The organism is Pseudomonas sp. S04, assembly GCF_009834545.1.
GTDB lineage: Bacteria > Pseudomonadota > Gammaproteobacteria > Pseudomonadales > Pseudomonadaceae > Aquipseudomonas.
Map to the genome: position 1 here is coordinate 1,338,903 of NZ_CP019427.1, position 56,174 is coordinate 1,395,076.

A 56,174-nucleotide genomic window follows, 5' to 3' on the forward strand; every position below is an offset into this window, starting at 1 on the left:
AGCGCACTTCGCCACCCAGGGCCCGAATCTGCTCACGCATGTTTTCCACGACACCCGTCAGGCGGAACGTACCGATGTGCGGCTTGCTGACGTAGAGGATTTCATCCGGCGCGCCGGCCTTGACGAACTCGTGCAGGACTTTGCGGCCGTGGTGCTTGGGATCCTTGATCTGGCTGTACAGCTTGCCGTCGGAAAACGTACCGGCACCGCCTTCGCCGAACTGCACGTTCGACTCGGGGTTGAGCACGCTTTTGCGCCACAGGCCCCAGGTGTCCTTGGTGCGCTGGCGAACTTCGGTGCCACGCTCGAGGATGATCGGTTTGAAGCCCATCTGGGCCAGCAACAGCCCGGCGAAAATCCCGCAGGGACCAAAACCGACTACCACCGGGCGCTCGCTCAGGTCTTGCGGGGCGTGGCCCACGACCTTGTAGCTGACATCCGGGGCGGGATTGACGTTACGGTCATCGGCGAACGCCTGCAACACCTTGGCCTCGTCCCGCAGGCTCAGGTCAATGGTGTAGATGAAGCACAGTTCGGAGGACTTTTTGCGCGCATCGTAGCTGCGCTTGAACAAGGTGAAATCGAGCAGGTCATCACTGGCGATGCCCAGGCGCTGCACGATGGCAGGGCGCAGGTCTTCTTCGGGATGGTCGATTGGCAGCTTGAGTTCGGTGATTCGTAACATGTCGGTATCCGGTTCGCGGGCGCACCAATGCGCCAAGGCGTTGCAAACCGCAGATTATAAGCCTCAACCGGGATTTCCAGTGAGGCTAAAACAACAGCTCGTCGCATCAGTCGCTGCGTGAGCCGCCAAAATAGGCGCAGCCACGTTGTACCTGATCGTTAACCCGCAACTCGGCGCTCATGAACTGGACGCTGGGGCGGCTCGGGTCGACGCAGCGTTGGGGAGCGATCCACAGTTCGACGCGTTGGTTATTGGCTTCGCTGCTGAGGTGAAAGCGCCCGTCACCCAATTGTTCTTCCAGGTAGGGCAGGACCAGGGCCGGTTGTCCAGCGCGCTCGACCAGCATGCCCTTGCCACTGATCTTGACGCTCCAGTTGGGCGTATTGCCGCCGGCCTGCAGGATCAGTTTCTGGAAGTCTGGACTGTTGCAGGCACTCGTCGAGCGTTCCAGGCGATAGAGCTGCTGGACATCCAGTTGCGCCTGGCCGTCCGTAACTTTTGCCGAGGGTACCCGGCCACGCAGATCGGCGAATACCTGGTGCTGGGTCCCGGCCAGTGTGGCGGCCTCTTGCATGACGCTGGTGCTGCCGCTGTCATGCACGGCATACAGGGTGTTGCCCTGGCAGGGCTTGAACACCAGCTTGCCGTTGGCCATGCCGAGCTCGCCCTGCATGCGGGTCAGGCCAGCGGTGGAGGGCGCCTGGGGCGAGCTCTCGAGCAACTGGCAACCGGCAAACAGCGGGAGCAGGGCGACAAACATCAGGGAACGGGCAGCACGCATCGTTGGGTCTCCAGGCAGGTGCCGACACGTTACGCAGGCTGCCCGTTCATCACAAGGGCTGTCAGCCGACGTGGAAGGTCTGCCCGGTCTGCAAACCTTCCACGCTCTTGGCATAGGCCAGCCCGACATCGGCGCCGGCCACCGGTTTGTAGCCCCGGAAGTAGGGCGCATAGCTGCCCATGGCCTCTACCAGCACCGTAGGGCTGACCGAATTGACGCGTAAGCCACGGGGCAGTTCGATGGCGGCGGCCCGCACGAAACTGTCCAGTGCACCGTTGACCAGTGCCGCCGATGCGCCGCTGCGGATCGGGTCGTGGCTGAGGACGCCGCTGGTGAAGGTGAACGAAGCGCCATCGTTGGCAAACTCACGGCCGATCAGCAGCAGATTGACCTGGCCCATCAACTTGTCTTGCAGGCCCAGGGCGAAACTTTGCGCGTCCATCTCGGCCAGGGGCGCGAAGGTCACGTTGCCAGCGGCGCAGACCAGGGCATCGAACTTTCCGGTCTTGCCGAACAGCTCGCGAATCGAGGCGCTGTCGCTGATGTCGACCTGGAAATCGCCACTGCTGCGGCCGATGCGAATGATCTCGTGACGTGCCGACAGCTCTTTGTCGACTGCCGAACCCACGGTGCCGCTGGCGCCAATCAATAGAATTTTCATCGTGCTGTTTCCTCAAGGGGTGAACGAGGTTTCAGTCTAGAGTGGTTTTTTGCTCGGATAAGCGTGCTAATAGGCAACCTTTGGTTTTCAAATGGAAACAATCCATGAGTGAAATGGATGACCTGGCGGCATTCGCCGTGCTGATCGAAGCCGGTAGTTTCACGTTGGCGGCGCAGCGCCTGGGCTGCAGCAAGGGCCAACTGTCCAAGCGCATCAGCCAGTTGGAAGCGCGATTCAGTGTGGTATTGCTGCAGCGCACCACGCGCCGGCTGAGTCTGACCGCGGCCGGTGCGGCGTTGCTGCCCCAGGCCCAGGCACTGGTGGTGCAGGTGGAGCGCGCACGCCAGGCGTTAGCGCGCCTGAAGGACGACATGGCCGGCCCAGTGCGGATCACCGTGCCAGTGTCATTGGGGGAGACGTTTTTTGATGGCTTGTTGCTGGAGTTTTCTCGCCAGTACCCGCAGGTGCAGATCGAGCTGGAGCTGAACAACAGTTACCGCGACCTGTCTCGCGACGGCTTCGACCTGGCGATCCGCTCCGAGGTCGCCAATGACGAGCGACTGGTGGCCAAGCCGCTGCTGGCCTGGCACGAAATGACCTGCGCCAGCCCGGCCTACCTCGAGCAGTTCGGTGAGCCCCAGGCCCCCCAAGCGTTGGCCGACCACCGCTGTCTGCTCAACAGCCACTACAGCGGCCGCGAAGAATGGCTGTATCACCAGCAGCACGAATTGCTGCGGGTACGGGTATCCGGGCCGTTCGCCAGCAACCACTACAACCTGTTGAAAAAAGCCGCCTTGGCTGGCGCCGGGATTGCGCGCCTGCCGTCCTACCTGTTGCAGGCGGAATTGGCTGACGGCCGTTTGCGCTGGTTGCTGCGTGACTACCAGACCCGCAGCATGCCGATGTATCTGGTGCACCCGTATCAAGGTGGCTTGCCCAGGCGTACCCAGGTCCTGGCCGATCACCTGATCGGTTGGTTCAAGCGCAGTGGGGAGGCGCTGGACCGCCTGTAATCAGTTGTCTGGCGCATAAAAAAAACGGCCCGAAGGCCGTTTTCTCTTGACTGCCAGGGCTTAGCCGCCCAGATACGCTTCGCGCACCTTGGGGTCGGTCAGCAGGGCTTCACCAGTGCCTTGCATGACCACCCGGCCGTTCTCCAGAACGTAGGCACGGTCGGCGATTTTTAATGCCTGGTTGGCGTTCTGCTCCACCAGGAACACCGTCACACCGTCCTTGCGCAGTTGTTCGATGATATCGAAGATCTGCTGGATGATGATCGGGGCCAGACCCAGCGACGGCTCGTCGAGCAGCAGCAGCTTGGGTTTGCTCATCAGCGCCCGGCCGATGGCGAGCATTTGCTGCTCGCCGCCAGACATGGTGCCGCCGCGTTGGGCAAAGCGTTCCTTCAGACGTGGGAAAAGCCCCAGGACTTTGTCCATTTGCTCCTGGTAATCGCCCTTGTCGGTGAAGAATCCGCCCATGGCGAGGTTCTCCTCCACCGTCAGGCGGGAAAACACCCGACGACCTTCCGGCACCACGGCAATGCTCTTGCGCATGATCTGCGCCGAGGTCTGCCCCACGAGTTCTTCACCCAGGTAGCGGATGCTGCCACTGTGAGCCTGCGGCGAGCCGCAGAGGGTCATCAGCAGGGTCGACTTGCCGGCGCCGTTGGCACCGATCAGGGTGACGATTTCGCCCTGGCGGATTTCCACGTTGACACTGTGCAGGGCCTGGATCTTGCCGTAGAAGGTGGAAACGTTATCGAATTGCAGCATTTACGCTTCCCCCAGGTAGGCTTTGATCACTTCAGGATTGTCACGGATCTGTTCCGGCGTGCCGTCGGCCAGCGGTGTGCCCTGGTTGATCACGACGATGTGGTCGGAAATGCTCATGACCAGTTTCATGTCGTGCTCGATCAGCAACACGGTGACGTTGTGTTCTTCACGCAGGACGCTGATCAGCGCCTTGAGGTCTTCGGTTTCCTTGGGGTTCAGGCCGGCGGCCGGTTCGTCGAGCATGAGGATCCGTGGACGGGTCATCATGCAGCGGGCGATTTCCAGGCGCCGTTGCTGACCGTAGGCCAGGGTGCCGGCGGTACGGTTGGCGAACTCCTTGAGGTTGACCTTCTCCAGCCAGTACTCGGCAAACTCCATGGCCTCGCGTTCGCTTTTGCGGAACGACGGGGTCTTGAACAGGCCGGCCAGGAAGTTGGTGTTCAGGTGACGGTGTTGCGCGATCAAGAGGTTCTCGACCGCGGTCATGTCCTTGAACAACCGCACGTTCTGGAACGTACGCACCACGCCTTTGAGGGCAATCTTGTGGCCGGGCAGGCCTTCGATCGGCTCGCCGTCCAGCAGGATGCTGCCGCCGCTCGGCTTGTAGAAACCGGTGAGGCAGTTGAACACGGTGGTCTTGCCAGCGCCGTTGGGACCGATCAGGGCCACGACCTGTTTTTCCTTGACGGTCAGGGCCACGCCGTTGACCGCCAGCAGGCCGCCGAAGCGCATGCTCAGATTTTCGACTTTGAGGATCTCACGGCTCATTTTCGCAGCTCCATGTGAGGACGTTGCATGGGCAGCAGGCCTTGAGGACGCCAGATCATCATCAGCACCATCAAGGCGCCGAACATCAACATGCGGTACTCGCTGAACTCACGCATCATTTCCGGCAGCAGGATCATCACCACGGCGGCAAGAATCACCCCCAGTTGCGAGCCCATGCCACCCAATACGACGATGGCGAGAATGATCGCCGACTCGATGAAGGTGAAGGACTCCGGTGTGACCAGACCCTGACGGGCAGCAAAGAAGCTCCCGGCAAAACCGGCAAAGCTGGCACCCAGGGTGAAGGCCGACAGCTTGATGACCGTGGGGTTGAGACCCAGGGCACGGCAGGCGATTTCGTCTTCACGCAGGGCTTCCCAGGCACGGCCGATCGGCATGCGCAGCAAGCGGTTGATCACGAACAACGCACCGAGGGCCAGCAACAGGGCAACCAGGTAGAGGAAGATCACCTTGTTGATCGAGTTGTACGGCAGGCCGAAGTACTCGTGGAACGTCTGCAGCCCTTCGGCGGCCTTACGTTCGAAAGTCAGGCCGAAGAACGTAGGCTTCTCGATGTTGCTGATGCCGTTCGGGCCGCCGGTGAGGTCGGTCAGGTTGCGCAGGAACAGGCGGATGATCTCGCCAAAACCCAGGGTCACGATCGCCAGGTAGTCACCGCGCAAGCGCAGTACCGGGAAACCGAGCAGGAAGCCGAAGGTGGCCGCCATCAAGCCGGCGATAGGCAGGCAGATCCAGAAGCTCAGGCCGTAGTAATGCGACAGCAGCGCATAACTGTAGGCGCCGACGGCGTAGAAGCCGACGTAACCCAGGTCGAGCAGGCCGGCCAGGCCGACCACGATGTTCAGGCCCAGGCCGAGCATCACATAGATCAGGATCAGGGTGGCGATATCCACCGCCCCGCGCGAGCCGAAGAACGGCCAGACCAGGGCGCCGACGATCAGGGCCAGGATGATCCAGCGCTGAGTGGTGGGCAGGGTCAGGAAGTTGCTGGCCTTGGCCGGGATCAGCGGCATGTTTGGCGAGGATTTCCACGCCGCGCTGATCTGGTGGCTGAACAGGACCCGCAAAAACATCAGGACCGAACACAGGGCGATGGTCGCCAGGATGGCCGGGCTGGTGTTGTGGACTTCCAGGTTGATGCCGACGATGGTCAGTTTCAGACCCAGTACCGGGTAGGCCACGGCCCACACCAGCAAGGCGCTGAACAGCGCCGATTTAAGATTCCTAGTCATACTTTCTCAACCTCCGGACGGCCCAGAATGCCGGTCGGACGGAACAACAGCACCAGAACCAACAAGCCGAATGCCACGACGTCCTTGTACTGGTCGCCGAAGATGTCAGCACCGAATGCTTCAGCCACACCCAGCACCAGACCGCCAAGCATGGCGCCCGGAATACTGCCGATGCCGCCCAGTACCGCGGCGGTGAAGGCCTTGAGCCCGACCAGGAAGCCGGCGTTCGGGTTGATCACACCGTATTGCATGCTCAGCAGGACGGCCGCGATCGCCGCCAGTGCAGCACCGATGATGAAGGTCAGGGCAATGATGTTGTTGGTGTTGATACCCAGCAGGTTGGCCATCTTGATGTCTTCGGCGCAGGCGCGGCAGGCACGACCGAGGCGCGAACGTGAGATGAACATCGTCAGGCCAAGCATGGCCACCAGCGTCACCACGAACACCACGATCTGCATGTAGGAAATCATTACTTCCGATGCACCGCCTGGCCCGATGGAGAAGTTGCCCGGGATCAGGTTGGGAATGGACTTGTCCTTGGAGTCTTGCGCCAGCAGAACCGTGTTCTGCAGGAAGATCGACATGCCGATGGCGGAAATCAGCGGAATCAGACGGTTACTGCCACGCAATGGGCGGTAGGCGATCCGTTCGATGCTGTAGCCGTAGGCACTGGTAACGACGATGCTCGCGATGAAGGCTGCGGTCATCAACAACGGGACGCTGTCGAGTCCCATCATGGCCAGCCCGGCGATGGCGATGAACGCCACGTAGGAACCGATCATGTAGACCTCGCCGTGGGCGAAGTTGATCATTCCAATGATGCCGTAAACCATCGTATAGCCGATGGCGATCAGGGCATACGTGCTGCCAACGGTCAGACCGTTAACCAGCTGTTGGAAAAAGTGATAGAGGTCAGGCATTACAACGCTCCTAAAAACCTGATACGCATTTCACTGGTGGAGTCATTTTCCCGCTCGAGCCCCGAGGATCTGCATCCTCTTCGGGCATGAGGTTTGCCAGCGAACCGCTGATGACGGTTTTGAGATTTTCAGGTGGGGAGGCTTGCGGATCACGCAGGCGCGGCCCATACATTCGTAAAACAAAGCCCACGGCACGCCGTGGGCTTTGTTGGCAGTCAGTCAGGCAAGGCCTTACTGAGGCGAAACTTCGGTTTTAGGTTTACCGAAGTGCCACTGGTAGACCACGAACTTGAAGTCTTTCAGGTCGCCCTTGGCGTCGAAGCTCAGGTCGCCAGTCGGGGTTTTGAAAGTACCGGCGTGGATGGCTTCTGCCACCTTGGCCGCGTCTTCGCTCTTGGCTGCAGTGATGCCGCCGGCGATGACTTCAACAGCCGAGTACGCCGGGAACACGAACGGGCCGCTCGGGTCTTCTTTCTTGGCCTTGAATGCATCAGCCAGGGCAACGTTGGCCGGGTCCTGGTCGAAGGACTTCGGCAGGGTTACCAGCAGGCCTTCGGAAGCGTCCTTGGCGATCTGTGAGATGGAGTCGTTACCCACGCCTTCCGGACCCATGAACTTGGCTTTCAGGCCTTTTTCCTGGGATTGACGCAGGATCAGGCCCAGCTCCGGGTGGTAGCCGCCGTAGTAGACGAAGTCGACGTTGGCTTGCTTGAGCTTGGCGATCATCGAGGAGAAGTCTTTGTCGCCGGCGTTGATGCCTTCGAACACGGCAACCTTGACGCCTTTCTTCTCGAGGGTTTGCTTGACGGCGGTGGCGATGCCTTCACCGTATTGCTGTTTGTCGTGCAGGACGGCAACGATTTTCGGTTTGACGTGATCGGCAATGTAGTTACCGGCGGCAGGGCCCTGGGCGCTGTCGAGGCCGATGGTACGGAAGACCATTTTGTAACCACGGGCGGTGATGTCCGGGCTGGTGGCAGCCGGGGTGATCATGATCACGCCTTCGTCTTCGTAGATGTCGGAAGCCGGTTGAGTGGAGCTGGAGCACAGGTGACCGACCACGAACTTGACGCCATCGTTGACGACTTTGTTGGCAACGGCCACGGCTTGTTTTGGATCGCAGGCGTCATCGTATTCAACGGCTTCGAGTTTCTTGCCGTTGACGCCGCCTTTGGCGTTGATTTGTTCGATGGCCATTTTGGCGCCACTGAACTGCATGTCGCCGTATTGGGCTACAGGGCCGGTTTTAGGGCCGGCAATGCCGATCTTGATGGTGTCAGCTGCGAACGAATGGCTGGCAACCCCGGCCAGAACCATAGCGGCAAACAGTTTGGAAATCTGCTTAGTAGCCTTATTCATAGTGCTCCACTCTTACTGTTGTAATTTTTATAGTTCTGGCGGCCTGAGGCGCAGAACCGGTAGATGACCTAAGTCTCTCGCGGAAATGCCCCTGGCAACTGTACCGGTACAGTGTAGAGCGCCGGTTGTTCGCTTGAAAAGCTGGCTGCTGGGGGCAAAACCTGGTGGTGTCGCTTTATTGAAAGAAAAAGACAGAATAACGCCATGGCTTTGGCCGGCTTATAGCTGAATCAGCAGCATTGCCTGGGCGTTCCGGTACTTTTCGTTCGATGACGCATTTGAATCCGGGTTTTTCTGCCAGAGCACCAACGTTATGATTGCGTCGATTTCATTTGCGGACAGGACCCATGACTCAAGAACCTAGCACCCTCTATGCCAAGCTGCTTGGTGAAACTGCATCTATTACCTGGAAGGAACTGGAACCGTTCTTTGCCAAGGGCGCCCTATTGTGGGTCGATCCTGGCCTGGATTTGATCGCCGCTGCCGAGGCGGTGGCGCAGGACGAAGGCGAGAAAGTGGCTGCCTGGCTGGCCGCCGACCAGCTCGCGAAGCTGTCTGAAACGCGGGCGCTGGATCTTTTCGAGCGCGATCCAGAACTGTGGGCCGTGGTGGTTTCACCGTGGATTCTGATCCAGGAAAGGGCGCCGGTTTAACGCAGTGCACCCGTTTGGTGCGAAGGCTCCTCCAAGTAAAGTGTGTAGCGGAGTAGCGTGATGGCACGTTGCCGTAGAGAAAGGCCACAGCCAGGCCTGATCGAGGGTGACGTTCGCGTAATGGGAACAGTTTATTGAGCAGCCGAATGGCTGCTTAATTGTTTCTGGATGTACCTTGCTGACCTTTGTTTGACCATTCCGGCTGGTGGCGCACGCGGCTTTCCCAAGTCTCGGTGAATCAGCGACTATTCGCAGACTTTCTATCGCGCAGAGGCATATCAATGGCATCGTTACCTTCACTTGCGTTCGCCGGCATCGGCTTGATGGGCTTGCCGATGTGTCGTCGCCTGCTGGCTGCGGGTTATCCGCTGACGGTGTGGAATCGTCATCCGCAAAAGTGCGCTGCCCTGGTCGAGGCGGGTGCCCGGCAGGTGGCGAGCCCGGCCGAACTCTGTGATCACGCCGACCTGATGATGTTGTGCCTGGCCAATACCGAGGTGGTGCGCGAGGTGGTGTTTGGTCCGGCGGGCGTGGCCAGTGGCGCGAAGGCTGGACAGTTGCTGGTGGATTTTTCCAGCCTGGAACCGACCGCCACCCGGGACATGGCCGCGCAACTGGCCAGCGAATGCGCCATGGGCTGGCTCGATGCGCCGGTGTCCGGTGGCGTGCCCGGTGCCGAGGCTGGGAGCCTGGCGATCATGGTCGGAGGGGAAGCGGCTGATCTGGAGCGGGTTCGCGCGGTGCTGCTCAACCTCGGCCAGCGAGTCACGCACATGGGCGCGGTGGGGGCGGGGCAGGTGACCAAGGCTTGCAACCAGATGATCGTGGCCTGCAATGCCCTGGTGATTGCCGAAGTGGTGGCGCTGGCCGAGCGCTCAGGTGTCGATGCAAGCCGGTTGGCGGACGCCTTGAGCGGCGGTTTTGCCGACTCCAAACCGCTGCAGATACTGGCTCCGCAGATGGCCGAAAGCCGCTTTGAACCGGTGAAGTGGCACGTGCGGACCCTGCTCAAGGACCTGGATGGCGCGGTGCAGTTTTCTCGCGAGCAGGGTTCGGCGACGCCAATCAGTGGCCTGGCCGCACAGCTGATGCGCTTGCACGGTGGCCAGGGCTTCCTGGAAAAGGACCCGGCAACCTTGATTCATCTGTATCGCGCACCAGCGACAAAGGGCTGACCGGCTGTAGGGGATTACGCTGGTTGAGCTCATTGAGAATCGGCCGCAGCTCAGCCAGCGGCACTGGGCAGCTCATCAGGTAACCCTGGATGAAATCGCAGCCAAAACGTTCGAGGAAGCGGTACTGCTCGAAGGTTTCGACGCCCTCGGTGACCACCTGCAACTGCAGGGTATGGGCCATGACAATAATGGCCTGGACGATTTCCATGTCTTGCGTTGAATCCGGGATGTCCTGGATGAACGAGCGGTCGATCTTTAGCGTGTTCAAGGGCAGGCGCTTGAGGTAGGCGAGGGACGAGTAGCCGGTGCCGAAGTCATCAATGGACAGGGAAACCCCAAGGGCACGGATTTGCTTGAGCAGCACCAGGGTGTTGGTGATGTTGCCCATCAACGCGTTCTCGGTGACCTCCAACTCCAGCCTGTCAGCCGCTACCCCGGCCGAGTGCAGGGCCTGCTCGATTTCGTCGGCCAGCTCCGGGCGCGCCAGGTTGAGCGGGGAGCAGTTGACCGCGATTTTCAGCGAGTCGCAGCCGTGTCGGGACAGTTCGCCGAGGTCTGCACAGGCTTTGCGCAGCACCCAGTTGTCGAGTTCGGCAATCAGCCCGTTGGCCTCGGCAATGGCGATGAAACGGTCGGGTGCCAGCACGCCGTGGAGCGGATGCTGCCAGCGGATCAGGGCCTCCAGCTTGGTCACCTGGCCGGTCCGCAGGTCGTAGATCGGCTGGTAATACAGTAGCAGCCCGCTGTCGTCGCGCAGGGCGTTACGCAGTTCCTCTTCGAGTTGCAGCGCCACCGTTGCCCGGGTTTTCAACTGCTCGTTGAAAAAATGCACACCGTTACGCCCATTGGCCTTGGCTTGGTACAGCGCCAGGTCGGCGTGTTTGAGCAGTTCCTCGCAGTGCTGGCCATCGTCGGGGAACACGCTGATGCCAATGCTCGTGGTCATGACCATGCGCCGTCCGGCCAGCTCGATCGGCGCTTTCATTTTCTGCATGATGCGCTCAGCCACTTGCTGGGCCTCCTCGCGATCCAGCAGATTGACCAGCACGCAGAACTCATCGCCGCCAAACCGTGCGACCACGTCGTCATGGCTGCGGACCGAGCTTTTGATATGCCCGGCAATTACCTTCAATAGGCTGTCCCCGGCATCATGGCCAAGGCTATCGTTGATGCGCTTGAAGTGATCGATATCAAGGAACATGATCGCCAGCTTGCCACCCTGTGCGGTTTTCTCCGCAATCTTCTCGGCAAAGATCTGGTTGAAGCCGCGACGGTTGATCAGGTTGGTCAGGGGGTCGTAAAGCGCCACTTGCTGCAACGACTGCCGGGCCTGGTCCAGTTGGCAGAGCAAGGCATTGACCCGGCACAGGTCACGCTCCTTGTGTTGCAGTTTGCGGTCGGCCAGCGCTGCGCTGACGCTGCTGCCGATCACCAGCAAGGTGATCACGGTGATGGTCACGCCCAGTTGCAGCGGGTTGTGGGGCACTGCGAGTGGGGCCGGCACGCCCTCTGGTAGCACCAGCATCATGGCCCACATGCCAGTGAAGTGCATGCTGACAATGCCGCCCCCCAGCAACAGGCTGGTCGCGTACTTGAGCAGTTGGTGCAGCACCCCGCTGCCAGTGCGCAGGCAGTGCGAGAGCAGCAAAGCTACGGCGCTGGCGAGAATGGCGATGATGATCGATACGGCGAACAAACCTGGCGCGAAGTAGATCTGGGCGCTGGAACGCATGGCTGCCATGCCCACGTAATGCATGGCGGCAATCCCCACTCCGACACCGATCGAGGCGCTGACGTACTGCCAGGGACGCGGCTCTGGATGGCTCAGGGTGTCCATGGTCAAGAAGGCGGCAAGAAAGGCTATCAGCAGCGAAAGCAGGGTAATCGACAGGTCATAGTGGATGGTGATCGGCGCCTGGAACGCCAGCATGCCGATGAAGTGCATGGCCCATATGCCACCCGCCAGACAGCCGGCTCCGACCCAGCGCCAGCGCCTTTGCGAGCGTGGATCTTCGGCATGGCCGACCCGCTCGGCCATGTCCAGAGTGGCAAAACTGGCTGCGCAGGCGACCAGGTAGGCCAGCAGCACCAACGCCGGGTCGTGGCTGCAGTTGAGTATGACCTGGCCGCCGCTTGCGGGCAGTTCGCTGCTGAAATGCCATCCTAGCCAGGCCATCGCATGCCCCGTCGTTGAAACGTCTCGCAGGCGCCATGAACGCTGGCGAATGGCTGGAGTATAGAAGCCGGCAGCTCAGTGAAAGCGGTGATGGCACATTGCCTCTTGTTATTTTGAACTTAGCTATATAGCGTTTAGAAATATAGATGGGGAATGCGAGTCGCGGCCTTCGATAAGTCGACATCAGCCTTACGAATAATTACAGACAGCGCGCAGGCGCCTGACTAGATTGCAGGTTCCGGGTTGGCAGTAGCGCGCCCATAACAATAAATAAAAAGAGACGGACCCATGCAGAACTCGACCCAAGCGGCGAATGCCTGGCGCATTCTGTTCCTGCTGTTCCTGGCCAATCTGTTCAACTTCTTCGACCGCACCATTCCGGCCATCATCATCGAGCCGATCCGCATGGAGTGGCACCTGAGCGACTTTCAGCTGGGGATCATCGGGACTGCATTCACCATCGTCTATGCGATTGCCGGGCTGCCACTGGGGCGGATGGCCGACACCGGTTCGCGCAGCAAGCTGATGGGCTGGGGGCTGGCGGTGTGGAGCGGGCTGACGGCGGTCAATGGGCTGGTGGGCAGTTTCTGGAGTTTCCTGATCGTGCGCATGGGCGTGGGCATCGGTGAGGCCAGTTACGCTCCGGCCGCCAACTCGCTGATCGGCGACCTGTTTCCTGCCCATCGCCGGGCGCGGGCGATGGGCATTTTCATGCTCGGACTGCCCCTGGGCTTGTTGCTGGCGTTCTTCACCATCGGTGCCATGGTCAAGGCCTTCGATAGCTGGCGTGCACCCTTTTTCATCGCGGCAGTGCCGGGGTTGATCCTGGCGGTCTTCATGTTCTTCATCAAAGAGCCCAAGCGCGGTGCGGCGGAAACCGTGCAGATATCCCAGGAACGGGTCGACCGGCCGATTCGTCGGGTCCTGGCGATTCCGACCTTTCTCTGGCTGGTGATGGCCGGCCTGTGCTTCAACTTCGCCACCTATGCCTGCAACTCGTTCCTGGTGCCGATGCTGCAGCGTTATTTCCTGCTGCCGCTGCAGGATGCAGCCGTGGCCACCGGGGTGATTGTCGGGGTTACCGGGTTGTTTGGCTTGACGCTGGGCGGCTGGGTGGCCGACAAGATTCATCAGCGGGTGGCCAGTGGTCGGCTGTTGTTCGCGGGCTTCAGCCTGATTATCTCGACCCTGTGCACGGCGTGGGCGCTGCATGCCGGGCGAATTGAAATCGGGGTGTTCGTGGCGGTGTTCAGCTTGGGCTGGTTGTTTGCCTACAACTTCTATACCTGCGTATACACGGCGATCCAGGACGTGGTTGAACCGCGCTTGCGGGCGACGGCCATGGCGCTGTTCTTCGCCGGGTTGTATCTGTTGGGGGGCGGTCTGGGGCCCGTGGTGGTCGGCGGGCTGTCCGATCACTTCGCCCATACGGCGATGCAAGCGGCGGGTGCCGAGCAGATGACCGAAGCCTTCAAGGCCGTCGGCCTGCACGATGCGATGTACCTGATTCCGGTCGCGCTGTTGCTCACCATGGTCTTCCTGTTCCTGGCAGCGCGCTGTTTTGTCCGCGATGCCAAGCGCATGAAGGAGGGGATGGGGACGGTGGTTGAGCCTGGAGTTGGTGCGGTGTCTGCGGGTTAAGCACCACAGCCTTCGGCAGATCCCACAGAAAAGCAAAAGGCCCGCATCGCTGCGGGCCTTTTTTATCGCGGTGCAAGGCGGGGGCTTAACCCGCCACCAGCACCCGGATCGCCTCCAGGCGCAGCGCCGCTTTGTCGAGCATGGCCAGGCCTTGTTCGCGCTGGTGGCGCAGGGCAACCAGCTCGCTGTCACGCACCGTCGGGTTGACGGCTTGCAAGGCGGTCAGGCGCGCCAGTTCTTCATCGGTGTCGGCTGCCAGGCGGCGTTGTGCTTCGGCTACCCGTTCAGCGTGGCGCGGGGTGATCTTCTCTTCGCCGGCGTTGATGCGCGGTGTCAGTTGATCACGCTGGGCCTGGATGAACTTGTTGGCGCTGGCGCGGGGCACGCTTTCGAGCTGGTCGTTGAGGGTCTCGAACGACACCCGGCTCGACAGGTCGTTGCCATTGGTGTCCAGCAGGCAGCGCAGGGCTGCCGGCGGCAGGTAACGGCCCAGTTGCAGCGAGCGTGGGGCGACCACTTCGCTGACGTAGAGCAGTTCCAGCAACACGGTGCCGGGCTTGAGAGCCTTGTTCTTGATCAGCGCGACCGCGGTGTTGCCCATCGAGCCGGACAGCACCAGGTCCATGCCACCCTGAACCATCGGGTGCTCCCAGGTGATGAATTGCATGTCTTCGCGAGACAGCGCCTGGTTGCGGTCGTAGGTGATGGTCACGCCTTCGTCGTCGCCCAGCGGGAAGCTGGCGTCGAGCATTTTTTCACTCGGCTTGAGGATCAGGGCGTTTTCCGAGTGGTCTTCGCTGTCGATGCCGAAGGCGTCGAACAGGGTTTCCATATAGATCGGCAGGGCGAACTGATCGTCCTGTTCAAGGATCGCTTCGACCAGGGCATCGCCTTCGCCAGCACCGCCGGAGTTGAGTTCCAGCAGGCGGTCACGGCCGCTGTGCAGCTCGGCTTCCAGGGCTTCGCGAGTCCCGCGGGCCTCATCGATCAGCGCTTGCCACTCGCCGTCGTCGGCTTCTTCCAGCAGCGGCAGCAGGCGTGGGCCGAACTGGTGCTGCAGGGCGTTGCCGGTCGGGCAGGTGTTGAGGAATGCGTTCAGTGCTTCGTGGTACCACTGGAACAGGCGCTCTTGCGGGCTGGTTTCCAGGTACGGCACGTGCAACTCGATGACATGCTTCTGGCCGATCCGGTCCAGACGACCGATCCGCTGTTCCAGCAGGTCCGGGTGCGCTGGCAGGTCGAACAGCACCAGGTGATGGGAGAACTGGAAGTTGCGACCTTCACTGCCGATTTCCGAGCAGATCAGTACCTGGGCACCGAATTCTTCATCGGCAAAGTAGGCCGCTGCACGGTCACGCTCGAGAATGTTCATGCCTTCATGGAACACCGTGGCCGGGATGCCGGAGCGCACGCGCAGGGCGTCTTCCAGGTCCATCGCGGTTTCGGCGTGGGCACAGATCACCAGGACCTTGGTGCGCTTGAGCATCTTCAACTGGTCGATCAGCCACTCCACGCGTGGGTCGAACTTCCACCAGCGTTGTTCTTCGTCGGCATCCGGTTGGGCCTGGAAGCTGACTTCCGGGTACAGCTCGGCGTGATCGCCCAACGGCAGCTCGAGGTACTCGTCCGGGCACGGCAGCGGGTACGGGTGCAGCTTGCGCTCAGGGAAACCTTGCACTGCGGCGCGGGTGTTGCGAAACAGCACGCGGCCAGTGCCGTGGCGATCCAGCAATTCGCGGACCAGGCGGGCGCTGGCTTCGATGTCGCCATCGTTGACCGCGGTCAGCAGGGCTTCGCCCTCGTCGCCGAGGAAACCCTGGATGGTCTTGTGGGCGGCCGGGGACAAGCGGCCCTGGTCCATCAGTTCCTGAACGGCTTCGGCCACCGGGCGATAGTTCTCGCTCTCGGCGCGGAAGGCCTTGAGGTCATGGAAACGGTTCGGATCAAGCAGGCGCAGACGGGCGAAGTGGCTGTCCTGGCCCAGTTGTTCCGGGGTGGCAGTCAGCAGCAGGACGCCAGGGATGGTCTCGGCGAGTTGTTCGACCAGCGAGTACTCGGGGCTGACCTGGTCTTCGTGCCACACCAGGTGGTGAGCTTCGTCGACCACCAGCAGGTCCCAGCCCGCAGCGAACAATGCATCCTGGGCTTTCTCGTCGTCGACCAGCCACTCCAGGGCTACCAGCGCGAGCTGGGTGTCTTCGAACGGGTTGCTGGCATCGCTTTCGATAAAACGTTCTTCGTCGAACAGCGCGACCTGCAGGTTGAAGCGCCGGCGCATTTCCACCAGCCATTGGTGCTGGAGGTTTTCCGGCACCAGGATCAGCACGCGGTTGGCGCGACCGGAGAGCAGTTGGCGATGGATCACCAGGCCGGCTTCGATGGTTTTACCCAGGCCCACTTCGTCCGCCAGCAGAACCCGCGGCGCAATACGGTCGGCCACTTCACGGGCAATGTGCAACTGGTGCGCGATAGGTTGTGCGCGCACGCCACCCAGGCCCCAGAGCGACGACTGCAACTGGCGGCTGGTGTGTTCCAGGGTGTGGTAACGCAGGGAGAACCAGGCCAGTGGGTCGATCTGCCCGGCGAACAGACGGTCGCTGGCCAGGCGGAACTGGATGAAGTTCGACAGTTGGGTTTCGGGCAGGGTGACCGGCTCGTTCTCTGCGTTGAGCCCGTGATAGACCAGCAGGCCGTCGACGTCGTCGACTTCGCGCACGGTCATTTTCCAGCCTTCGAAGTGCGTAATGGTGTCGCCCGGCGAAAACCTCACGCGGGTCAGGGGCGCATTCCGTAGCGCATACTGGCGGGTGTCGCCAGTGGCCGGGTAGAGCACGGTCAGCAAGCGACCGTCCTGTGCCAGAACGGTGCCTAGACCTAGCTCTGCTTCGCTGTCACTAATCCAGCGTTGCCCCGGTTGATACTGCTGCGCCATGCTGCCTGACTCCCGCCTTGAAAAAGCCGACTATCTTAACGGATCGCTGCCTTCAGAGCCAAAGGACTCTCATAAAAACTACTAGTCTTACGGTAGCGCATCGAGCCGATTGGTGATTGGGAGTGTCAACTGGCTCACAAGTTTGCGACCGATGGCTCAAGTCGCTGGTCAAACAGCCGACAGCCTGCCGACAGGAGACCCTCACCATGCTGCCACCCATGCTTCCCTTGAGCGCCGTGCCGATTACCTCCCAGCAGGATCCGGTACGGCCACGCCCGGACATCATGCCGGTGGCACCGGTGCAGCCCAGCTCCAGCGAGAGCACGATCGACCTGCAACAGCGCGATCCCGAGGAAGCGGCAATGGGGTTGCGTGAACAGCAGCGACGTCAGTTGGCCCGTGATAAACGCCGCCGTGAAACTGGCGACGATCCGCAGGTACCCCTGGCGGTGCCGGGCGACGAGTTGAATGCCGATAACACTGTGCCAGTGGTGGCGGTGATGGACGATCAGCCGCGCCAGGGGTTGTGGGTCGATATAGAGGTGTGAACTGCGAAGAGCTTTTGTTGCGTTGCCAGGTGGCTGGTCTTCGTTGGCCAGAGGCCGCATTATTGCTCAACCTTGAGCGGGCAGGGTGACGTGGGTCGCTGTGCCGCGCCTGTATTGAACTGGAAGACGTAAGCCACGCCATGAGCCAAGACGACAAGCTGATCGATCTCAACACCGAGCGCGCCAAGCGTGTGCATGATCTCAATGAGAAGCGCCTGAACGAAGTGCGCCAGGCATTCGAGCAGGCCATGCCGCTGGGCAAAGCGAAGAAAAAGCCGAAGAGCAAACCGAAAAAGCGTTGACCCCACCCTGCATCTGTTGATGCAGGTCAGTTATTTCCCCGCCTTTACGCCCTGTCTTGGGCGACATTGATCCCGGTCAATTTTCTCCTGTGCCTGATTGGTTAACTTAGACCCATCGCAACGAGGCAAGCACAGGAGGCTGGTCATGTTTTTCGACAATGTGGTGATCGCCGGAGTGCTGACCGTCAGCCTCATGGTTCTGTTTTTCGTTGGGTTTGGATTTTTTATCTGGAAAGACTCGCATAAGCGCAAGAAGCCTTAGGTCTTTCTGGGAGCACGAGCACGCAAGGCATTTTGGGCAACTTCGGTTGCCCTTTTTTTTGGTTTGGATTTTTTGGGCATATCCGTTGCTGCGTTAGCGGCTGCTTAGGGTTTGGTGTTTTTTCCAATAAAAAAGGCGCGACCTCCAGGAGGGCGCGCCTTTTTATGTGCAGCTTTGAATCAGCTACCCAGGGCCTTCGAGGCCAGCCAGAACAGGCCGGCGGACAGGGCCACCGTGGCTGGCAGGGTCAGGACCCAGGCCAGCAGGATGGTTTTCACGGTTCCGCCTTGCAGGCCGCTTTTGTTGGCGACCATGGTGCCGGCGACACCCGAGGACAGGACGTGGGTGGTCGATACCGGCAGGCTGAAGATGTTGGCCATGCCGATCATGCACGCGGCGGTGATCTGGGCCGACATGCCTTGTGCGTAGGTCATGCCTTGTTTACCGATCTTCTCGCCGATGGTCAGTACCACGCGTTTCCAGCCGACCATGGTGCCCAGGCCGAGTGCCAGGGCGACTGCCAGAATCACCCAGAATGGCGCGTATTCAGTGGTGGCGGTCAGGTCTTTGCGCAGCTTGTCTAGGTCGGCCTTTTCACGGGCGTCGAGGCCAGGCAGCTTGCCGACTTTCTTCGCAGTGTCGTCCAGGCAGAGCAGGTAGCGACGTACTTCGATGCGGCTTTCGTGCGGCAGCGAGTGGTAGTCGGCTACACCCTTGAGGGTGCCCAGCAGCGCGCTGATGGTCGGTTCGGTCTGTTGCGGATTGCAACGGAATTTCTCCGGCAGGTCTTCCTTCACGCTTTTGCCCAGGGCCAGGAACTCGCCCAGGGTGGCCTCGTTACGCTGATAGAACTGGCTCAGGTGCAAGGTCGCATCGCGAGTCCGCTCGATCTGGTAGGTGGTGCTGTTCAAGTCGAGAACGAACTGCGCCGGGACGATACCGATCAACACCAGCATGATCAGGCCGATGCCTTTCTGGCCATCGTTGGAGCCGTGCACGAAGCTCACCGCCATCGCCGAGATCACCAGGACCAGGCGGTTCCAGAACGGCGGGTGTTTCTTGTCGTCGATCTTGCGGCGCTGGTCCGGGGTCTTGTGCATCTTGGACAGCGGGCGCCACCATTTGAGGCCCAGCAGTACCAGGGCAGCCACCGCGAAGCCGGCCATTGGCGAGAGCACCAGCGAGGCGCCGATGTCGATAGCCTTCTGCCAGTTAACCCCGTCAACCAGTGGAATATCGTTGATCAGGGCGTTCGCCAGGCCGACACCGAGGATCGAACCGATCAGGGTATGGGAGCTGGAGGCCGGAATACCGAAGTACCAGGTGCCCAGGTTCCAGGTGATGGCCGCCGCGAGGAGCGAGAACACCATTGCCAGCCCGTGGCCGGTGTTCACATTGATCAACAGTTCTACCGGCAGCAAATGGACAATGGCATATGCCACGCCCACGCCGCCCAGCAACACGCCAAGGAAGTTGAATACACCGGAGAAGAACACCGCCAGGTGGGGCGGCATGGCCTTGGTGTAGATAACAGTGGCTACCGCGTTAGCGGTGTCATGAAAGCCGTTGATGAACTCGAAGGCGAGGACAAAGGCCAGGGCGAGCAAGAGGCTCACAAGCACCCAAGCATCCAGTCCGCTGAATAAATCGATCATGAAGGTTTTCTGACCCGGTCATAAGGGGGCGCGATTATGCCAGAAAAGATGGTTAATCGATGCATCAGATGCCGATCGGAAACATGTTTCATTCATTTAGTTTGTAACAAGACCCTAAGCCCCAGTCGCAGCGTAGGGTTTTTAACCCCTTGATTTTATTGGGTGCTTCGCCAGAAATCAGGTTTCCGTCGCCTCGGCCAATGGGGGATAACGCTGTATGAAATTTCTGAAATGAGGGGTCAGCTTTTAAGCCGTTCGCCTCAATTGGCGGGCAATGGCGGCCCGCGCCTGTCTTCAGCAGGCGCGGTGACGGAGCAACCTGCCCAGCGGCTGAGGGCAAGTTTTGAGCAACACTCAAGCGTTGGCGCTAGGGCTCTTCGGCCTTGAGGTCCTTTTCCATCTTTTGCAGTTCCTGGCTGAATGCCTGGTCCTGAACGCTGGCGCGCTTACGCCACGGTTTGCGTTCCGGTTCGGGCTGGGCGGCGTAGGTGGTGACTTCACCGCCGTACACATCCTTGTAACGTTGTTCCTGGCGCTCAAGTTCGGCGCGCAGTTCGTCTTTCGTCACAGTGTTACCTAATCAAGTTGAAATAAACTCTGGTGAAACGCACTGCGCGGGGTCGGTTGATCGCAGGCGTCATCATGCAAGTAGCCACAGGCTGCTTGAATCACGAACGCACTGCACTGACAGCACCGTTGTTGCAGGCGGCCACAGCACCAGAGAAGAATCACTGATGTAGCATCAGTCTTCTTGTTTCCTGCAAGCGCATGGGCCGGGCATTCGAAATGCGCGTCTAGCGCTTGCCAGCAGGTAGCGGGGCCAAAGCCTTGCGCTGCCTGGGTGATGGGATCCGTTGTCGAGGAGAAACGGGGACATCACTGTGGCCATTATAGCGTTCAATCGAGCGCTGCCTATCGCCAATAAGTTAAATGTCCCCGGCCCCTGTAAAAATGTTTTGTTACCTGGGTTGATTTTGAACCCATACAACAGACGTTTGTTTCCTGACGTCATTAATACAGCTGAAGTTGGTATGTGGGGGCACTCACTCGCTTATCCAAGGACAAGTATGAAAACCTGGTACGCACACATGCTCTAAAGTCGCCCCTCTTACTGGGTGCAGCCCGCAGTCGACAAGGCCCTTGGCTGAAAACGGATGGATTGCGATTATCGGCTGGTGGTTCGATAATCGCCCAAAGTTGACTGCCCACGGCTTGTGCGCACGCTCGGGGGCAGCCTGTAATAGCTGACGAACCCTGGGGACCGACCTGAAATGAACGATCAATTGCGCAATTCCTTCACGTCAGCCGCGCCGCCGATTGTTGCTTCGCCCGCCAAGCGGATCCAGGCGTTTACCGGGGACCCGGACTTCATGACGTCCCTGGCCCGAGGCCTGGCCGTGGTGCAAGCTTTTCAGGAGCGCAAGCGCCACCTGACCATTGCGCAGATCAGCCACCGCACCGAAATTCCCCGCGCAGCGGTGCGTCGCTGCCTGCATACCCTGATCAAGCTTGGCTATGCCACCACCGACGGGCGAACCTATTCGCTGTTGCCCAAGGTGCTGACCCTGGGCCATGCCTACCTGTCTTCGACCCCCTTGGCGGTCTCGGCCCAGCCTTACCTGGACCGCATGAGCGAGCAATTGCACGAGGCCTGCAACATGGCCACGCTGGAAGGCAATGACATTCTGTACATCGCTCGCTCGGCGACGACCCAGCGCCTGATATCGGTAGACCTCTCGGTCGGCGGCCGCTTGCCGGCCTACTGCACGTCCATGGGGCGGATCCTGCTGGCGGCGCTGGATGACGCGTCATTGCGTGAATACCTCGATCACGCCGACCTGCAGGCCAAGACCAGTCGCACCTTGCATACCCCCGAAGCATTGCTCGAGTGCCTGCAGGAAGTTCGCCAACAGGGCTGGTGCATTGTCGACCAGGAACTGGAGCAGGGCCTGCGCTCGATCGCCGTGCCGGTGTACGACGCCTCGGGCCAGGTGTTGGCGGCACTGAACGTCAGTACCCATGCCGGACGCGTCGGTCGCAACGAGCTGGAGCAGCGGTTTCTCCCGGGCCTGCTGAGTGCCAGCCGGGAACTGAGCGCCCAGCTGTTCGCCTGAACTGTTCGATAAACCGATATCGAGGCCAGGTGTCCTGAGAGGATCGATAGGCTGATAACAATCTGTTCGATAAACGAACACTTAGTCGATTATCGGATTGTTTGGGGTTTTTTAGCGGCTTACTCTTCAGTCAATCCGGCGCCGTACATCGCGCCTCGTCCTCCACGTCGGTTTACTCAAGCTCGGGAGTCCACCCCCATGGCAGAAATCCTTTCGCTGCACGATGCAGTGAAGCAATTCGTGAATGATGGTGACACGGTCGCCCTCGAAGGCTTCACTCACCTGATTCCAACCGCAGCGGGTCATGAAATCATTCGTCAGGGAAAAAAACACCTGACCCTGGTGCGCATGACCCCCGACCTGGTCTACGACCAGTTGATCGGTGCCGGTTGCGCACGCAAGCTGATTTTCTCCTGGGGCGGTAACCCTGGCGTGGGGTCGCTGCAACGTCTGCGCGATGCCGTCGAGAAGCAATGGCCCCAGCCACTGGAAATCGAAGAACACAGCCACGCGGACCTGGCCAATGCCTACGTCGCGGGCGCCTCGGGACTGCCGTTCGCCGTATTGCGCGCCTACGCCGGTTCCGACCTGCCCAAGGTCAACCCGCTGATCAAGACCGTGACCTGCCCCTTCACCGGCGAAGTGCTGGCAGCGGTGCCGTCGGTGCGCCCGGATGTGACGGTGATCCACGCACAAAAGGCCGACCGCAAGGGCAACGTGTTGCTCTGGGGCATCCTCGGCGTGCAGAAGGAAGCGGCGCTGGCGGCCAAGCGTTGCATCGTTACTGTCGAAGAAATCGTCGATGACCTCAAGGCTCCGATGAATGCCTGCGTCCTGCCGACCTGGGCCCTGAGTGCGGTCTGCCATGTGCCGGGTGGGGCGCATCCGTCCTACGCCCACGGTTACACCGAGCGCGATAACCGTTTCTACCAAGCCTGGGACCCGATTGCCCGCGACCGTGAGACCTTCACCGCGTGGATCAATGAGTACATCCACGGCAGCGCTGACTTCAGTGAATTCCAGGCCAAGTTGGCGCGTGCTTCGGAGGCCAAATAATGACTTACTCCACCAATGAAATGATGACCGTGGCCGCCGCCCGCCGCCTGAAAAACGGTTCGGTGTGCTTCGTCGGCATCGGCTTGCCCTCCAAAGCCGCCAACCTGGCGCGCCTGACGTCTTCGCCGGACGTGGTGCTGATCTACGAATCGGGTCCGATTGGCGCCAAACCCAGTGTGCTGCCGCTGTCCATCGGTGATGGCGAACTGGCCGAAACCGCTGACACTGTGGTGCCGACCGGGGAGATTTTCCGTTACTGGCTGCAAGGCGGGCGCATCGACGTCGGCTTCCTGGGGGCGGCTCAGGTCGACCGGTTCGGCAACATCAACACCACGGTGGTCGGTGACTACCATCAGCCCAAGGTTCGTTTGCCCGGTGCCGGCGGCGCCCCGGAGATCGCCGGTTCGGCGAAAAGCGTGCTGATCATTCTCAAGCAGTCGGCCCGTTCGTTCGTCGACAAGCTGGACTTCATCACCTCGGTCGGTCACGGCGAAGGCGGCGACTCGCGCCAGCGCCTCGGCCTGCCAGGGGCTGGACCGGTGGGCATCATCACCGACCTGTGCATCATGGAGCCGGAAGCCGGCACCCATGAGTTCGTGGTCACAGCGCTGCACCCGGGGGTGACCCGCGAGCAAGTGGTGGCGGCGACCGGTTGGGCCATCCGTTTTGCCGAGCAGGTGCAGCAGACCGCCGAGCCGACAGCGGTCGAGCTCGCGGCCTTGCGCGATCTGGAAGCACGGACCGCCGCCGCCCACGGCCAGGCACCGGGAGAAGCATGATGCGCGAGGTGTATATCTGCGACGCGATTCGCACCCCCATCGGCCGCTTTGGTGGCGGCTTGTCCAGCGTGCGTGCCGACGACCTGGCCGCGGTGCCGATCAAGGCCTTGATCGAGCGTAACCCGGGCGTTGACTGGAGCGCGGTGGACGAGGTGTTCCTCGGCTGCGCCAACCAGGCCGGTGAAGACAACCGGAACGTCGCGCGCATGGCCTTGTTGCTGGCCGGATTGCCGCAGAGCATTCCCGGGGTGACCCTCAACCGCCTCTGTGCCTCGGGTATGGATGCCATTGGCACCGCCTTCCGGGCGATTGCCAGCGGCGAGATGGAGCTGGCGATTGCCGGTGGCGTCGAGTCGATGTCCCGCGCACCCTTTGTCATGGGCAAGGCCGACGCGGCGTTCTCGCGCGGCATGAAACTGGAAGACACCACCATTGGCTGGCGCTTCATCAATCCCTTGATGAAAGCCCAGTACGGCGTGGACGCGATGCCGCAGACCGCCGACAACGTGGCGGACGACTACGGGGTTTCGCGCGCGGATCAGGACGCCTTTGCCCTGCGCAGCCAGCAACGTACTGCGGCGGCGCAGGCAGTAGGCTTTTTCGCCGAAGAAATCGTCCCGGTGCGTATTGCCCACAAGAAAGGCGAAAGCCTGGTAGAGCAGGACGAGCATCCCCGGGCCGACACCACCCTGGAAACCCTGGGCAAGCTCAAGCCAGTCAATGGCCCGGACAAAACTGTCACCGCCGGCAACGCGTCGGGCGTCAACGATGGTGCGGCGGCGATGATCCTGGCGTCCGCCGAAGCGGTGAAGAAACACGGCCTGACTGCGCGGGCCAAAGTGCTCGGCATGGCCAGTGCCGGCGTAGCTCCTCGAGTCATGGGCATCGGCCCGGTGCCAGCGGTGCGCAAGCTGATCGAGCGTCTGGGTGTGGCGATCAGCGATTTCGACGTGATCGAACTCAATGAAGCCTTCGCCAGCCAGGGCCTGGCGGTGCTGCGTGAACTGGGCCTGGCTGACGACGCGGCGCAGGTCAACCCCAACGGCGGCGCCATTGCCTTGGGACATCCATTGGGCATGAGCGGGGCGCGACTGGTGTTGACGGCCCTGCATCAACTGGAAAAAACCGGCGGTAAAAAAGCCTTGGCGACCATGTGTGTGGGTGTCGGCCAAGGCCTGGCGCTGGCGATCGAACGGGTCTGACCACCCCGTGGGCAAGCCCTGCTCCCGTAGGAGCAAGGCTTGCCCGCGAAGGCGTCATCACAGACGCGCAATTGCCTGAATGAGTGATTCCAGGGAACAGGAGTGTTGCAAAGTGTGTCTAGACTCTCACTGTCCCCATCGAGTGTAAAACCATGACATCTATGACAAGCCACTACACCGCTGAAGAGCGGGGTAAAAGAATATTTGCGATTGTCGGGGCTTCCTCCGGCAACCTGGTCGAATGGTTCGACTTCTACGTGTATGCGTTTTGCGCGATCTACTTCGCGCCAGCCTTCTTCCCCTCCGACAATCCCACGGTGCAACTGGTCAACACTGCCGGCGTGTTCGCTGCCGGGTTCCTGATGCGCCCCATCGGTGGTTGGTTGTTCGGCCGGGTAGCCGACAAGCACGGACGCAAGAATTCGATGATGATCTCGGTGCTGATGATGTGCGCCGGGTCTCTGCTGATCGCCTGTCTGCCGACCTACAAGGACATTGGCGTCTGGGCGCCGATCCTGCTGCTGGTCGCCCGGCTGTTCCAGGGTCTGTCGGTGGGTGGTGAGTACGGCACCACCGCGACCTATATGAGTGAAGTGGCGCTCAAGGGTCAGCGCGGTTTCTTTGCCTCGTTCCAGTACGTGACCCTGATTGGCGGGCAACTGCTGGCGGTGTTGCTGGTGGTGATCCTGCAGCAGTTCCTGTCCGAGGATGAATTGCGCGCCTGGGGCTGGCGGATTCCATTTGTCGTGGGGGCGGTTGCCGCGGTGATTTCGTTGCTGCTGCGTCGCTCGCTCAAGGAAACCACCAGCAAGGAAATGCGCGAAGACAAGGACGCCGGGAGCATCCGTGCGTTGTTCCGCGATCACAAGGCCGCCTTCATCACAGTGCTGGGCTACACCGCCGGCGGCTCGCTGATTTTCTACACCTTTACCACCTATATGCAGAAGTACCTGGTGAACACCGCCGGGATGCACGCCAAGACCGCCAGCTACATCATGACTGGGGCGCTGTTCCTTTATATGTGCATGCAACCGCTTTTCGGCATGCTGGCCGACAAGATCGGTCGACGTAGTTCGATGCTCTGGTTCGGTGCCCTGGGCACGCTGTGCACGGTGCCGATCCTGCTGAGCCTGAAGTCAGTCACTAGCCCGTTCCTGGCCTTCGTACTGATTACCCTGGCGCTGGCGATCGTGAGCTTTTACACCTCCATCAGCGGTCTGGTGAAAGCCGAAATGTTCCCGCCACAAGTGCGCGCCCTGGGTGTGGGCCTGGCCTACGCGGTGGCCAACGCGATCTTCGGCGGGTCGGCGGAGTACGTGGCCCTGAGCTTGAAGTCGGTGGGCATGGAAAACTCGTTCTACTGGTACGTGACGGTGATGATGGCCATCGCGTTCCTGTTCAGCCTGCGCTTGCCCAAGCAGGCAGCGTATCTGCATCACGACCTTTGACCGGCCGGCGCGCGTCTGAATCGGGCGCGCGCTGTCCGCACACCTGGCCCTGGCGGTCTCAAGGAGAAAACTGTGGCATTTGTACAACTGGCCGACGGCGAACTGCACTACCAACTCGACGGACCCGAACACGCCCCGGTATTGGTGCTGTCCAACTCACTGGGCACTGACCTGCACATGTGGGATGGGCAGATCCCGTTATTTGCCGAGCATTTTCGGGTATTACGTTTCGACACCCGTGGGCATGGTCGTTCGCTGGTGACGCCTGGGCCTTACAGCATCGAGCAACTGGGCCGTGACGTGCTGGCCCTGCTGGACGCCTTGCATATCGAGCGCGCGCATTTCTGCGGTTTGTCGATGGGCGGCTTGATCGGCCAGTGGCTGGCGATCAATGCCAGCGAGCGCCTGTTGTCACTGGTGGTGTGCAACACCGCGGCGAAGATTGGCGAGCCGGCCATCTGGGACCCGCGCATTGAAATGGTCCTGCGCGATGGCGCAGCGGCGATGGTGGCCCTGGGCGATGCCTCCATTGCGCGCTGGTTCACCGCGGATTTCGCCGCGACCAATCCGGCGGCGACCAAGCGGATCACTGACATGCTGGCCGCGACGTCGCCACAAGGTTATGCGGCCAATTGCGCAGCGGTACGGGATGCTGATTTGCGTGAGCAACTGACGGCGATCCAGGTGCCGACGCTGGTGATTGCCGGCACTGAAGATGCGGTCACGCCGCCGGCCGGTGGACACTTCATCGAGCAGCGGGTGGCCGGTGCGCACTATGCCGAGTTCTATGCTGCGCACCTGTCCAACGTGCAGGCAGGCGATGCGTTCAGCCACTGTGTGCTGAACTTCCTGCGGGCCATCTGAGGCGCTGGAACCTGCGGCGCATTCAGTGCTTGTCGCGGCCCCAGATCCAGTTCCACGCCCCGGGCAATCGCGCGGGGTCATTGGCATCGCGCAGGGTGCGGGCCATGGCTGCGCGCTGCAAGGCGGCCGAGTCTTCATAGAACGGTTTGGCTGCCAGGGGCACGTGGGTTTGCTCGGCACTGTCGAGCAGAATCTGCAGGTACTCCTGCATGTGCCGGGCGGTATAGCGATTGAGGTCGTGAAACGTCACCACCACCGGAATCACGCCATCAACGGTCGGCAACTCGCCCTTGGCGATCCGCTCGCGGGTTTCTGACAGCTGCCTGAGCAGGTTGGCGCGTCGACGTGGACTGGCGGTGATCCCCCACACCTTGCCGTCATTGGCGCTCAAGTCAGTCAACAACACCTGCAGGCCATGCCGTTGATAGGCGGCGAAGGTGCGCGCGTCGTAGCTCCAGAACGGCGGGCGCACCAGGCTTGGTGCTGCGCCGGTGATCACGGTGATGTCGTCGGTGCCCCAGGTGAGCGACTGTTCGAGTACTTGCGGATCAAGAGAGCGATGATTGCTGTGCCACGGCGTGGCGGTGTGGAAGCCCAGGATGTGGCCAGCCGCGTGTTCACGCAGCATGGTTTTGCGCCCCCGTTCACTGCCGCCGGCCCGTGGCGCGCGAGTCTGGACAAAAAACACCGCCTTGATGCCTGGCTGAATCGGGTTGTTGGCCAGCACCTCAAGTACCGCCCGGCTCGGATTGGCCCAGCCGGAGGCGCTGGGGCCATCGTCGAAAGTGAGCAGGAAGCGGATCGGCGGGGATGCCTGCAAGCGTTGCTCGGTTTGCGGCGTCAGGGCGATCGGTGGACTGATGCAACCACTGAGACCGAGCGCAAGGGCGAGCACAGAGACAACGGTGAGGATCAATTTCATAGTGTTGAGGTGACCGGCGACAAATCAGCAGAGGTGCAACCTGTTGGCGTGCAGTCATTCACCACACGCCAAGGCGGTCGCTCCCGGGGAGGTCTCCATGGGAACGTCACGACACTGAAGGGTTCAGCAGGCCGGGGTGATTATATCGAGTCAGGGCAGGTTGATGGGGTAACTGACGGTTCACCGATTCTTTTAATCGGCGAAAGTGGAATCTTGGCGATAATCGAACGAAAGTGTGTTATCGCGAATTAGTATTTGTATTGATTTTTCAAATGTTGTTTGCGCGGGCTGTTGTCAACTATTAGATCTGATAGTTGTTGTGCTGGTTTTTATGGGTTAGGTTTTTATTGTGTTGTCCAGGAGTGATTAACTAACGTTTTAAGCAGGAGGTTGTCATGGATTTTTCAAGGGCGGAGAGCGGGCTGCCAGTTATTGATGGGAAAGATTTACAACCTATATCGGGAAGGTTACATGGCACTCTCAAGGTGCAAGGTGCAGAAGATATTGCTGTTACAGCAACGAGTTTGTATTTTTATTGGGTCAAGGAACCCCCTTATTTTTGGTTCTTCACGGATTACCGGGAAAGACGCTCTTGATCTTCATGAAAAAGAATTCGCTGTCCCGGTAACCGTACGCCATCCGCTTGATGACCTTTATTCGATTGTTTATTCCTTCCAACTGACCGGTGTGCATCGGCCAGCGAACCCGGCTGACGATGCCCCGCCAGTAACCCTTTAGCCGTTTGGCGAACTGGATCAGAGCTGGTATTTCGCTTTCGTGCGCATGGCGCAGCCATTGCTTCCAGGCCGATCGCCAATCCCAGGCAGTACTCGGGGTCCAGAGTGTTTTGAGTTCAGCCTTCATCAAGTAGACCGTCATCAACGCTTGGTTGGCCGCCAGTAGATCCTCCAGGCGGACCTGTTGTTCCGGCGTTTTCAAGTTCTGCGGATTGCGCAGCAACAGCCATCGCGCCTGCTTGATGACCTTGCGGGCAGGCTTGTCGTGACGCAACCGGTTAGCCTCGTCGACGCGGACCCGATCAATCACCTCTCGGCCATATTTGGCCACCACATGGAAGAGGTCGTAGACCACTCGCGCGTTGGGACAGTGCTGACGAACCTCCAGGTCAAAAGCGGTGTTCATGTCCATCGCCACCGCTTCGATTCGAGCACAACCCTCTGGCCCCAGTTCTTCGAAGAAAGGCCTGATCGCTGCTCGGCTGCGACCTTCACCGATCCACAGCACTCGTCGTGTATCCGCATCCAGCACCACGCTGGCGTAACGATGACCTTTGAACAGGGCGAACTCGTCCATCACCAGACGTCGCGGTTGCGCCTTTGGCAAAACGCTCAACGCCGCTTGCAAGGCTCGACGCTCCAGCAACCGAACGGTGTCCCAGTGCAGCCCAAACAGTTGAGCCACGTGCAGTGTGGGAAGGCGCTCGCAGGCTTGAATGACCGCCTCGGCCAGACGCCGCGTCATGCGGGCATAGCGGTCCAGCCAACTGACGGCCTCCATACGTTTACCGCAGTCACGACAGCCAACACGCCTGAGCAACACGCTGAGGCGCACCGCACGGCCGAGAATCGGTAAATCGCGGACGGTCCGCTCGCAATACTCATGCGTGGTTGAACAGGGTTTTTGGCAGCCGCTACAGGAAGGGAACCGGGTGGCGTGGGGAATCAGGTCGATCTGAAGCGCGTCGCCATCAGGCTTGATGGTGACGACAGAAAAGCCCTCCCAAAAAGGAAGGAAAGTATTAATATCGTGCATAAGAACGCCGTTTTGTTAGATGTGTTTGCTCGCACGAACATCATCAAGCAAATCGGCGTTCTTGTTTCTGTGTTTCCCGGGATTCCGTGAAGAACCTTATTTTTTTCTGCTCGTAGAGGACACAAAAATCGGGATGGAGTTGACTCTCCGTGGTGACAAGCTCGAGGCAGAAAAAAGATACAGTATTGGTATGGAGCCTGGTGATGTGGAGGCGGGTTTCTTTTGGAAGGGGTCTACGGGGCATTCTCAGTCGGACAAGGTCGGGGGGCTGAATGTCATGTTCATTACGCCTGGAGAAGATTTTGAGACAATCGAAGGGTATTTTAGTTTTGGGTATAAAGAACTGGGTGAGGGGTTTGAGCGGCAAGTAGATTTTTCGTGCCCTAGCTTCTCCTTAAGAGTGCCGAAGTTAACGGTTTTGTGATCGGTATGTTGGTGTTGTGAAGTTGATGTGAGTCAGTGTGTTGGTCAATCAAGTCTAGTGCCAATAAAGACCCGCGCCATGGAGCACGTATAGCTCAATGGCGTGGTTTTTTCGTATTGCCAGATCAGAATATTTTTATCGCCAGTGGTTGTTCCTCCCTCGGCTAATATTTCCCGGTTTGCTACTTGTCGCACGAACCACAACGTTACCGGCCGGCTGCGGATGGTTGCGGGGGAAGCAATCGCGGCCTATGGTCCATGCGAGGCATTGTCTGTGACTGGCAGGCCATGGCCTGCCGCAGGTTACTGTCCATCCAGTGCGGATTCGCGCCACGAGGTGAAGACATGCCAGACAATTCCCGTCCTGCCGTGCTCGAGCTGATCGGCAATACACCGCTGGTGCGAGTGAGCCGCTTTGATACTGGGCCTTGCACCCTGTTCCTCAAGCTTGAGTCACAGAACCCCGGTGGTTCGATCAAGGACCGCATCGGCCTGGCGATGATCGACGCCGCCGAGCGCGATGGCCGCCTGCGTCCGGGTGGCACCATCGTCGAGGCCACGGCTGGCAATACGGGCCTGGGCCTGGCCCTGGTGGGCCGCGCCAAGGGTTATCGGGTGGTGCTGGTGGTGCCGGACAAGATGTCCACCGAGAAGGTGCTGCACCTCAAGGCCATGGGGGCCGAGGTGCACATCACCCGCTCCGATGTCGGCAAGGGGCATCCGGAGTACTACCAGGACGTCGCCGCGCGGCTGGCGCAGGAGATCCCCGAGGCGTTTTTTGCCGACCAGTTCAACAACCCGGCCAACCCGCTGGCCCATGAATGCAGCACCGCGCCGGAGATCTGGGCGCAGACCCAGCATGACCTGGACGCCATCGTCGTCGGCGTCGGCTCGGCCGGTACCCTGACCGGGTTGACCCGTTTCTTCCGCCGAGTACAGCCGAACCTGGCCATGGTGCTGGCCGATCCTGTTGGTTCGGTGATGGCCGAATACAGCCGCAGCGGCACCCTTGGTACCCCCGGCTCGTGGGCGGTGGAGGGCATCGGCGAGGACTTCATCCCGTCCATCGCCGACCTGTCCAGCGTGCGCCAGGCCTATTCGATCAGCGATGAAGAAAGCTTCGAACATGCCCGCCAGTTACTGCGCGCCGAAGGCATTCTCGGCGGATCTTCCACCGGCACGCTGCTGGCGGCGGCCTTGCGCTACTGTCGTGATCAGACTGAGCCCAAGCGGGTGGTCAGTTTTGTCTGCGATACCGGCACCCGCTACTTGTCCAAGGTCTACAACGACCAGTGGATGACCGATCAGGGCTTGTTGCAGCGCAAGCGCTACGGCGACCTGCGGGACCTGATCGCCAGGCGTTTCGAGGACGGCCGGGTGATCAGCGTCGGCCCCGACGACACGCTGCTGACCGCTTTCCAGCGCATGCGCCTGGCGGATGTGTCGCAGTTGCCGGTACTGGTCGATGGCCAGCGCCTGGTGGGCGTACTCGATGAATCGGATGTCTTGCTGGGGGTGCACCAGGATGCTGCGCACTTGCGCATGACGGTGGCCTCGGCCATGACCAAGCAACTGCATACCTTGCCGGCCGCCGCCAGCCTGGCCGAGCTGCAGGCCGAGCTCGACCGCGGGTTGGTGGCGATCATCGCCGACGCTTCAGGTTTCCATGGCCTGATTACCCGAGTCGACCTGCTCAATCATCTACGGAGATCCCTTGCATGAGTCATCAGGATAAAACCGCCGCGCCCCAGTATTTCGCCACCCGGGTGATCCATGCCGGGCAAGTGCCGGACCCGACGACCGGAGCGCTGATGCCGCCGATCTACGCCAACTCCACGTATTTGCAGCAGAGTCCCGGCGTGCACAAGGGTTTCGACTACGGCCGTTCGCACAATCCCACCCGGTTTGCCCTGGAGCGCTGCGTGGCCGACCTGGAGGGCGGTACCCAGGCATTTGCCTTCGCCTCCGGGCTGGCAACTATCTCCACGGTGCTCGAGCTGCTGGATGCCGGTGCGCACATTGTCTCCGGCAACGACCTGTACGGGGGCACCTTCCGCCTGTTCGACAAAGTGCGCCAACGCAGCGCCGGGCATCGTTTCAGTTTCGTCGACCTGACCGACCTGGCAGCCTTCGAAGCGGCGCTGCAGGACGACACGCGGATGGTCATGGTCGAGACGCCGAGCAATCCCTTGCTGCGCCTGACCGACCTCAGCGCCATCGCGCGGATCTGCCGTGCGCGGGGGATCATCAGTGTCGCCGACAACACCTTTGCCAGCCCGTGGACGCAGCGCCCGCTGGAGCAGGGGTTCGATATCGTGCTGCACTCCACCACCAAGTACCTCAACGGCCATTCCGATGTGATCGGCGGCATAGCGGTGGTTGGGCACAACGCTGAGCTGGCCGAGCGCCTGGGTTTCCTGCAAAACGCGGTGGGCGCGATTGCCGGGCCGTTCGACGCCTTTCTCACCTTGCGCGGGGTCAAGACCCTGGCCTTGCGTATGGAGCGTCACTGCAGCAACGCGCTGGACCTTGCCCAGTGGCTGGAGCGCCAGCCGCAGGTGGCGCGGGTCTATTATCCCGGCCTGCCGTCACACCCCCAGCACGAATTGGCGCAGCGCCAGATGCGCGGCTTCGGCGGGATGATTGCCCTGGACTTGAACAGCGACCTGGCCGGTGCCCGGCGGTTTCTCGAGGCGGTGCAGATCTTTGCCCTGGCCGAGAGCCTGGGAGGAGTGGAAAGCCTGATCGAGCATCCGGCAATCATGACCCACGCCACCATTCCACCTGCGACTCGGGCAGAACTGGGGATAGGCGACGGGCTGGTGCGTTTGTCGGTTGGGGTGGAAGCGGTCGAAGACCTGCGCGCCGACCTGGCCCAGGCGCTGGCACGGATCTGAGGCCAGCCGTGCAACAGGCATAAAAAAATCCGCAATCCTTGAGGGGATTGCGGATTTTCGTGAGGCCCAGGGATCAGCCTGGTGCGCATCGGGCTGATCAGAACATCTTCAGCTTCGGTGCGACTTCTGGCACGGGCTCATTCTTCGCGGTCTGGGCGTTCCAGCCGCCACCCAGGGCCTTGTACAGGTTCACTTCGCTGACCAGTTGCGACAGGCGATCGGTGATCAGCGATTGCTGCGCGCTGAACAACTGACGTTGGGCGTCGAGGAAGGTCAGGTTGCTGTCGACACCAATGCGGTAGCGACGCTCGGCCAGGCGGTAGTAATCCTGGTTGGCCTGGACGAAGTCACTCTGGGCCTGCAACTGCTGGTTGAAGGTCTGGCGTGCGGCGAGGCCGTCGGAGACTTCCTGGAAGGCGGTCTGGATCGACTTCTCATACTGCGCAACGGTGATGTCTTTCTGGATTTTCGAGTAATCCAGGCTGGCACTCAGGGCGCCGGCGTTGAAGATCGGCAGGTTGATCTGGGGCTGGAACAACCAGGTCCCCGAACCGCCCTTGAACAGGCCGGACAGGTCCGGGCTGAGCGTGCCGGCATTGGCCGTCAGGCTGATGCTCGGGAAGAACGCAGCCCGCGCCGCGCCGATATTGGCGTTGGCAGCCTTGAGGTTGTGCTCGGCGGCCAGGATGTCCGGACGTCGTTGCAGCAGGTCCGAAGGCAGGCCGGCCGGCACTTCGCTGAGCAGGTCGTCAGCCAATGGCTTGGCGGCGGTCAGGTTGGCAGGCAAGCCAGTACCCAGCAGCAGGGTCAGGCTGTTCTCGTCCTGGGCGACCAGGCGGGTGTACTTGGCCAGTTGCACCTTGGCGTTTTCCACCGAGGTACGCGACTGGCTCAGGTCCAACGCCGAGGCCACGCCGACTTCGTTGCTGCGCGCGGTGAGGCGGTAGCTTTCTTCGAAGGTGGCGAGGGTGTCCTGCGTCAGCTTCAGCAGTTCCTTGTCGGCCTGCCAGGTCAGGTAGGCGTTGGCCACGTTGGCCACCAGGCTGAGCTGGGTGCTGCGCCGCGCTTCTTCGGTGGCGAAGTAGTTCTGCAGCGCTTGCTCGTTGAGGCTGCGAATACGCCCGAACAGGTCGAGCTCATAGGCGCTGACGCCCAGGGTCGCCGAGTAGGAGCTGCTGATCGAGGATTCGCCGGTCTGCGAGGCGTCTGCCGGCAGGCGTTGGCGGCTGCCGCTGCCATTGGCCGAAACGGCGGGGAACAGGTCGGCGCGGGAAATGCGGTACTGGGCCGCATAGGCGTCGATGTTCAGCGCCGCGACGCGCAGGTCACGGTTGTTTTCCAGCGCGGTCTGGATCAGTTGCTGCAGGGCCGGGTCATGGAAAAACTGCTTCCAGCCTTGCTCGGCGGCGGCCTGGTTCGGCGCCTGGGCCGGCGAGTAAGCCGGCCCTTGCGGGTACTGCCCGGCCACAGGGGCCTCGGGCTGCTGATAATCGGGTATCAGCGAGCAGCCACCGAGCACGAACGCGGCGACGGCTAGGGAGAGTAGCGACTTGCTCATTGGCCAGCCTCTTTAGGAGTTTCGGTGGCGTCATCCGGCTTGGCATTCTTGCGCTGCCCCATGGACGACACGGTGACAAAGAACAGGGGTACCCAGAACACGGCCAGTACGGTAGCGGTGATCATACCGCCGATCACCCCGGTACCGATGGCGTGCTGGCTGCCCGAACCGGCGCCGGTGGAAATGGCCAGTGGCACCACACCCAGGACGAACGCGAGCGAGGTCATGATGATCGGTCGCAGACGCATCCGGCAGGCCTCGATCGCGGCGTCGCGCAGAGTGCGTCCCTGTTCATGCAGTTCCTTGGCGAATTCGACAATCAGAATGGCGTTTTTCGCCGCCAGACCGATGGTCGTCAACAGGCCTACCTGGAAGTACACGTCGTTGGACAGGCCGCGCAGGCTGGTGGCGAGCAGGGCACCGATGATCCCCAGCGGCACCACCAACATCACCGCGATCGGAATCGACCAGCTTTCGTACAACGCCGCAAGACACAGGAACACCATCAGCAACGACAGGGCGTACAGGGCAGGCGCCTGGGAACCCGACAGGCGTTCCTCATAGGACAGGCCAGTCCAGGAGATACCCACCCCCGCCGGCAGCTTCTTGGCCAGGGCTTCGACTTCAGCCATGGCTTCACCGGTGGAATAGCCCGGGGCCGGAGCACCGAGGATTTCCATGGCTTCCACGCCGTTGTAACGCGCCAGCTTCGGCGAGCCGTAGATCCAGGTGCCCTTGGCGAAGGCCGAGAACGGCACCATGGTTCCCTGGCTGTTGCGCACGTACCACTTCTTCAGGTCTTCAGGGGTCATCCGCGAACCCGGCACGCCCTGAATGTAGACCTTCTTCACTCGACCGCGGTCGATGAAGTCGTTGACGTAGCTACTGCCCAGGGCAATCGACAGGGTGTTGTTGATGTCGGTCAGCGTTACGCCCAAGGCGCTGGCTTTCTCGTCATCGAGTTCCAGTTGGAACTGCGGTTCGTCGTTCAGGCCGTTAGGACGCACCTGGGACAGCACCTTGCTCTGTGCCGCCATGCCGAGGAACTGGTTGCGGGCCTCCATCAGCTTCTCGTGGCCGATACCGGCGCGGTCCTGCAGGAACACGTCGAAACCGGTGGCGTTACCCAACTCCAGTACCGCTGGCGGGGCGAAGGCGAACACCATGGCATCACGGAACGTGAAGAAGTGCTGCTGGGCCCGTTCTGCGACCTTGAACACGCTGTTGTCGGCGTTACGCTCGTCCCACGGCTTGAGCATGATGAATGCCATACCCGAGCTCTGGCCACGGCCGGCAAAGTTGAAGCCGTTGACCGTGAACACCGAGGCAACCGCATCACCTTCACCGCCATCCTTACCGGAGCGCAGGAGGTATTCACGCATTTCATCGACCACCACCTGGGTGCGCTGGGCACTGGAACCCGCCGGGGTCTGGACCTGGGCGAACAGTACGCCCTGGTCTTCTTCCGGGAGGAATGCGGTCGGGATGCGGGTGAACAGCCAGATCATGCCAACGATGATGATCAGGTAGGCCAGCAGGTACGGCGCCTTGTGCGTGAGGATGTTGCCCACGCCACGCTCGTAGCTGCGTACGCCGCGATCGAAATTGCGGTTGAACCAGCCAAAGAAACCACGCTTGGGCGTGCCGTGCTCGCCCTTGGGAATGGCCTTGAGCATGGTGGCGCAGAGCGCCGGGGTAAAGATCAGGGCGACCAGTACCGAGAGGGCCATGGCCGAGACGATGGTGATCGAGAACTGCTTGTAGATCACCCCGGTAGAGCCGCTGAAGAACGCCATCGGCAGCAGTACCGCCGACAGTACCAGGGCAATACCCACCAGTGCGCCCTGGATCTGGCCCATGGACTTCTTGGTGGCTTCCTTGGGCGACAGGCCTTCTTCGCTCATCACCCGTTCGACGTTTTCCACCACGACGATGGCATCGTCCACCAGCAAGCCGATGGCCAGGACCATACCGAACATGGTCAGGGTGTTGATGCTGAACCCGAACGCCGCGAGGATGCCGAATGTACCCAGCAATACCACCGGCACGGTCATGGTGGTGATGACGGTGGCGCGGAAGTTTTGCAGGAACAGGAACATCACCAGGAACACCAGCACGATCGCTTCGACCAGGGTGTGTACTACGCCCTTGATCGATTCGGTCACCACCGGGGTGGTGTCGTACGGGAAGACTACTTCCATGCCTTCAGGGAAGAACGGCTTGAGGCTTTCGATGGTGGTGCGCAAGGCTTTGGCAGTATCCAGCGCGTTGGCGCCGGTAGCCAGTTTCACCGCAAGGCCGGAGGCCGGTGCGCCGTTGAACTGGGCGTTGATACTGTAGTTCTCACCACCCAGGGCGACATCGGCGACATCCTTGAGGCGAACCTGGGAGCCGTCCTTGTTGACCTTGAGCAGGATTTCCTTGAACTGCTCGGCAGTCTGCAGGCGGGTCTTGCCGATGATCGTGGCGTTCAGCTGGGTGCCGGGCAGGGCAGGCAAGCCGCCGAGCTGACCGGACGAGACCTGGACGTTTTGTGCCGCAACGGCGGCCTTGACGTCCACCGGAGTCAGGTTGAAGTTGTTTAACTTGGCCGGGTCCAGCCAGATACGCATGGCGTACTGGGCACCGAACACCTGGAAGTCGCCGACGCCGGCGGTCCGGGAAATCGGGTCCTGCATGTTGGACACGATGTAGTTGGACAGGTCGTCCTTGGTCATGCTGCCGTCACGCGACACCACACCGATCACCAGCAGGAAGTTCTTCACGGCCTTGGTGACGCGGATCCCCTGTTGCTGCACTTCTTGAGGCAGCAGCGGGGTGGCCAGGTTCAGCTTGTTCTGCACCTGGACCTGGGCGGTGTCGGAGTTGGTGCCTTGCTCGAAGGTCGCGGTAATGGTCATGGTGCCGTCGGAGTTACTTTCCGAGGACACATAACGCAGGTTGTCGATACCGTTGAGCTGTTGCTCGATCACCTGGACCACGGTGTCCTGCACGGTCTGTGCAGAAGCACCTGGGTAGGTCACAGAGATGGCGATCGCCGGTGGGGCGATGCTCGGGTATTGGTTGATGGGCAGCTTGAGGATCGATAGAGCCCCGACCAGCATGATCACCAGGGCAATTACCCAGGCGAAAATCGGACGGTCGATAAAAAATTTCGACATGGTTTACTCCCCTTTGCCGCCTGCAGCTTTGTCTGTTGCCTGTGCAGGGGCCGGGTTTTTCGCGGCTACGTTGGTCGCTTCGCTGACTTGGACTTCAACGCCGGGCTTGACGTACTGCAGGCCTTCGGTGATCAGGCGATCGCCAGCCTTGAGGCCGTCTTCGATCAACCATTGGCTGCCCACGGTGCGGCTGGCCTTGAGCTGGCGCAGTTCGACCTTGTTGTCAGGGCCTACGACCAGCGCTGTTGGCGAGCCTTTGAGGTCACGGGTCACGCCTTGTTGCGGCGCCAGGATGGCGGCGGCGTTGACCCCGGCTTGCAGTTGGGCGTGAACGAACATGCCTGGCAGCAGGGTGTGATCAGGGTTGGGGAATACTGCGCGCAAGGTCACGGAACCGGTGGCTTCATCGACCGAGACTTCGGAGAACTCCAGCTTGCCCTGTCGCTTGTACTCACTGCCGTCCTCGAGGGTCAGCTTGACCATCGCGGCGTTGTCACCGGATTTCTGCAGGCGACCGCTTTCCAGCTCACGGCGCAATTCCAGCAGTTCCACCGAGGATTGCGTCACATCGACGTAGATCGGGTCCAGTTGCTGGATCACGGCCATGGCGTCGACCTGGCCATTGTTTACCAGGGCACCTTCGGTGACGTTGGAGCGCCCGATGCGACCGGTCAGCGGCGCCAGTACCTTGGTGTAGCGCACATTGATCTGGGCGGTCTGCAGCGAGGCTTCCGATTGCAGGCGGTTGGCCAGGGCAGTGTCGTACTCCTGGCGGCTTACGGCTTGTTCGGTGACCAGTTGTTTGTAGCGATCGGAAATCGATTTGGTCGATTGCAGATTGGCTTCGGCGCTTTTCAAGGTGGCCTGGTAGACCGACGGATCGATCTGGTAGAGCTGCTGGCCTTCCTTGACCTCGGCACCTTCTTTGAACAGGCGCTTGAGGATGATGCCGTTGACCTGTGGGCGAACTTCCGCGATGCGGTAGGCCGTGGTGCGGCCCGGCAGTTCGGAGGTCAGGGTAAAGGCTTGGGTTTGCAGGGTAACGACGCCGACCTGAGGGGCGTGTGCAGCAGGGGCCGCCTCTTCCTTTTTACATCCGCTGAGCAGCGATGCCAGGGCGACGGCAGTGACCAGAGCGGTAACAGCTGGCTTGAATTGCATGAAGATCCTCGGGTCAGGCGCGCACAATGCGCACTAGAAAAGTGGAAAGATGAAAAAGTCGCGGTGAGTGGATAAGTAGCTTGCTAAGGAATATACTTACGTTCATGGTTGTTTGTAAACACCTTTGACCGCGTACACACCCGGTTACCAGAGCTATTTCAAGGTGTGAATTGTAGGCCGGGGACCAAGCCCGTAAGAGGTGATCCCCACATTTGTTCAGAAGATGTTCAGGCATCGCTGAAGCATTCCTGATTGAGGTTTTACTGCCATGGTTCGTCGCACTAAAGAGGAAGCGCAAGAAACCCGCAACCAGATACTCGAAGCCGCTGAGCAAGCCTTTTACGAGCGGGGCGTGGCGCGCACTACGCTGGCGGACATCGCCACCCTGGCCGGGGTGACTCGTGGTGCTATCTATTGGCATTTCAGCAACAAGGCCGACCTGGTCCAGGCCATGCTCGACAGTCTGCGCGAGCCGTTGGATGAGATGGCGCGGGCGAGCGAAAGTGCAGACGAAGAAGATCCGCTGGGCTGCATGCGCAAGCTGCTGATTCATTTGTTTCATCAAGTTGCCTTGGATCCGAAGACCCGCCGCATCAATGAGATTCTGTTTCACAAGTGTGAGTTCACAGATGAAATGTGTGATCTGCGCCAACAACGTCGCACGGTCAGTCTGGATTGCAACATGCGTATCGCGCTGGCATTGCGTAATGCAGTGAATCGTGGACAGTTGCCGGAAAACCTCGATACCGAGCGTGCGGCGGTGAGCATTCATGCCTACATCGATGGCATGCTTTATCAATGGCTGCTGGCCCCCGAAAGCTTTGAGCTGCACCTGGAAGCTGAACGCTGGGTCGACACCGGGCTGGAAATGCTCCGCCTGAGTCCCAGCCTGCGACTGCCGGACAACATGCGTAATTGAGTCTGCCTGTGTCAACACTTAAGGTGAACACTGTCCCGACTGCATTCGCCTTTTGGCGATGGGGTGCTTTTATATACGGACATTCGCCTGCTTGATACATAGCGGGCTACGTATTTTGTAGGGAAATTGTGTCGAGTGTGTGAATGAGTGCGAGCCACCCGTTGTTCAAGACCGCCGAACAACCCGTCAAGGGCATTCTCCTGATTTGCCTGGCTGTGCTGTTGTTCGCCAGCCATGACACCCTGTCCAAGTACCTCTCCGGTTTTTATCCAATAGTCATGGTGGTGTGGGCGCGCTACGTGGTGCACACCCTGTTGATGCTGATGGTGTTTGTCCCGCGCAGCGGTTTTTCCGCGGTGGTGCGCACCAAGCGTCCCGGGCTGCAGTTTTTGCGGGCGATGTGCCTGATCGGCACCAGTCTGTTTTTCACCACCGGGTTGCGCTACATCCCGTTGGCCGAAGCCACTGCCGTGAACTTCCTCGCACCGTTGCTGGTGACCGCGCTGTCGGTACCGTTGTTGGGCGAGCACGTGACCCGCCGCCAGTGGCTGGCGGTGCTCGGCGGTTTTGCCGGGGTGCTGATCGTGATCCGCCCGGGCGGGGCACTGTTTACTCCGACCATCGTCCTGCCGCTGTGCTCGGCGCTGTGTTTCGGCTTTTACCAGTTACTGACCCGCAAGCTCACCGGCATCGACAGCCCGACCACCAGCAACTTTCTCACCGGCATCATCAACAGCCTGATCATGAGCGCGTTGTTGCCGTTTTTCTGGAGCACGCCGAGCTGGCCGCATGCTGTGTTCATGATTGGCCTGGGCACCTGCGGCATGCTGGGCCACATGCTGCTGACCCAGGCCTTCCGGCATGCGGCGCCGGCAATGCTGGCGCCGTTCAGCTATGGGCAGATTCTGTTCGCCGGGATGTACGGCTACCTGATCTTCGACCATACCCCGGACAGCTACGCCATCGTCGGGATCGCGGTCATTTGCCTGAGCGGCCTGGCGGTCGCCTTTGGCCAGCGCAAACGCTGAAGAAACCCCGGAATGAAAAAGCCCCGGTACGAACCGTAATGCTGTTCACTTAAGCGGAGCAGCCTTACGGTCCACTGGGAACCGGGTCTTTGAAATCTTCACCGTCCTTGGCCTCGAAGGCCTGGGGCGGTGATCCAGAAACAATCCCCCGATACCTGCCCTCAGTTCCGCCAAGCGTCTCCCTGTCGCTGAAACTGGATTGGCTGCTGCCATCACGATCAATTGCACGGCGATGTACTGACAGGCCGGTTTGAAACGGATGTCCGAAGGCGCTCGACCAAACGCCACCGCCGCTTGGCTCGCTTCCCGGCGAATCACGTTGTAAGCCAGCAACAGCCCCCACACTTCCTGATAGATCAGCTCGATTTTTTTGCTGCGCAAGGTCATTGCGTTCTGTTGCATTGAACTCTTGATGTCCCTGAAACCCAACTCGATCTCCCAACGCTCCTGATAAAGTTTGGCAACAGCCTTAGTGGTGTAGGTCTTGGCCGGCAAGGACGTCATGACGGTTTTCACTTTGCCTTGAATTTCATAGCTGACTTCGCGTACCTCCCAGTGCGAGGGAAGAGTCGGATTTCGCTTTCTGGCCTGTGGCGAGACTTTCATACGCACCAAACGGTCGCGCTGGTTGTAGCGGGCCACTTCCTCGCAGACCAGTCCCTTTTTTGCCGGGATCAACCAATGACGGCTGGTGCCCGTTCTACTTAGGCTCAACAGCAGCTCCGCGCCCCAGAACCCTTTGTCGAACAGCGTCACCGAGTGGTCGGGAATCTGCTGCAAAAACTCGTCGGCCAGGCGCATTTCACTGCGTCGGTAGGGGCTCAATTGTGCATCTAGGATCACGTGCGAACGCACATTCATTAGCGCCACCAGGCGCAGCATCGGAAACGGTGTCTGGCGATCGCTGGGGGTGTTTCCCGACCCGAAGTGATCTCGAAGCTCGGGCGTATCCGGGGTGCGAAAAAGCGCACCGTCCACCGCGAAAACCTGCAAATTATGCCAGGCATCATCGTCATAGCGCTCTGCGCCCCAATGGTTGCCGGTCTTACGGAACAACCACTCAACAGGATCGGCGCCGAGCCGTTTACGAGCTTCGGTTACACCACTGCGCGCCAGCAAATGGTCAGAGGCCAGGCCTTGGGCGCAGATGTTCAAACGCCTGGCCACCTCGTGAACCGGCTCGTCACGAAATAACGCCATGCCAAGCACTAGCCACAGCACTTGATCAGCGGGCAGGCGCCGCCGGCGAATGGTCGCCTGACTGGAGAGGTCGAGCGCAGACGCTACCCACTCGATGGGAATGTTTTGGGTGAAGGTGCTCAGGTCGCAGAAGTTAAAAAGGTCGTCGAGGTCGAGCAGGTCCTGTTGAACAGACATAAAAAATCCGATGCCAGAGGTCTGGCATCGGATTTTCTAGGAAGCCCGGCGTGAGCTCAAATGCTTAAGTGAACAGCATTACGGTACGAACCGGGGCTTTTTCATTTTGGCTGACGGCTTACAGCGTTGGGTAGTCGATGTAGCCGACCGGGCCCTTGGCGTAGAACAGTTCCGGACGTGCCTCGTTGAGCGGTGCATCGGCTTTCAGGCGAGCAGGCAGGTCTGGGTTGGCAATGAACGGCACGCCGAACGCTACTGCATCGGCCTTGCCGCTGGCCAGCCAGGCGTTGGCGCTGTCCTTGGTGAAACGCTCGTTGACGATGTACGGGCCACCGAAGGCGGCCTTGAGCTGTGGCCCGAGGCTGTCGCCGGCTTCTTTTTCCCGCGAGCAGATGAACGCGATACCGCGCTTGCCCAGTTCACGTGCCACGTAGGTGAAGGTTTCGGCCAGGTTGTCGTCGCCCATGTCATGCAGGTCGGCACGGGGAGACAGGTGCACACCTACGCGGCCGGGGCCCCAGACTTCAATTGCGGCGTCGGTCACTTCCAACAGCAGGCGCGCGCGGTTTTCCAGCGAGCCACCGTAATGGTCGGTGCGCTGGTTGGTGCTGCTTTGCAGGAACTGGTCGAGCAGGTAGCCGTTGGCTCCGTGGATCTCGACCCCATCAAAGCCTGCGGCCTTGGCGTTTTCGGCGCCCACCCGGTAAGCGTCGACGACGTCGGCGATCTCGGCGATTTCCAGGGCGCGCGGGGTCGGGAAGTCGGCGAGGGGGCGAACCAGGCTGACATGGCCTTTGGGCTGCAGGGCGCTTGGTGCGACTGGTGCCTCACCGTTGAGGTAGGAGGGGTGGGAAATCCGGCCCACGTGCCACAGTTGCAGGAAAATCTTGCCGCCGGCGCCGTGGATGGCCTTGGTCACGTTGCTCCAGCCCCGCACCTGATCGTTGGACCAGATGCCCGGGGTGTCCGGGTAGCCCACGCCCAAGGGCGTGACCGAAGTGGCTTCGCTGAGGATCAGCCCGGCGGAGGCGCGCTGTACGTAGTACTCGGCCATCAGCGCGTTGGGCACTCGACCTTCGTCCGCGCGGCAGCGGGTCAAGGGGGCCATGATGATGCGGTTGGCCAACTCGAGGTCGCCCAGTTTGATTGGATCGAAAATAGTCGTCATGTAAAAGCGCTCGCAGGTAGATCAGTTGGTCGCAGGAGCCAGTTCGGCGTCGCCGCCCTGGCGGAAGGTAATCAGGGTCACCAGCAGGGCGAGTACCGCCAGTGCTGCCGCCGCGAGTGGCACGCTGGTCAGGCCAAAACCGTGGGCAATCACGCAGCCGCCGACCCAGGCGCCGAGGGCGTTGCCGATGTTGAAGGCGCCGATGTTGAGGGTCGACACCAGGTTCGGTGCGGCCTTGCCGTAGGTCACCACGTTGACTTGCAGGGCCGGCACGGCGGCAAAACACGCGGTAGCCCAGAGGAACAAGGTAATTTCGGTGGGGATCAGTGCAACGCTGGTCCAGGTCAGCACCGTGGAGATCACGGCCATCGAGATGAACACGCCGATCAACGTGGCGGCCATGCCCTTGTCTGCCAGCTTGCCGCCGATAATGTTGCCGACCGTCAGGCCCAGGCCGATCAGCATCAGGGTCCAGGTCACACCGCGAGGCGAGACGCCGGTGACTTCGCCCAGCAGCGGCGCGACATAGGTGAACAGAGTGAATACCGACGCGGCGAACAGCGCGGTCATGCTCAGGGACAGCCAGATACCAGCGCCCTTGAGAGCCCGCAGTTCGGCCCGCATGTCGAGTTTTTCTTCATCGCGCTTGGCCGGCAGGAAGCGGATCAGGCCGATCAGGGCGACCACGCCGATCACCGTCACCGCCCAGAAGGTCGAGCGCCAGCCGGCTTGCTGGCCGAGCGCAGTGCCTAGCGGTACGCCAAGCACGTTGGCCAGGGTCAGGCCGGTGAACATCAAGGCTACGGCCGAAGCACGCTTGTTGGCCGGCACCAGGCCTGCCGCGACCACCGAGCCGATGCCGAAAAACGCACCGTGGCAGAGGGCGGTGACCACCCGGGCAAACATCAGCACGTTGTAGTCGGTGGCCAGGGCGCACAGCAGGTTGCCGACGATGAAAATCCCCATCAACGCTACCAGCGCCGCCTTGCGTGGCAGTTTGGCGGTGGCCAGGGCCATGAACGGCGCACCGATCGCCACGCCGAGGGCGTAACCGGTCACCAGCCAGCCGGCGCCGGGAATCGACACACCGAGGTCGGCCGCCACATCGGGCAACAGGCCCATGATGACGAACTCGGTGGTGCCGATGGCGAAGGCGCTCAAGGCCAGGATGAGGAGCGAGAGGGGCATGGGTGGAGTCCTTGTCGAGCTCCTCAGAGCTCTTTGCCTAAGGTGTCGAGGAACGCCTGGATGGTTTCCTCGTTACGTTTGTAGAAATGCCATTGGCCGACTTTCTGGCTGCGGATCAGGCCGGCCCGGTGCAAGGTCGCCAGGTGCGCAGAGACGGTCGATTGCGACAGGCCGCAGCGTTGATCGATTTGCCCGCAGCAGACGCCGAAGTCGGTGCTGTGCTCCTGATCGGGGAACTGGGTCGCGGGGTCTTTCAGCCAGTTGAGGATGTCTCGCCGTACTGGGTGTGCCAGGGCTTTTATTATTTCGTCGAGGTCGATGGTGGACATGGCAGTGCTCGAATTGGGTAAAACGTTATATCGCGATAAGGCGAACTTTAAATCGGTACTTCGCGATATACCAATATGATTTTGATCTGAGGTCAGCTTGAATCGGTATATCGGGTTATAACGATATTTGTGGCGCGGTGCTAAGCTACGCGCTATGAACTATCTCGCACATCTTCACCTCGGTGGCCAGCGTCCCGGTCAATTGCTCGGCAGTTTGTACGGCGATTTTGTCAAAGGCCGGCTGCAAGGGCAGTTTCCTGCGGAGGTCGAGGACGCCATCACCCTGCATCGACAAATCGATGTGTTCACCGACCGTCATGGCTTGGTGGACGTCGCGTTGTCGCGTTTCAGCCTGACCCGGCGGCGCTATGCCGGAATCGTGCTCGACGTGTTTTTCGACCATTGCCTGGCCCGGGATTGGGCGTTGTATGCCGATTCGTCGTTGCCGGCCTTCACTGCGGACGTGTACCGAGTACTCGCCGCCGAACCGCAGTTGCCGGGGCGGCTGGCGCAGATCGCGCCCTACATGGCGGCGGATGACTGGCTGGGTTCGTATCGCGACTTTGCAGTGCTCGACCAGGTGCTGCGGGGGATCTCGCGGCGCCTGTCACGTCCCGAAGAACTGGCCGCCGCGATGCAAGAGCTGGAGCGCTTGTATGAACCGCTGAGCGAGGACTTTCGTTTGTTCTATCCAGAACTGCAGCGGTTTTCGGCGCAGCACCTGCGTACGCCTTGATATCGCTAGCCGGTTCCCCCCGCCGTTGGATTCAGGCCGCGATCAGCTCACCTGCAGGTCTTGGTTGGGCCGGTTGTGCCACGTCACCAAACAACGCGTTGTGCACCGCTTGCTGGGCGGCAAACGCCAGGGCGGCGCGCTCCTGGCCGTGACAGGTTATGGGCTTGAGCAGGTGGATGTGGACGTCGCCCTGGTCGTTGGCGAACAGGCGCATCAGGTGCGATAGCAAGTCGTCATCGCCGATGAAGGGCGCCAGAGGGTCGATCTGCCCGTCGCGCAGGTAACGGATCGCCACGGGTTGCAGCGCGACATCGGCGTCGATCGCGGCCGAGAGCAGGCGGCCATGGAAGGTGCGCAGTGAGCGCCCATCGGTGGTGGTGCCTTCGGGGAACATCAGCAGCGGGTGTTGCTGGTGCAGGTGACGGCTCATTTGCTTGCGGATCAGTTGGCTGTCACCCGCGCCGCGGCGGATGAACAGGCTGCCGGCCTTGGCCGCCAGCCAGCCGGCGACCGGCCAGGTGCGCACTTCGGCCTTGGACAGGAACGACAGGGGGGTGAGCATGCCCAGCAAGGGAATGTCGGTCCAGGACACGTGGTTGCTGACCCAGAGCATCGGCTGTTGCGGCAACTGCCCATGCACCGTCACCCGAAAGGGCAGGGCGCGGCTCAAGCGCTTCATGAAAAACCGCGACCAGCGTTGGCGCCGCAGCATCGAATTGGCCACTCCCAGACGCTCGAACAGGCCAAACACCAAGGCCATGCTCAAGCCGAGCGCCACCACCAGCAACACCCTGGTCACCCTTGCGTACACCCGCAAGCGGCTCATTACACGGCCGCCTTGAAGTGCTTGGCGTAACGCGGGCAGAGCTCATCGCGCTTGAGCAGGATGAACACATCGGCGACCTGGAAGTCTTCGTCCCAGCACGGCTCGCCGCAGATCTTCGCGCCCAGGCGCATGTAGGCCTTGAGCAGCGGCGGCATTTCGGCAATCACGTTGGACGGGATGTCGAGACTGGGCAGCGGCTTTTTTGGTTCGGCGCGCAGGTGCTCGGTGCACAGGTAACGTTCGCGCAGGCGCTGCATGATCGCGTGGGCCTGGATCCCGCCGTCCTGCATCGGAATGCTCGCGCAACCCATCAAGTAACTGTAGCCACCCTGGTTCAGGACCTCGGCCAGTTCCCCCCACAGCACGGCGATGGTGCCGCCGTTGCGGTATGCCGGGTCGACGCAGGTGCGGCCGATTTCCAGGATCGGTCCTTGCAGGTGCACCAGGCCGTGCAGGCTGAACTCCTCCTCACTGTAGAAACGTCCCAGGCTGCTGGCCGCCGTGTGGTCGAGCAGGCGGGTGGTCGCGACCAAGCGTCCGGTGTTCAGGTCCCGCACACCAATGTGGCTGCAGTGAACATCGTAGTCATCCATGTCCAGACCCAGTTCCGCGCCTTTGAGTTTGGCGTTGAATTCTCCGCTAAAGACATTGAAGCGCAGGGCCTGGGCTTGTTGCAGGGCCTGGGCACCGATCAGGCGTTCGGCTTGCAGGCGGCGTTCAGTGCCGGTGTCGCGGATGCAGGCGATCTGGGTCATGGTGAATCTCCGTACTGGCTGCTCACCCGTCATGGGTTGCAGTCGATCGACTTTGTTGTGCAAAGTCAGGCTATGTAGCCCCGGTGTCATCGCCATGAAGCTTTGGTGATGCTTGTATGACAGCCCTTGAGGAGCCGTATATGCCTTGGCAAGCCCTGCTGAACTGCCGCACACGATTGCCCGCAAACCCCGACCTGGCCGAGGGTTACGCCCGATTGCTGGAAACCTTGGGGGCGGTAACGCCGTTCGAACTGGCCGTGCGCGGTGCACGTTTGATGGCCACCCCCGGCTGGGCATTTCTGGTGGGTTACCAGGCTGCCTTGCGCATGTTGTGGCCCAGCGCACCCCTGAGCCTGGGGGCTTTATGTGCGACCGAACAGCGCAGCCTGCGCCCGGCGGACATGCAAACTCGCTTGAGCGACCTGCGCCTGAGCGGGCGCAAGGACTTCGTCACTGCTGGCGATGCGGCGGACTGGTTGCTGATCGCCGCACGCAGCGAAGATCCGGGCCAGTCCCCACGCTTGAGCCTGGCGGTGGTGTATCCCGGTGAACCGGGGGTGCGCCTGGAGAAACTGCCCGCCATCCCCTTGATGCCGGACATCAGCCACGGCCGGCTGTTTCTCGACGGTGCCTTGTGTGAACTGCTGGCCGGCGATGGCTGGGATGCCTACGTCAAACCCTTCCGCACCCTGGAAGACCTGTATGTGCTCAGCGCCCTGTGCGCCTGGCTGTATGGCGTCGGCGAGGACAGCGACTGGCCGCAAGCGCTGCAATTGAAGTTGCTGGCGCTGCTGGCCGGGTGCGCCGAGGTCAGCCGGCAGCCGCCCAACAGCAGCGCCGGGCATGTCCTGCTCGGTGGCCTGTTCGCCCAGTTCGAGGGTTTGCAGGGTGCGCTGGATGAAGCTTTTGCCGATGGCCCGCCACAGTGGGCGGGCTTGTGGACGCGCGATCGCGCGGTACTCGACCTGGCGGCTGGCGCACGGGCCAAGCGGTTGGCCAAGGCGTTGGCTGGGGCCTTGTAGAATTGTCACCTATCTGGACTAGGCTCAGCAGGTTTCTCCTGCCGAGCCACAGCCCATGTTCAAAGGCGTTTTCCTGCTGTTGATGTTGTTGTGCAGTTGCGCGGTAACTGCACAGGACTGGCCCGCCGAGCAATGGGCGCCCGGTCCACCCGGCAGTGGCCCGGCGCTGGCGGCGCTGGAGGACTATGCCTTTGCCAACCGTGACGAGGCCACCCGCAAGGGCATCCGCACCGATGCCTTGCTGGTGATCCGTGACGGTCAACTGGTCTATGAGCGCTACGCCGGCGGCACCACGGCCGACACCCCGCACCTGACCTGGTCGGTCAGCAAAAGCCTGATGGCCGCCGTGCTGGGCGTGGCCTATGGCGAAGGCCGGTTCTCCTTGCAGGACCCGGTGGCGAAGTTCTTGCCTGCCTTGATGCCTCATCCCGGGATCAGTTTCGCCGATCTGCTGCACTGGGCGTCAGGGTTGGACTGGCAGGAAGACTATGAGTACGCCCCCTTGAACTCATCGGTGGTGGCCATGCTGTATACCCGTGGGCATACCGATATGGCGGGCTTCACCGCCGCACACCCGGCATTCGGCGCACCCGGGCAACACTTTCGTTATTCCAGCGGCGACAGCAACCTGTTGTCTGCGGCGCTGAAAAACATCCTCGGTGCGCAGCGTTACGCCGACTATCCCTGGACCGCACTGTTCGAACCCCTGGGTATTCGCAGCGCCGTGTGGGAGCGCGACGCCACGGGCACCTTTGTCGCGTCCTCCTACGCCTACATGACTGCCCGCGACCTGGCGCGCATCGGTCTGCTGATGCAGCGCCAGGGTCGTTGGGGCGAGCGCCAGTTGCTGCCTGCCGATTGGGTCGCGTTCAATCTCCAGCCCTTCGCCCACTACCAGGCTAATCAGGATGCCGCCGTGCCGGGTGGTCATTGGTGGCTCAATCGCCCGGTGGATGGCGCGCCGCGGCCCTGGCCCGATGCACCGCCAGACAGCTTCGCCGCCTTGGGCCACTGGGGGCAGGCGCTGTACGTGCTGCCTGGTGAGAAGCTGGTGATCGTGCGGTATGCCGATGATCGTGATGGCAGTTACCGTCACAACGAACTGCTCAAGCGCGTCCAGGCCGCGTTCCCACCGCAGGTGCTGCCATGACCGGTGATTTTGTGCGGCGCCGTCCGCTACTCAGCCTGCTGTTGGGGTTGCTGGTCCTGATGTTGGTCCTGTTGCTGGGTTGGGGCTGGCAGCAGCGGGTTGCCTTGTCGGCGTTCCCCGACATCCTCAGCGCCTACACTGCCAAGGAGTATTGTTCCTGTCGCTACGTGGCCGGTCAGTCGGCGCCGTATTGCCAGGGGTACGTCAAGCAGTACCTGCCCATCAGCGATTTTGTCGATGATCCCGAGCACAAACGGGTCAAGGTCAGCGGCCTGGGACGCACCCATACCGCCAGTTGGCTGGGCGTGCGCGAGGGCTGTCGGCTGATTCCGTGATCTTCCAGGTTTGCAATCGGCACCGGGCCAGTTAAGGTTCGTTCAGGTTTATCGGCCCGACGAGTGTCTATGTTCAACCGCTCCCTCTATAAAGCAGTCGCGTTCTCGCTGCTGGCCGGCTGCGCCGCGTCAGCCCAGGCCAATTGGTACCTGGACGGCGAGTCCTCACGCCTGTCGTTTATCTCCACCAAAAACACCCATATCGCCGAGGTCCAGCGCTTTCTGGTGCTGCACGGCAAGGTCGATCCCAAGGGCCTGGCGCAAGTCGAAGTCGAGTTGGACTCGGTCAACAGCGGCGTGCCGCTGCGCGATGAGCGCATGCGCAAGGAGCTGTTCGAGATCGAGGCGTTTCCCGAGGCGTTGATTACCACCCAGATCGATCTGCGGCCGATCAACGACCTGGCCCCCGGCGCGCAGCTGGAGTTGCGTCTGCCATTGACCGTCAGCCTGCATGGCAAGCAGCACAGCTACGACGCCGAGCTGCTGGCAACCCGCCTGGATGATCGGCGGTTCCAGGTGGTGACCCTGGAACCGGTGGTGATCAGTGCCGCGGATTTTGACCTGGTGCCGGGGCTGGAACGGCTGCGCAAGCTGGCCGACCTGTCGGCCATCAGTCTGTCGGTACCGGTGGGCGCGGTACTGATTTTCACGGCGCGCTGACATGGCCGGCGCGGTGTTTCCGTGGCGTGACGGCAACCGCTTTGAATTGCTGGTCGACGGCCCGCAATTCTTCCCGCGCATGCTGCAGGCGATTGCCAATGCCCAGGAGCAGGTCGAACTGGAACTCTACCTGGTGGAGGCGGGTGCCTGCGCCGAGGCAATGGTGCAAGCGCTGGTGCAGGCCGCCGAGCGCGGCGTGCGGGTGCGTTGCCTGTTCGATGACTATGGCAGCCTGGCTTTCACTCTCGGCCTACGGCGCCGGCTGAACGAAGCCGGAGTCGAGCTGCGCCTTTACAATCGCCTGAGCTGGCGGCGCTGGGTGCGCAACCTGTACCGCGACCACCGCAAGTTGCTGCTGGTCGACCAGGTGCTGGCGGTGGTCGGCGGCACCGGGGTCACGGATGAATTCTGGACGCCGGGTCACGACAGCAGCGAATGGCATGAGGTGATGGTGGAAATCAGCGGCCCGCTGGTGCACGACTGGCAGTCGCTGTTCGATCGCCAATGGCGTGCCAACCGCCACCGCCGCGCCTGGAAGCCGGCCTCGGACTTCGGTCTGCCGCGCCTGCCCCGGGTGCCGTCGGTGGGTGAAGGGATGGGCCGGGTGGCCTATGCCGACGCCGGCCAGCACCGGGATATCCTGCAATCACTGTTCCGCGCCCTCAACAGCGGCCAGCGGCGCATCTGGCTGGCGACCCCGTATTTCTTGCCGACCTGGAAGATCCGCCGCTCCCTGCGCAAGGCCGCCGCCCGTGGCATCGATGTGCGCCTGCTGCTGACCGGGCCGCGCACTGACCACCCCTCAGTGCGGTATGCCGGGCATCGTTACTACCCGCGATTGCTCAAGGCCGGGGTAAAAATATTCGAGTACCAGCCGTGTTTCCTGCACCTGAAAATGGTCCTGGTGGATGACTGGGTGAGCATTGGCTCGTGCAACTTCGATCACTGGAACCTGCGGTTCAATCTGGAAGCCAACCTCGAGGCCCTCGATACCGGCCTGACCCAGGCGGTGGTGGCGAGTTTCGAGCGGGACTTCGGCCTGAGCCAACAGGTCAGTCTGGAGGAATGGCAACGCCGGCCGTTGTGGCGCCGGATCAAGCAGCGGGTGTGGGGATGGGTGGATCGGGTGGTGGTGAACCTGCTGGATCGGCGGGGCTGAAGCCCAGTCTCGCAAACACCCAAAATCTCTGTGGGTATATGCACTGTGGGAGCGGGCTGCCCGCGATAGGCATAGGTATCTACACAACTTTGTGGCGGCCTCTGGGCCGACCGGGGTGTTGGATATGTACTCGGTCTAATCCAACACCCTGGCCGGCCCACAGATGCAACGTCGCACCACAGTTGTGTAGATACCTATGCCGCGATAGGGCCGGCACATTCAAGCATCGATCCAAGCCCCTGTGGGAGCAGCTCGCTCCCACAGGGTAATGGTGTTGCCTCTGCGGTCAGAGCAACTCGAAGCTCTGCTGCGTCACCACCTCGGAATCCAGGCCGATCTGCACGTTGAACTTGCCAGGTTCGGCTGCGTACTTGAGCTGGGTGTTGTAGAACTTCAGGTCGTCTTCTTCGATGCTGAAATGCACGACTTTCTGTTCGCCGGCTTTGAGCAGCACTTTCTGGAAGCCCTTGAGTTCCTTGATCGGGCGGATCATCGACCCGGTCTCGTCCTGGATGTACAGCTGCACTACGGTTTCGCCATCACGCTTGCCGGTGTTCTTGACCGTCACACTGGCGTCGATCTTGCCGGTCTTGTTCAGCGTGGTCGACGACAGCGCCATTTCCGACAGGCTGAACTGGGTGTAGCTCAGGCCATAACCGAACGGGTAGAGCGGGCCGGTGGTGTCATCGAAGTACTGGGAGGTGTAGTTGCCAGGTTTGCCCGGCGTGAACGGGCGGCCGATGGTCAGGTGGTTGTAGTAGGTCGGAATCTGCCCCACCGAACGCGGGAAGCTGATCGGCAGCTTGCCGGACGGGTTGTAGTCGCCGAACAGTACATCGGCGATGGCGTTGCCGCCTTCGGTGCCGCTGAACCAGGTTTCGAGGATCGCGTCGGCTTGTTCGTTCTCTTCGAGAATGCTCAACGGCCGACCGTTCATCAGCACCAGCACCAACGGTTTGCCGGTGGCCTTGAGCGCCTTGATCAGCTCGCGCTGGTTGGCTGGCAGGTTGAGGTCGGTGCGGCTCGAGGACTCGTGGGACATGCCCCGGGACTCGCCCACGGCGGCAACGATCACATCGGCCTGCTGCGCGGCTTTCACCGCTTCGTCGATCAGTGCCTGCCCCGGGCGTGGGTCATCGACCACTTCCGGGGCATCGAAGTTGAGGAAGTTCAGGTAATCGACGACTTTCTTGTCCGAGGTGATGTTGGCGCCTCGGGCATAGTGCAGGGTGGCCTGGTCGCCGAGGGCGCGAGTCATGCCGTCGAACAGCGTCACCGATTGCGCCGGACGCCCGGCGGCGGCCCAACTGCCCATCATGTCGATTGGCGCCTTGGCGAGCGGACCGACCAGGACGATCTTCGCGGTTTTCTTCAGCGGCAGGGTTTCGTTGTGGTTCTTCAGCAACACCAGGCTGCGGCGCGCCACGTCACGGGCTTCGGCACGGTGCAGGCGGCTTTCGGCATAGGTGTCGACCGGGTCATCCTCGGCCTTGCCGATGCGCAGGTACGGGTCGCGGAACAGGCCCATGTCGTACTTGGCGCCCAGCACTTCACGCACGGCGTTGTCGATGTCGCTCTGCTCGATCTCGCCGGCCTTCAGCAAGCCCGGCAGTTCCTTGCCATACAGGGTGTCGTTCATGCTCATGTCGATGCCGGCCTTGATTGCCAGCTTCGCCGCTTCGCGACCGTCACGGGCCACGCCGTGCTTGATCAGTTCGAAAATCGCCCCGTGGTCACTCACCGCCAGGCCCTTGAAGCCCCACTCCTTGCGCAGCAGGTCCTGCATCAGCCACAGGTTGGCCGTGGCCGGAATGCCGTTGATCGAGTTCAGTGCCACCATCACCCCGCCCGCGCCGGCATCGATGGCCGCACGGTACGGTGGCAGGTAGTCCTGGTACATCTTCACCGGACTCATGTCGACGGTATTGTAGTCACGCCCGCCTTCGACCGCGCCGTACAGGGCGAAGTGCTTGACGCTGGCCATGATGTTGTCGGCGCCGATCAGGCCGGTGCCCTGGTAGGCCTTGACCATCACCTGGGCAATGCGCGACACCAGGTAGGTGTCTTCGCCGAACCCTTCGGAGGTGCGGCCCCAGCGAGGATCGCGGGAGATATCGACCATCGGCGCAAAGGTGATGTCGAGGCTGTCGGCGGCGGCTTCCTTGGCGGCAATGCGCCCGCTCAGGCCAATGGCGTCCATGTCCCAGCTCGAGGCCAGTGCCAGCGGGATCGGGAAAATCGTGCGGTGGCCGTGGATCACGTCATAGGCGAAGAACATCGGGATCTTCAGCCGGCTGCGCATGGCCGCGTCCTGCATCGGCCGGTTTTCCGGGCGAGTGATCGAGTTGAACGTGCCACCGATGTTCCCAGCGGCGATTTCCTTGCGGATCATCTCGCGCGGCATTTCCGGGCCGATGCTGATCAGGCGCAACTGGCCGATCTTTTCGTCCAGGGTCATCTGCTTCATCAGGTTGCTGACGAACGCGTCCTTGTTCTCAATGGGGGCAGGCTTGGTATCGGCCATTACCGAGTGACTGGCCAGGCCGATGGCCAGGCTCAGCAAACACAGCTTCTTCATGAATAGTTTTCTCAAACGCTAAAACGACGCTCAGCGAAACGCATCGGGTCAGCCAAAATTTAGGGAGCGACTATTGTTGAGTGGGTAAATGCAGCAAACTTCGAACTCTTTATTCGCGCTGGGCATCTTTTAGCCGATTGGCGAGATGCAATCCAGTGGCGGGGACAGATTAAGTCCCCAGGGGATCAATTGAAGGCTGCCGGTCTATTTCCATCAGGAGCAACACTGACATGAATGTACAACAGCACTCTCGCTCAGCCTGGCAAGTCACGGTTCTAATGCTGCTGACCACGGTCCTGGCCGGCTGCGGCATCAACACCATTCCTACCCTCGACGAACAGGCCAAGGCGGCCTGGTCGCAAGTGCAGAACCAGTACCAGCGGCGCGCCGACCTGATCCCCAACCTGGTGGAAACGGTCAAGGGTTATGCCAAGCATGAACAGGACACCCTGACCGCAGTGATCGAGGCGCGGGCCAAGGCCACCTCGATCCAGGTCGACGCCAGCACCCTGGACAATCCGGAAAAACTCAAACAGTTCCAGCAAGCCCAGGATGGCTTGAGCAGTGCGCTCAGCCGTTTGATGGTGGTGTCCGAGCGCTACCCGGACCTCAAGGCCAACCAGAACTTCCTGGCCCTGCAGTCGCAACTTGAAGGCACCGAGAACCGCATCGCCGTGGCGCGTCGTGACTTTATCGCCGCCGTGCAGGCCTACAACACCGAGATCCGCACCTTCCCGGGTCGCCTGTGGCATAGCGTGATGTACAGCGACCTGCCGATCCGCCAGACCTTCGAGGCCACCAGCCCCGACGCCGATAAAGCACCGCAAGTGAAGTTCTGATCAGGCTTCAATGAGGTGTCGATGCGTTTATTACGGATAGGCCTGGCGCTGTGGCTCCTGGCATGTGTGACCACCGTCCAGGCAGCGCTGACGTTTCCCGCGCTGACCGGGCGGGTGGTAGACACCGCCCAGATGATCGACCCGGTTGTGCGCGAGCAACTGACTCAACAGTTGCAGGCGCTGGAGCAGACCAGCGGCGACCAGATCGTGGTGGTCACCGTACCTGACCTGCAAGGCCTGCCCATCGAGGACTACGGTTATCAATTGGGCCGCCACTGGGGTATCGGCCAGAAGGGCAAGGACAATGGCGCGCTGCTGATCGTCGCCCGGGATGAGCGCAAATTACGCATCGAAGTCGGCTATGGCCTGGAAGGCGTGCTGACCGATGCGCAGTCCTGGGTGATCATCAACCAGGTGATCGCGCCGGCATTCAAGACCGGCAACTACAGCAAAGGCATCAGCGACGGTGTCGCGGCGATGTTGCAGGTGGTGGGCGGTGACCCGCTGGCTGTACCGGCCCATGTGGCGGACGCCAATTTCGCCAAGGATAATCCGGCGTTCTCCATCGGCATGTTCGTGCTGCTGCTGATCGTGTTGTGGTTGTGCAATCGCATGGGGTTACCGGTGGGCGCGATTCTTCTGGCCATTCTCAGCAGCAGTGGACGTGGCGGCGGCGGAGGCGGCGGTGGCGGTGGCTTCAGAGGTGGCGGTGGTGGTTTCGGCGGCGGCGGGGCCTCGGGCGGCTGGTAATGACAATAACTAAAGAGCATCTGCAACCATGGCATTACTGAGCGAACACGAACAACGCCAGGTCGCCGAAGCGATCGCCAAGGTCGAGCAACAGACCGACGCGGAGCTGGTGACCGTGCTGGCGGCCCGGGCCGACGACTACGCCTACATTCCTTTGCTGTGGGCCAGCCTGTTGGCGTTGGTGGTGCCGGGGATCATTCATTACCTGTTCGGCTGGATGAGCATGTACACCTTGCTGCTGGCGCAGTGGGCGACCTTCATTGTGTTGTGCTTGCTGTTTCGCCTGCCGAAAATCACCACCCGGCTGATTCCGCGTTCCGTGCGGCACTGGCGAGCGTCGAATCTGGCGCGTCGGCAGTTCCTGGAGCAGAACCTGCACCACACGGTGGGCAGTACCGGAGTGCTGATTTTTGTCAGTGAAGCGGAGCGTTACGTAGAAATCCTGGTGGAC

Annotated in this window: 53 protein-coding genes (2 of these 53 cut by a window edge); 29 read left to right on the forward strand and 24 right to left on the reverse strand. The window is 61.1% G+C overall.

Annotation, left to right across the window (positions count from 1 at the left end; translation table 11 throughout):
- The 3 genes from PspS04_RS05800 to PspS04_RS05810 form a co-directional block, all read right to left on the reverse strand.
- Positions 1-685, reverse strand: the start of a protein-coding gene (locus PspS04_RS05800) for an NAD(P)/FAD-dependent oxidoreductase (protein WP_159994111.1). It extends 929 nt beyond the left edge of the window; only the first 685 of its 1,614 coding nucleotides appear in the window; its start codon is at positions 683-685; its stop codon lies off the left edge, out of view.
- Positions 686-791: 106 nt separating this feature from the next.
- Positions 792-1,466: a hypothetical protein gene (locus PspS04_RS05805; protein ID WP_159994113.1), complete on the reverse strand. Its 675-nt coding sequence runs from the start codon at positions 1,464-1,466 to the stop codon at positions 792-794.
- 61 nt (positions 1,467-1,527) lie between these two features.
- Positions 1,528-2,127: a short chain dehydrogenase gene (locus PspS04_RS05810; protein WP_095166978.1), complete on the reverse strand. Its 600-nt coding sequence runs from the start codon at positions 2,125-2,127 to the stop codon at positions 1,528-1,530.
- A 104-nt stretch (positions 2,128-2,231) separates the two neighbouring features.
- Here PspS04_RS05810 and PspS04_RS05815 point away from each other — a divergent pair, with 104 nt between their 5' ends.
- Complete coding sequence (locus PspS04_RS05815) at positions 2,232-3,140, forward strand: LysR family transcriptional regulator (RefSeq protein ID WP_095166980.1); 909 nt, start codon at positions 2,232-2,234, stop codon at positions 3,138-3,140.
- A 60-nt stretch (positions 3,141-3,200) separates the two neighbouring features.
- On the opposite strand, the gene PspS04_RS05820 is transcribed toward PspS04_RS05815, so the two are convergent.
- The 5 genes from PspS04_RS05820 to PspS04_RS05840 form a co-directional block, all read right to left on the reverse strand.
- Entirely contained in the window at positions 3,201-3,902 is a 702-nt protein-coding gene (locus tag PspS04_RS05820; protein ID WP_095166982.1) for an ABC transporter ATP-binding protein, read from the reverse strand.
- Positions 3,903-4,670 carry a high-affinity branched-chain amino acid ABC transporter ATP-binding protein LivG gene (livG, locus tag PspS04_RS05825; RefSeq protein ID WP_095166984.1) on the reverse strand — a complete coding sequence of 256 codons (768 nt, stop codon included), beginning with the start codon at positions 4,668-4,670 and terminating at the stop codon, positions 3,903-3,905.
- Positions 4,667-5,923 (reverse strand): high-affinity branched-chain amino acid ABC transporter permease LivM, encoded by a 1,257-nt coding sequence (locus tag PspS04_RS05830; protein WP_095166986.1) that lies wholly within the window; start codon positions 5,921-5,923, stop codon positions 4,667-4,669. Before PspS04_RS05830 ends, livG begins: the two co-directional genes overlap by 4 nt.
- Entirely contained in the window at positions 5,920-6,843 is a 924-nt protein-coding gene (gene livH, locus PspS04_RS05835) for a high-affinity branched-chain amino acid ABC transporter permease LivH (RefSeq protein ID WP_095166988.1), read from the reverse strand. The genes PspS04_RS05830 and livH overlap by 4 nt, the downstream gene beginning before the upstream one ends.
- A gap of 231 nt (positions 6,844-7,074) precedes the next feature.
- Complete coding sequence (locus PspS04_RS05840) at positions 7,075-8,202, reverse strand: branched-chain amino acid ABC transporter substrate-binding protein (RefSeq protein WP_095166990.1); 1,128 nt, start codon at positions 8,200-8,202, stop codon at positions 7,075-7,077.
- 347 nt (positions 8,203-8,549) lie between these two features.
- Here PspS04_RS05840 and PspS04_RS05845 point away from each other — a divergent pair, with 347 nt between their 5' ends.
- Together PspS04_RS05845 and PspS04_RS05850 are read left to right on the forward strand one after the other, a co-directional pair.
- Complete coding sequence (locus PspS04_RS05845; protein ID WP_095166992.1) at positions 8,550-8,855, forward strand: DUF2288 domain-containing protein; 306 nt, start codon at positions 8,550-8,552, stop codon at positions 8,853-8,855.
- Between the two features lie 281 nt (positions 8,856-9,136).
- Positions 9,137-10,030 carry an NAD(P)-dependent oxidoreductase gene (locus PspS04_RS05850; protein ID WP_159994115.1) on the forward strand — a complete coding sequence of 298 codons (894 nt, stop codon included), beginning with the start codon at positions 9,137-9,139 and terminating at the stop codon, positions 10,028-10,030.
- On the opposite strand, the gene PspS04_RS05855 is transcribed toward PspS04_RS05850, so the two are convergent.
- Positions 9,921-12,206 (reverse strand): putative bifunctional diguanylate cyclase/phosphodiesterase, encoded by a 2,286-nt coding sequence (locus tag PspS04_RS05855; protein WP_159994117.1) that lies wholly within the window; start codon positions 12,204-12,206, stop codon positions 9,921-9,923. The two genes, PspS04_RS05850 and PspS04_RS05855, sit on opposite strands and share 110 nt — an antisense overlap.
- Positions 12,207-12,494: 288 nt before the next feature.
- Here PspS04_RS05855 and PspS04_RS05860 point away from each other — a divergent pair, with 288 nt between their 5' ends.
- Positions 12,495-13,847, forward strand: a complete 1,353-nt coding sequence (locus tag PspS04_RS05860; RefSeq protein WP_159994119.1) for a spinster family MFS transporter — start codon at positions 12,495-12,497, stop codon at positions 13,845-13,847.
- A gap of 85 nt (positions 13,848-13,932) precedes the next feature.
- On the opposite strand, the gene rapA is transcribed toward PspS04_RS05860, so the two are convergent.
- A complete protein-coding gene (gene rapA, locus PspS04_RS05865) occupies positions 13,933-16,779 on the reverse strand; it encodes an RNA polymerase-associated protein RapA (protein ID WP_159994121.1) in 2,847 nt (948 codons plus the stop codon).
- Positions 16,780-16,985: 206 nt separating this feature from the next.
- Between rapA and PspS04_RS05870 the strand changes: the two genes are divergently transcribed.
- The 3 genes from PspS04_RS05870 to ccoM all read left to right on the forward strand — a co-directional run bounded on the left by PspS04_RS05870 (position 16,986) and on the right by ccoM (position 17,891).
- Positions 16,986-17,327 (forward strand): aspartate-semialdehyde dehydrogenase, encoded by a 342-nt coding sequence (locus tag PspS04_RS05870; RefSeq protein WP_159994123.1) that lies wholly within the window; start codon positions 16,986-16,988, stop codon positions 17,325-17,327.
- A 140-nt stretch (positions 17,328-17,467) separates the two neighbouring features.
- Positions 17,468-17,629: a hypothetical protein gene (locus PspS04_RS27495; protein ID WP_167355728.1), complete on the forward strand. Its 162-nt coding sequence runs from the start codon at positions 17,468-17,470 to the stop codon at positions 17,627-17,629.
- 145 nt (positions 17,630-17,774) lie between these two features.
- Positions 17,775-17,891: a cytochrome c oxidase subunit CcoM gene (gene ccoM, locus PspS04_RS27975; RefSeq protein WP_305886485.1), complete on the forward strand. Its 117-nt coding sequence runs from the start codon at positions 17,775-17,777 to the stop codon at positions 17,889-17,891.
- A gap of 179 nt (positions 17,892-18,070) precedes the next feature.
- Here ccoM and PspS04_RS05875 read toward each other — a convergent pair whose 3' ends face one another.
- Positions 18,071-19,546, reverse strand: a complete 1,476-nt coding sequence (locus PspS04_RS05875; RefSeq protein ID WP_095167005.1) for an inorganic phosphate transporter — start codon at positions 19,544-19,546, stop codon at positions 18,071-18,073.
- A gap of 367 nt (positions 19,547-19,913) precedes the next feature.
- Positions 19,914-20,114 (reverse strand): hypothetical protein, encoded by a 201-nt coding sequence (locus tag PspS04_RS05880; protein WP_095167007.1) that lies wholly within the window; start codon positions 20,112-20,114, stop codon positions 19,914-19,916.
- 703 nt (positions 20,115-20,817) lie between these two features.
- Between PspS04_RS05880 and pcaR the strand changes: the two genes are divergently transcribed.
- The 6 genes from pcaR (at position 20,818) to pcaD (ending at position 27,009) form a co-directional block, all read left to right on the forward strand.
- Positions 20,818-21,660 carry a pca regulon transcriptional regulator PcaR gene (gene pcaR, locus PspS04_RS05885; RefSeq protein WP_095167009.1) on the forward strand — a complete coding sequence of 281 codons (843 nt, stop codon included), beginning with the start codon at positions 20,818-20,820 and terminating at the stop codon, positions 21,658-21,660.
- Positions 21,661-21,858: 198 nt separating this feature from the next.
- Complete coding sequence (locus PspS04_RS05890) at positions 21,859-22,716, forward strand: CoA transferase subunit A (RefSeq protein WP_159994125.1); 858 nt, start codon at positions 21,859-21,861, stop codon at positions 22,714-22,716.
- Complete coding sequence (locus PspS04_RS05895) at positions 22,713-23,495, forward strand: CoA-transferase subunit beta (protein ID WP_174244611.1); 783 nt, start codon at positions 22,713-22,715, stop codon at positions 23,493-23,495. Before PspS04_RS05890 ends, PspS04_RS05895 begins: the two co-directional genes overlap by 4 nt.
- Positions 23,492-24,697 (forward strand): 3-oxoadipyl-CoA thiolase, encoded by a 1,206-nt coding sequence (gene pcaF / locus PspS04_RS05900; protein WP_174244566.1) that lies wholly within the window; start codon positions 23,492-23,494, stop codon positions 24,695-24,697. The genes PspS04_RS05895 and pcaF overlap by 4 nt, the downstream gene beginning before the upstream one ends.
- Before the next feature lie 152 nt (positions 24,698-24,849).
- The gene (locus PspS04_RS05905; RefSeq protein ID WP_095167017.1) at positions 24,850-26,145 is read left to right on the forward strand and encodes an MFS family transporter; all 1,296 of its coding nucleotides are present in this window, start codon (positions 24,850-24,852) and stop codon (positions 26,143-26,145) included.
- 72 nt (positions 26,146-26,217) lie between these two features.
- On the forward strand, positions 26,218-27,009 hold the full coding sequence (gene pcaD, locus PspS04_RS05910) for a 3-oxoadipate enol-lactonase (protein WP_095167019.1): 792 nt from the start codon (positions 26,218-26,220) through the stop codon (positions 27,007-27,009).
- Between the two features lie 22 nt (positions 27,010-27,031).
- Here the strand turns inward: pcaD and PspS04_RS05915 are convergent, their stop codons facing one another.
- Positions 27,032-27,931, reverse strand: coding sequence for a polysaccharide deacetylase family protein (locus PspS04_RS05915; protein WP_159994127.1), 900 nt, complete (start codon positions 27,929-27,931; stop codon positions 27,032-27,034).
- A 395-nt stretch (positions 27,932-28,326) separates the two neighbouring features.
- On the opposite strand from PspS04_RS05915, the gene PspS04_RS05920 reads away from it, so the two are divergent.
- Complete coding sequence (locus PspS04_RS05920; RefSeq protein WP_159994129.1) at positions 28,327-28,527, forward strand: hypothetical protein; 201 nt, start codon at positions 28,327-28,329, stop codon at positions 28,525-28,527.
- Here the strand turns inward: PspS04_RS05920 and PspS04_RS05925 are convergent.
- On the reverse strand, positions 28,499-29,695 hold the full coding sequence (locus PspS04_RS05925) for an ISL3 family transposase (protein WP_237235003.1): 1,197 nt from the start codon (positions 29,693-29,695) through the stop codon (positions 28,499-28,501). The genes PspS04_RS05920 and PspS04_RS05925 overlap by 29 nt on opposite strands.
- Between PspS04_RS05925 and PspS04_RS27635 the strand changes: the two genes are divergently transcribed.
- From PspS04_RS27635 to PspS04_RS05940, 4 genes are all read left to right on the forward strand, one after another.
- Positions 29,606-29,794: a hypothetical protein gene (locus tag PspS04_RS27635; protein ID WP_237235035.1), complete on the forward strand. Its 189-nt coding sequence runs from the start codon at positions 29,606-29,608 to the stop codon at positions 29,792-29,794. The genes PspS04_RS05925 and PspS04_RS27635 overlap by 90 nt on opposite strands.
- A 43-nt stretch (positions 29,795-29,837) precedes the next feature.
- Entirely contained in the window at positions 29,838-30,128 is a 291-nt protein-coding gene (locus tag PspS04_RS05930) for a hypothetical protein (RefSeq protein ID WP_159994133.1), read from the forward strand.
- A 344-nt stretch (positions 30,129-30,472) separates the two neighbouring features.
- A complete protein-coding gene (locus PspS04_RS05935; protein WP_159994135.1) occupies positions 30,473-31,849 on the forward strand; it encodes a pyridoxal-phosphate dependent enzyme in 1,377 nt (458 codons plus the stop codon).
- A complete protein-coding gene (locus tag PspS04_RS05940; protein ID WP_159994137.1) occupies positions 31,846-33,024 on the forward strand; it encodes a trans-sulfuration enzyme family protein in 1,179 nt (392 codons plus the stop codon). The genes PspS04_RS05935 and PspS04_RS05940 overlap by 4 nt, the downstream gene beginning before the upstream one ends.
- Positions 33,025-33,121: 97 nt before the next feature.
- On the opposite strand, the gene adeC is transcribed toward PspS04_RS05940, so the two are convergent.
- Genes adeC through emhA form a run of 3 tightly spaced genes read right to left on the reverse strand, consistent with a single transcriptional unit; the run spans position 33,122 to position 38,904 of the window.
- Positions 33,122-34,582: an AdeC/AdeK/OprM family multidrug efflux complex outer membrane factor gene (gene adeC, locus PspS04_RS05945; RefSeq protein WP_095167028.1), complete on the reverse strand. Its 1,461-nt coding sequence runs from the start codon at positions 34,580-34,582 to the stop codon at positions 33,122-33,124.
- Positions 34,579-37,743 (reverse strand): efflux RND transporter permease subunit EmhB, encoded by a 3,165-nt coding sequence (gene emhB / locus PspS04_RS05950; protein ID WP_095167030.1) that lies wholly within the window; start codon positions 37,741-37,743, stop codon positions 34,579-34,581. The genes adeC and emhB overlap by 4 nt, the downstream gene beginning before the upstream one ends.
- A gap of 3 nt (positions 37,744-37,746) precedes the next feature.
- Positions 37,747-38,904 carry an efflux RND transporter periplasmic adaptor subunit EmhA gene (emhA, locus tag PspS04_RS05955; RefSeq protein ID WP_159994139.1) on the reverse strand — a complete coding sequence of 386 codons (1,158 nt, stop codon included), beginning with the start codon at positions 38,902-38,904 and terminating at the stop codon, positions 37,747-37,749.
- 268 nt (positions 38,905-39,172) lie between these two features.
- On the opposite strand from emhA, the gene emhR reads away from it, so the two are divergent.
- A complete protein-coding gene (gene emhR, locus PspS04_RS05960) occupies positions 39,173-39,823 on the forward strand; it encodes an efflux system transcriptional repressor EmhR (RefSeq protein ID WP_095167034.1) in 651 nt (216 codons plus the stop codon).
- 143 nt (positions 39,824-39,966) lie between these two features.
- The gene (locus tag PspS04_RS05965) at positions 39,967-40,851 is read left to right on the forward strand and encodes a DMT family transporter (protein WP_159994141.1); all 885 of its coding nucleotides are present in this window, start codon (positions 39,967-39,969) and stop codon (positions 40,849-40,851) included.
- Between the two features lie 45 nt (positions 40,852-40,896).
- Here PspS04_RS05965 and PspS04_RS05970 read toward each other — a convergent pair whose 3' ends face one another.
- From PspS04_RS05970 to PspS04_RS05985, 4 genes are all read right to left on the reverse strand, one after another.
- Positions 40,897-42,228: an IS4 family transposase gene (locus PspS04_RS05970; RefSeq protein ID WP_159993239.1), complete on the reverse strand. Its 1,332-nt coding sequence runs from the start codon at positions 42,226-42,228 to the stop codon at positions 40,897-40,899.
- Between the two features lie 118 nt (positions 42,229-42,346).
- Entirely contained in the window at positions 42,347-43,396 is a 1,050-nt protein-coding gene (locus PspS04_RS05975) for an alkene reductase (RefSeq protein WP_095167039.1), read from the reverse strand.
- 21 nt (positions 43,397-43,417) lie between these two features.
- Complete coding sequence (locus PspS04_RS05980) at positions 43,418-44,584, reverse strand: MFS transporter (RefSeq protein ID WP_159994143.1); 1,167 nt, start codon at positions 44,582-44,584, stop codon at positions 43,418-43,420.
- Positions 44,585-44,607: 23 nt separating this feature from the next.
- Positions 44,608-44,913, reverse strand: a complete 306-nt coding sequence (locus PspS04_RS05985) for an ArsR/SmtB family transcription factor (protein ID WP_095167043.1) — start codon at positions 44,911-44,913, stop codon at positions 44,608-44,610.
- Between the two features lie 154 nt (positions 44,914-45,067).
- Here PspS04_RS05985 and PspS04_RS05990 point away from each other — a divergent pair, with 154 nt between their 5' ends.
- Positions 45,068-45,649, forward strand: a complete 582-nt coding sequence (locus tag PspS04_RS05990) for an acyl carrier protein phosphodiesterase (protein ID WP_095167045.1) — start codon at positions 45,068-45,070, stop codon at positions 45,647-45,649.
- Positions 45,650-45,680: 31 nt separating this feature from the next.
- Here the strand turns inward: PspS04_RS05990 and PspS04_RS05995 are convergent, their stop codons facing one another.
- Positions 45,681-46,475, reverse strand: coding sequence for a lysophospholipid acyltransferase family protein (locus PspS04_RS05995; RefSeq protein WP_159994145.1), 795 nt, complete (start codon positions 46,473-46,475; stop codon positions 45,681-45,683).
- Entirely contained in the window at positions 46,475-47,230 is a 756-nt protein-coding gene (gene olsB, locus PspS04_RS06000) for an L-ornithine N(alpha)-acyltransferase (RefSeq protein ID WP_095167049.1), read from the reverse strand. The genes PspS04_RS05995 and olsB overlap by 1 nt, the downstream gene beginning before the upstream one ends.
- A gap of 140 nt (positions 47,231-47,370) precedes the next feature.
- Between olsB and PspS04_RS06005 the strand changes: the two genes are divergently transcribed.
- The 5 genes from PspS04_RS06005 (at position 47,371) to PspS04_RS06025 (ending at position 51,556) form a co-directional block, all read left to right on the forward strand.
- Positions 47,371-48,252 carry an acyl-CoA dehydrogenase gene (locus tag PspS04_RS06005; RefSeq protein ID WP_159994147.1) on the forward strand — a complete coding sequence of 294 codons (882 nt, stop codon included), beginning with the start codon at positions 47,371-47,373 and terminating at the stop codon, positions 48,250-48,252.
- A gap of 55 nt (positions 48,253-48,307) precedes the next feature.
- A complete protein-coding gene (locus PspS04_RS06010; protein ID WP_159994149.1) occupies positions 48,308-49,402 on the forward strand; it encodes a serine hydrolase domain-containing protein in 1,095 nt (364 codons plus the stop codon).
- Positions 49,399-49,737 (forward strand): amidase, encoded by a 339-nt coding sequence (locus PspS04_RS06015; RefSeq protein WP_159994151.1) that lies wholly within the window; start codon positions 49,399-49,401, stop codon positions 49,735-49,737. Before PspS04_RS06010 ends, PspS04_RS06015 begins: the two co-directional genes overlap by 4 nt.
- Before the next feature lie 69 nt (positions 49,738-49,806).
- Positions 49,807-50,397 carry a YceI family protein gene (locus PspS04_RS06020; protein WP_095167057.1) on the forward strand — a complete coding sequence of 197 codons (591 nt, stop codon included), beginning with the start codon at positions 49,807-49,809 and terminating at the stop codon, positions 50,395-50,397.
- A 1-nt stretch (position 50,398) separates the two neighbouring features.
- Positions 50,399-51,556: a phospholipase D-like domain-containing protein gene (locus PspS04_RS06025; RefSeq protein ID WP_159994153.1), complete on the forward strand. Its 1,158-nt coding sequence runs from the start codon at positions 50,399-50,401 to the stop codon at positions 51,554-51,556.
- A gap of 286 nt (positions 51,557-51,842) precedes the next feature.
- On the opposite strand, the gene bglX is transcribed toward PspS04_RS06025, so the two are convergent.
- Positions 51,843-54,134, reverse strand: a complete 2,292-nt coding sequence (bglX, locus tag PspS04_RS06030) for a beta-glucosidase BglX (RefSeq protein WP_159994155.1) — start codon at positions 54,132-54,134, stop codon at positions 51,843-51,845.
- A 230-nt stretch (positions 54,135-54,364) separates the two neighbouring features.
- On the opposite strand from bglX, the gene PspS04_RS06035 reads away from it, so the two are divergent.
- The 3 genes in view from PspS04_RS06035 to PspS04_RS06045 are tightly spaced (at most 28 nt apart) and all read left to right on the forward strand, a layout consistent with a single transcriptional unit that may run on beyond the window.
- On the forward strand, positions 54,365-54,973 hold the full coding sequence (locus PspS04_RS06035) for a LemA family protein (RefSeq protein ID WP_095167062.1): 609 nt from the start codon (positions 54,365-54,367) through the stop codon (positions 54,971-54,973).
- A gap of 21 nt (positions 54,974-54,994) precedes the next feature.
- Positions 54,995-55,723, forward strand: a complete 729-nt coding sequence (locus tag PspS04_RS06040) for a TPM domain-containing protein (RefSeq protein ID WP_159994157.1) — start codon at positions 54,995-54,997, stop codon at positions 55,721-55,723.
- Between the two features lie 28 nt (positions 55,724-55,751).
- A protein-coding gene (locus PspS04_RS06045) for a TPM domain-containing protein (protein WP_095167066.1) crosses the window boundary here: on the forward strand, positions 55,752-56,174 show its 5' portion. The gene runs 195 nt beyond the window's last position; 423 of the gene's 618 nt are visible here — the first part of the coding sequence; the start codon lies at positions 55,752-55,754; its stop codon lies off the right edge, out of view.

Excerpts from the sequence above, each read along its gene's own strand:
- PspS04_RS05805 (WP_159994113.1), bottom strand. The coding sequence starts at position 1,466 with ATGCGTGCTGCCCGTTCCCTGATGTTTGTCGCCCTGCTCCCGCTGTTT.
- PspS04_RS05810 (WP_095166978.1), bottom strand. The coding sequence starts at position 2,127 with ATGAAAATTCTATTGATTGGCGCCAGCGGCACCGTGGGTTCGGCAGTC.
- PspS04_RS05815 (WP_095166980.1), top strand. The coding sequence starts at position 2,232 with ATGAGTGAAATGGATGACCTGGCGGCATTCGCCGTGCTGATCGAAGCC.
- PspS04_RS05820 (WP_095166982.1), bottom strand. The coding sequence starts at position 3,902 with ATGCTGCAATTCGATAACGTTTCCACCTTCTACGGCAAGATCCAGGCC.
- livG (WP_095166984.1), bottom strand. The coding sequence starts at position 4,670 with ATGAGCCGTGAGATCCTCAAAGTCGAAAATCTGAGCATGCGCTTCGGC.
- PspS04_RS05830 (WP_095166986.1), bottom strand. The coding sequence starts at position 5,923 with ATGACTAGGAATCTTAAATCGGCGCTGTTCAGCGCCTTGCTGGTGTGG.
- livH (WP_095166988.1), bottom strand. The coding sequence starts at position 6,843 with ATGCCTGACCTCTATCACTTTTTCCAACAGCTGGTTAACGGTCTGACC.
- PspS04_RS05840 (WP_095166990.1), bottom strand. The coding sequence starts at position 8,202 with ATGAATAAGGCTACTAAGCAGATTTCCAAACTGTTTGCCGCTATGGTT.
- PspS04_RS05845 (WP_095166992.1), top strand. The coding sequence starts at position 8,550 with ATGACTCAAGAACCTAGCACCCTCTATGCCAAGCTGCTTGGTGAAACT.
- PspS04_RS05850 (WP_159994115.1), top strand. The coding sequence starts at position 9,137 with ATGGCATCGTTACCTTCACTTGCGTTCGCCGGCATCGGCTTGATGGGC.
- PspS04_RS05855 (WP_159994117.1), bottom strand. The coding sequence starts at position 12,206 with ATGGCCTGGCTAGGATGGCATTTCAGCAGCGAACTGCCCGCAAGCGGC.
- PspS04_RS05860 (WP_159994119.1), top strand. The coding sequence starts at position 12,495 with ATGCAGAACTCGACCCAAGCGGCGAATGCCTGGCGCATTCTGTTCCTG.
- rapA (WP_159994121.1), bottom strand. The coding sequence starts at position 16,779 with ATGGCGCAGCAGTATCAACCGGGGCAACGCTGGATTAGTGACAGCGAA.
- PspS04_RS05870 (WP_159994123.1), top strand. The coding sequence starts at position 16,986 with ATGCTGCCACCCATGCTTCCCTTGAGCGCCGTGCCGATTACCTCCCAG.
- PspS04_RS27495 (WP_167355728.1), top strand. The coding sequence starts at position 17,468 with ATGAGCCAAGACGACAAGCTGATCGATCTCAACACCGAGCGCGCCAAG.
- ccoM (WP_305886485.1), top strand. The coding sequence starts at position 17,775 with ATGTTTTTCGACAATGTGGTGATCGCCGGAGTGCTGACCGTCAGCCTC.
- PspS04_RS05875 (WP_095167005.1), bottom strand. The coding sequence starts at position 19,546 with ATGATCGATTTATTCAGCGGACTGGATGCTTGGGTGCTTGTGAGCCTC.
- pcaR (WP_095167009.1), top strand. The coding sequence starts at position 20,818 with ATGAACGATCAATTGCGCAATTCCTTCACGTCAGCCGCGCCGCCGATT.
- PspS04_RS05890 (WP_159994125.1), top strand. The coding sequence starts at position 21,859 with ATGGCAGAAATCCTTTCGCTGCACGATGCAGTGAAGCAATTCGTGAAT.
- pcaF (WP_174244566.1), top strand. The coding sequence starts at position 23,492 with ATGATGCGCGAGGTGTATATCTGCGACGCGATTCGCACCCCCATCGGC.
- PspS04_RS05905 (WP_095167017.1), top strand. The coding sequence starts at position 24,850 with ATGACATCTATGACAAGCCACTACACCGCTGAAGAGCGGGGTAAAAGA.
- PspS04_RS05915 (WP_159994127.1), bottom strand. The coding sequence starts at position 27,931 with ATGAAATTGATCCTCACCGTTGTCTCTGTGCTCGCCCTTGCGCTCGGT.
- PspS04_RS05920 (WP_159994129.1), top strand. The coding sequence starts at position 28,327 with ATGGATTTTTCAAGGGCGGAGAGCGGGCTGCCAGTTATTGATGGGAAA.
- PspS04_RS05930 (WP_159994133.1), top strand. The coding sequence starts at position 29,838 with ATGGAGTTGACTCTCCGTGGTGACAAGCTCGAGGCAGAAAAAAGATAC.
- PspS04_RS05935 (WP_159994135.1), top strand. The coding sequence starts at position 30,473 with ATGCCAGACAATTCCCGTCCTGCCGTGCTCGAGCTGATCGGCAATACA.
- PspS04_RS05940 (WP_159994137.1), top strand. The coding sequence starts at position 31,846 with ATGAGTCATCAGGATAAAACCGCCGCGCCCCAGTATTTCGCCACCCGG.
- adeC (WP_095167028.1), bottom strand. The coding sequence starts at position 34,582 with ATGAGCAAGTCGCTACTCTCCCTAGCCGTCGCCGCGTTCGTGCTCGGT.
- emhB (WP_095167030.1), bottom strand. The coding sequence starts at position 37,743 with ATGTCGAAATTTTTTATCGACCGTCCGATTTTCGCCTGGGTAATTGCC.
- emhA (WP_159994139.1), bottom strand. The coding sequence starts at position 38,904 with ATGCAATTCAAGCCAGCTGTTACCGCTCTGGTCACTGCCGTCGCCCTG.
- emhR (WP_095167034.1), top strand. The coding sequence starts at position 39,173 with ATGGTTCGTCGCACTAAAGAGGAAGCGCAAGAAACCCGCAACCAGATA.
- PspS04_RS05965 (WP_159994141.1), top strand. The coding sequence starts at position 39,967 with ATGAGTGCGAGCCACCCGTTGTTCAAGACCGCCGAACAACCCGTCAAG.
- PspS04_RS05970 (WP_159993239.1), bottom strand. The coding sequence starts at position 42,228 with ATGTCTGTTCAACAGGACCTGCTCGACCTCGACGACCTTTTTAACTTC.
- PspS04_RS05975 (WP_095167039.1), bottom strand. The coding sequence starts at position 43,396 with ATGACGACTATTTTCGATCCAATCAAACTGGGCGACCTCGAGTTGGCC.
- PspS04_RS05980 (WP_159994143.1), bottom strand. The coding sequence starts at position 44,584 with ATGCCCCTCTCGCTCCTCATCCTGGCCTTGAGCGCCTTCGCCATCGGC.
- PspS04_RS05985 (WP_095167043.1), bottom strand. The coding sequence starts at position 44,913 with ATGTCCACCATCGACCTCGACGAAATAATAAAAGCCCTGGCACACCCA.
- PspS04_RS05990 (WP_095167045.1), top strand. The coding sequence starts at position 45,068 with ATGAACTATCTCGCACATCTTCACCTCGGTGGCCAGCGTCCCGGTCAA.
- PspS04_RS05995 (WP_159994145.1), bottom strand. The coding sequence starts at position 46,475 with ATGAGCCGCTTGCGGGTGTACGCAAGGGTGACCAGGGTGTTGCTGGTG.
- olsB (WP_095167049.1), bottom strand. The coding sequence starts at position 47,230 with ATGACCCAGATCGCCTGCATCCGCGACACCGGCACTGAACGCCGCCTG.
- PspS04_RS06005 (WP_159994147.1), top strand. The coding sequence starts at position 47,371 with ATGCCTTGGCAAGCCCTGCTGAACTGCCGCACACGATTGCCCGCAAAC.
- PspS04_RS06010 (WP_159994149.1), top strand. The coding sequence starts at position 48,308 with ATGTTCAAAGGCGTTTTCCTGCTGTTGATGTTGTTGTGCAGTTGCGCG.
- PspS04_RS06015 (WP_159994151.1), top strand. The coding sequence starts at position 49,399 with ATGACCGGTGATTTTGTGCGGCGCCGTCCGCTACTCAGCCTGCTGTTG.
- PspS04_RS06020 (WP_095167057.1), top strand. The coding sequence starts at position 49,807 with ATGTTCAACCGCTCCCTCTATAAAGCAGTCGCGTTCTCGCTGCTGGCC.
- PspS04_RS06025 (WP_159994153.1), top strand. The coding sequence starts at position 50,399 with ATGGCCGGCGCGGTGTTTCCGTGGCGTGACGGCAACCGCTTTGAATTG.
- bglX (WP_159994155.1), bottom strand. The coding sequence starts at position 54,134 with ATGAAGAAGCTGTGTTTGCTGAGCCTGGCCATCGGCCTGGCCAGTCAC.
- PspS04_RS06035 (WP_095167062.1), top strand. The coding sequence starts at position 54,365 with ATGAATGTACAACAGCACTCTCGCTCAGCCTGGCAAGTCACGGTTCTA.
- PspS04_RS06040 (WP_159994157.1), top strand. The coding sequence starts at position 54,995 with ATGCGTTTATTACGGATAGGCCTGGCGCTGTGGCTCCTGGCATGTGTG.